Genomic DNA, 54072 nt, shown 5'->3' with positions numbered 1-54072 from the left:
ACGGCAACATCAAGCCCGTATCAGCCACTACAAACAGCGCGGACACAACCCCTGAGCTGGCCAGCAGTCACGGCAAGCACCGTTGCAGTACTAGGGCGTTGCGCGAACGATCACGAGTGACCCTTCGTACGTCGGCCGGTCGCGCAGGTGGCCGAATTCCTCGTTCCAGGCCCCGGACTCCAGGTCGTGGCGCAGGGTCCTGTCGAAGCGCTCGCGGACGTGGTCGTCGGTGAAGCTCCAGGCGGAGCACGCCTGGCGGGCGGCCGGGTCGAGCAGCATCTCGGGGCGGCCGTAGTACGCCTCGTTGAACCCGTCGGTGCAGTCCAGGGGGATGGGCACGGTCTGTACGGTGCCGGTGCCGCCCAAGGCCGCGGCCAGCTCCTCGACGGGCGGGTAGCGGCGGGCCTCGATGTCCAGCACCTCGGGTGCGTACCGGTACAGCCAGAAGTCCCGGACCAGGGCGGGATCGCAGGTCAGGATGACCACGGGACCACGGGCCACGCGCCGCATCTCGCGCAGGCCGGCCCGGACGTCGGACCACTGGTGCACGCTGAACAGGGTCATCGTCGCGTCGAACTCGTCGTCGGCGAAGGGCAGATCCTCGGCCACGGCGTCGATCGCGCGGGCGAGCTGCGTCGGCCGCTGGGCGCGCATCGACTCCGAGGGCTCGACTGCCGTCACCGAACGCGCCGCGCTCTCGTACGATCCGGCGCCGGCGCCGACGTTGAGCACCCTACGGGCGTCGCCCAGGGCCTCGGCGACGAACCGGGCGATCCGGTCGTCCGGCCGGCGGTAGGAGGCGGGCCCGGAGCCGATGGCGCCGTGGTCGACGTCGCCCGCGCTGCCGTCCTGGGTGCGTGTGGTCATGGGGGGCTTACCTCGCCTCGTGAGCAGGAACAGGGGGAAGGGAACGAACCCCACAGGCCCATCGGTTGTGCCGGTCCGGGCGTGGGGCATGGAGGTGCTACGACCAGAGCCGGAACCGCTGCCAGCTGCTCCCGGACCGCTCGTAGCGCAACCGGGTGTGAACACGGCTCCGTGCCGCCTGCCAGAACTCCACCTCGGCCGGTGCGAGGGTGTAGAGGGTCCAGGCGGGGTCGACGAGCGAGGGCTCCTTGTCGATCAGGGCCAGGGACTCCTCCAGGGCATGGTCCCGCTCGGCGGTGTCCGGCAGGTACTGGCTCTGACGGCCCAGCAGGGACTCGGCGCGGGCGGTCGCCGACCGGCCGAGGAAGTCGTCCGCGCTGTCCTGGGCGGAGCCGGGAGTCACAGGCCCGCGCAGGCGCACCTGCCGGCCGTGCTCCGGCCAGTAGAAGGTGAGTGCGGCCCGCGGACGGACGGCCAGTTGGTGCCCCTTGGGACTGGAGCCGTGCCCGGCGAACTGCCACCCGGAGGTGTCCACCCCCTTCAGGATCAGCACGCGTGCGTCCGGATCACCTGCCTCGTCGACCGTGGACAGGGTCATCGTGTGCGGGTCGCGCAGCCCGTCGGCGACGGCGTCGGACAGCCAGGACAGAAACAGGCGCACGGGATCGGCCGGTGCTCGCTCGGGGGCGAACTCCGGAAGCGGTCCCGCGAAGACCTCGATGCCTCGCAGCCATCCGCGGACACCACTGCCGTGATCTCCGTCCCTCACCCGGCCGCCTCCTTCACAGGACACCTTCATCACCCATCTTGCTTCTGCGGCTGATTTTCGACAATCACCTGGCAAATGCTCGGCGGATGCCACAAAAGGCATTGCGTGTGAGCAGAGGATGTTGGAGGTAGCGACAATGCGCATCCGCGGGTCGCCGAGCCGAAACGGGACCCGCGCCCGCTAGGACGCGGGGAAGGTCTCGGGACGGTCAGGACGACTGACGTGCCGGAAGCCCGGCGGGTCGAGGGGCTGGTCGCGGCCCAGGAGGGGGCTGCAGGCCGGGGGTGTCGGGGCTCCTGTGCGCCGTCGGCGGTCGGCCGAGGAGTCTTTTGAACGCGGCCGTGTACGCGGCGGGGTTGTCGTAGCCCAGCAGGGCCGCGATGCGCGTGACGGGCATCCCCGCGGTGAGGTGCTGCAGGGAGTGGAGGATGCAGGCGCGTTGCCGCCACTGCGAGAAGCTCAGGCCGGTGCCGCGCCGGAACAGCCGGGCGAGGGTGCGTTCGCTGATGTTGAGGTGTGCGCACCAACGTGCCGGCGGGTCGTGGATGTCCGGCTTCCGCAGGAAGGCCTCGCACAGGCCGCGCAGCCGCGGATCGGAGGGCAACGGCACATCGAGGGGCAGCGGCGTGAGGTTCTTGAGCTCGTGGAGGATGAGGGCGGCGACCGCCGCGTCCCGGCTGTGCTCGGGGTACCGCGGCTCCATGTCGACGGCCTCCAGGATCAGCGCCCGGAGCAGGGCGGAGACGTCGACGGCCCGGCAGCGGGCGGGAAACCACGGCACGGCCGCGGGTTCGATGTAGAGGCTGCGGGTACTGACGCCCGTCATCGCGACCTGATGCCTGGTCATGGGCGGGATCATGACCGCGCGGGCGGTGGGAACCGTCCAGCTGCCGTCGTCCGTCTCGACCCGCATGACGCCGGTGGCCGCGTACAGCATCTGGGCGCGGCGGTGCTCGTGCCAGGCGAGCAGGTGGTCATGGGGGTAGTCGGTGCCGATGGCCAGCACGGCACGATCGAGGCCGTCCACCTCCGCGACCGGGACATTGAGCATGGCCTGAGGCTACGACGGACCACGCGCCCTGTCTGCTGCGCGTAGGAAGAGGGCAGTTCATCGATTGCCCGCCAAGCCGCGTGATCCCTACCGTCTTACCGGTGCTGACCTCGTCCTTCACCCTCTTGCTCTTCGGATGCCTGACCGGCATCACGACCGTGTTCTTCGGCTTCGGCGGCGGTTTCATCACTGTCCCCGTCGTCTACGGAGTCCTGACCGTCACGGCCGGTTCGGGAGCGGACGCCATGCATGTCGCGGTGGCCACCTCGGCGGCGGTCATGGTGGTGAATGCCGCGGCTGCGGCGCTTGCCCAGTGGCGTCAGGGCCGACTGCGCGGCGCATATGTCTGGCCGCTGGCAGCGTTCATCACCATCGGCGCAACGGCCGGATCCTTCGCGGCCACCCTGGTCGGCGGCACAGCTCTTCGGCTGCTGTTCGGCGCCTACCTGCTGGTGACGATCACCGACAGTCTGGTGCGGAAGGGCTTCCTCTCCACGGCGCACCAGATGCGTCCGAAGCCCTTGGGCCGGGCCACGACCACCCTGGGCGGAGTCGGGATCGGCCTGGTGGCCGCCGTCCTGGGAGTGGGCGGCAGTGTCATGACGGTCCCGCTTCTGCGGCGGCGGGGCCTTTCCATGGCCGAGGCGACCGCCATGGCCAACCCCCTCAGCGTCCCCGTCGCCGTGGCCGCGACACTCGTCTACGCCCTCGCCCCCACCACTGCCACCGGCACGGGCCGGCTCGGCTATGTCGATCTCACCGCGGGCGTCACCCTGCTCGTCGGATCGCTGCCCACCATCGCCGTGGCGAGGCGAGTCACCGGCCGGGTCCCGGACCGGGTCCACTCCGTCGCCTACGTCGTCCTTCTCCTGGTCGTACTGATCGTGATGGCGGTCGTAGGACTCTGATCAGGCTCCGCCTCAGCCGCTGACCCACGGGCAGTGCCTAGTCGGCGCGGCCTGTCGCCGCCACCGTCACACCCAGGCCGATCATCGCGAGGCCGCCCGCCCCGCCGACCGCCGACAGGCGGCGGTCCGAGCGGGCCAACCAGGAACGGGCCGCCGAAGCACCCAGGGCCCACAGGGTGTCCGTGATCAGGCCGATGGCGACCGAGACCAAGCCCAACGCCATCATCTGAAGGGGGACACGGCCCGACGAGTGGTCGACGAACTGCGGCAGCACCGCCGCGAAGAAGACGATGCCCTTCGGGTTGGTGGCGCCCACGAAAACACCGTCCAGGACGGTGTGCAGATCGCCGCGCCGCTCACCGGCCGGAGCCTTCGCATCCGCCACGCGCATCTCCTTGCGGTGCCGGAACGCCTGAACGCCGAGATACACGAGATATGCCGCTCCGGCCAGCTTCACACTCATGAACACCGCCGCCGAGGTTTCCACCAGCGTGCCGAGACCCCACGCCACAGCGATCACCAGGATGTACGAGCCGACCAGGTTGCCGAGGACCGTCGCGAGCGCCGTGCGGCGGCCGTGCGCGAGGGCTCTGCCGATCACGAACAGCACGCTGGGCCCCGGAATCACGATCACCAGCAGCGACATCGCCGCGAACGCGAGGATGTTCTCTGTGGACACCATCTGTCCGTCACCTCCTGGACCGTTTGCCAGGGGTCATGCAAGCAGATGGCGGACGGTCCGCTCCAGGCGCATCCGCATACCGATATTCACCGGGTGCCTACGGTCGCTGTTCACCTGCCCCGGGTGGGCCTCACTCCGTCTCTCCGAGCGGAGCGAGGCCCACCCGGTCAGGTGTCCCACCGGGGTCATACGGCCGAGAGCGAGACCTCCGTCGACTTGAACAGCGCGGTGACGGCCGAGCCCTCCGCCAGGCCGAGATCGGTGGCCGCGTCCTTGGTGATCGCGGCGGTCAGTTCGGCGCCCTGGACGGAGACCCTGACCGTGGCCATGGCGGCGCCCGTCGCGACCTCGCGCACCGTGCCGGACAACCGGTTACGGATGGACAGGCCCTCCACCGGGCCGGTGGCCAGTGCCACCTCCGTGGCCTTGACGAGGGTGTGCACCGCGGAGCCCTCGGCGAGGCCGAGGTCCTTGACGGCGTCGAGAGTGATGGCGGCGGTGACGTCCTGGCCGCCGTCGAGACGGACCTTGACCGTTGCCATGGCTTCGCCCGTGGTGACGGCGGTGACCGTGCCGGGGATCTGGTTGCGGATGCTCAGGCTCATTGTGGGACGCCTCGCAAAGTATGGGAGATTTGTCTGCCTTTGGCATTGCTGCGTGGCCCACCGTAGTCCGGCCTGGGGGGTCCTTGCGCAAGCGTCGACGCAACCGCGAGGCATGGATGATCGTGCAATGCCTCGCAGATTCGGCCCGACCGTCTCTCACCGCCCTGGCACCCGACCGGCAGCCCGGACAACGGGCGCCGCCGTCACGGGATCCCGGGGATCCGTCTCGTCGACCGTGAGCGGGTCTTCGGCGGGTTCCACGAGGAGTTGCTCACGCTCTGATCCGTCACGCCCGCGTCGTGCAGCGCCAGCCACACCTTGTCGCGCGTGAAGGGCAGTTCGGTGAAGCGGATGCCGGTCGCGTCGCGCAGGGCGTTGGCGAAGGCGGGGGCGACCGGGTTGAAGGGGCTCTCGCTCATCGACTTGGCGCCCAGGGGCCCGATGGCGTCCGCGGTTTCCATGAAGTGGACCTCGGTGCGCGGGACGTCGGCGTACTGGGGGAGCCGGTAGCGGCGGAAGGCGGCCGTCTCGACCTCGCCGCGCGCGTCGATGCGGACGTTCTCGAAGAGGGTGGAGCCGAGTGCCTGGGCGATGCCGCCCTCGACCTGCCCGCGGCACTGCATCGGGTTCATGACCTTGCCCGCGTCGGCCGCGTGCACGCTGCGCAGGATGCGGATCTCGCCGGTGCCGGGGTCGACGGCCACCTTGAACCACTGGGCGTTGAAGGCCACCGAGCGCGGGGTGCCGCCGAAGTGCCCGTCGGCCGCGAACTCGACGCCGACGGCGCGGGCGGCGGCGTACAGCTCCTTGAGCGGCAGATGCCCGCCGGGGTGCAGTACGGCCTCCTCGGCGAGCCGGCAGTCGGCCCGCGGGACCCGCAGGTGGGCGGCGGTGAAGTCGAGGAGCATGTCGGCAAGGGCTCGGGAGGCGCGCAGGGTGGCTTTGCCCGCGACGACGGTGCCGGTGGAGGCGAAGGCGCCGGTGTCGTGCCGTACGACGTCCGTGTCGGACTGGCGGATGGCGATCCGGTCGACGGTGGTGGCGAGTTCGCCGGCCGCGATCTGCTTGTGCACGGTGGTGGTGCCGTTGCCGAACTCGGCGGTGCCGACGGCCAGATCGAAGCTGCCGTCGGGCAGCAGGGTGGCCTTGGCGTCGGCGATGTGCCCGCCGGGCGGCCCGGTGGCGATCATCGCGAGGGCGGCTCCCTCGCCGACCAGCCAGCCTTCTGGGGCGGGCCGGCCGGCCCCGGGCTCCGCCTGTGCCCGGCGCACGATGTCGACGCACTGGTCGAGGCCGTAGCTCGCGATGTGCAGGTCCTCCTCGTGGCCGCCGGGGGTGATCATCGGCTCGTCGGGGCCGATGATGTTGCGGGCCTTGAACTCCAGTGGGTCCAGGCCGAGTCGGCGGGCCAGTTCGTCGAAGGCGGACTCGACGGCGAACATCACCTGGCCGAGGCCGTAGCCGCGGAAGGCGCCCGCCGGGACGGTGTGTGTGTAGACCGAGTAGGCGTCGACCTTCTTGTTCACCGCACGGTAGATCGCCATCGACTCGCCGACGCTGTGGAACATCACCGCCGGGCCGTGGTTGCCGTACGCGCCCGTGTTCGCGACGACCCGCAGCTGAAGCGCGGTGAGGGTGCCGTCGAGGCGCGCGCCCGCCTTCAGACGGATGGTGAAGGGGTGCCGGGTGGTGGCGCCGTAGAACTGCTCGGCCCGGGTGTACTCCAGCTTCACCGGGCGGCGCAGCTTGAGCACCGCCAGCGCGACGATGTCCTCGACGAGCATCTCCTGCTTGCCGCCGAATCCGCCGCCGACCCGGCCCGCCATCACCCGGACCTGCTCCAACGGCAGGTCGTACAGGGCGCACAGGGCGCGGCGGGTCAGGAACGGAGTTTGCGAGCTGGTGCGCACGGTGAGCCGGCCGTCCTCGTCGAACCAGGCGACGGCGCCGTGCGTCTCCAGACTGGCATGCTGTCCGCGCTGGGTGCGGAAGGTGTCCTCGTACACGGCGTCGGCCTCGGCGAATCCGGCCTCGATGTCGCCGATCTCACCGTGCGCCTCGCCGACCACATTGTTCTCGGGTCGGGAGATCCGGGCGATCGTCGAGTCCTTGTCGTGGACGACGGGCGCGCCCGGCCGCATGGCCTCCTCGGGGTCCAGGACGGCGGGCAGCACCTCGTACGTCACCTCGATCCGCCGGCAGCCCTCCTCGGCGGCTCCCTCGCTGTCGGCGACGACGGCCGCGACGCGCTGGCCGATGTAGCGGACCGTGTCGTCCAGGACGCGGGTGTCGTCCGGGTCCTCCTCGGGATGCTCGTGTCGGGCGGTGGAGAAGTGCCGTTCCGGAGCGTCGTGATGGGTGAACACGGCGTGGACGCCGGGGACGCGCAGGGCGGCCGAGGTGTCGATCGCCACGATGCGGGCGTGGGCGTGGGGGGACCGCAGCAGCTTCATGTGCAGCAGGCCCTCGACCTCGATGTCGAAGGTGTAGCGGGCGGTGCCGGTGACGACCTGCGGCCCGGCCGGGGCGGGCAGACTGCGGCCGACGGACTCGCCGGGTGCCGGGGCCTCGACGTTCTTCACCCCGCGTACGGCGTCCTCGATGGCCCGGTAGCCGGTGCAGCGGCACAGGTTGCCCTTGAACGCCCTCGGCAGGTCGCCCAGTTTGTCCTCGTCGAGGGCGGCCGTGGTCATCAGGAAGCCGGCCGTGCAGAAGCCGCATTGGAAGCCCTGCGCGTCGAGGAACTTCTGCTGGACGGGATGGAGGTCGCCCTCGGGCGAGGCCAGGCCCTCGACCGTGGTGACCGTGCGGCCGTCGGCGCGGAAGGCCGGGAACAGGCAGCTGTGGACCGGCTCGCCGTCCACGTGGACCGTGCAGGCGCCGCAGTCGCCCTGGTCGCAGCCCTTCTTCACACCGAACCAGCCGCGTTCGCGCAGATAGGTGCGCAGGCACTGGCCGGAACGGGGTTCCTCCTCGTGGGAGCGTCCGTTGACCTCGACCTTCATCGTGCCGCCTCTCCCAGTTCCCGGCGGATCTCCTCCGCGTACCGGAACGTCATGTGCCGCCGCCACTCGGGCAGCCCGTGAATGTCGTCGAACCACTCGTCGTCGGCCACCGCCGAGCCGATCGCCGTCCGCAGCGCCTCCGCGGTCGGCGGCAGCGGGAACCACAGCCGCACCGGCCGGACCGTCGAAGCGGTGAGCGTGACGGCGAGGGAGCCGTCGAGCGGGTCCAGCGTGCCGATGATCAGGACGCCGGAGCGTCCGAGCCCGTACAGGGATGCCTGGCGGAACGCCGTACGGCAGGCCAGGACGCGGGCCGGAAGGGTGACCGACCGCAGCAGCTCGCCCTCCGCCAGGACCTTGCGGCCCGCGCCGGTCACGAAGTCGGTGACGCGCACCCGGCGGCGTACGCCGTCCTGTGCGATCAGCAGGCACTCCCCGTCGAGTGCGGCGGTGAGGGAGGTCATCGGGCCGGCCGGGAGGGCATTGCAGATGTTGCCGCCGACGGTGGCCATGTTCCAGATCTTGAACGAGGCGAGGAACGCGCGGCAGCACTGCTCGAACAGCGGCGCCGACTCGGCCCCGAGCCCCTTCGCGAACCGGGACAGCTGGGCGATCGTGCAGGTGGCCGCGATCTCCAGCGAGCCGTCCGGGTGCTGCTGCACGGGGGTCCAGCCGGTGCGGCTGAGATCGACCAGGCGGCGCAGGTGCGGCTGCGGCTCAGAGAACAGATACGTGCCGCCGCCGAGCCAGCCGTCGCCCGGCCGCCAGGGCGCGGGATGCCGTGCGTCCCGGATCTCCACCACCGTGTTCAGGTCCATGACCGTCAGTGAAGCAACGCGGAAGGGCCCGGGACGACTGGTTCACAGCACGGAAACGACGACTTTTCCCGTCCGGTACTTGGTGAATCAACCAAGAGGCATACCGTTCGTCTCATCTGGCACTTACGATGCGATGACTCGCACGCCCCTGGTGAATGTGAGATGCCGGGTGTCAGGCACCGCGACCCGGCAGCCGTACGAGGAGCCGGAACACATGCACGTCGAACACCTCCTGCAGGACGAGTCCCTCGGCCTGCGTCTGCTCTGGTCCGAGGACGCACTGCTGCGACGGGAGATCAGCGGCGTCACCGTCACCGACCTGGAGGACCCCGCCCGTTTCGTCCGGCCCGACGAAGTCGTGCTCAGCGGGCTCGTATGGTGGAGCGCGGACGGGGGACGGGACAAGGCCGAACGCTTCGTCTCCGGGCTGAAGGACGCGGGTGCCGTCGCGCTGCTCGCCGGCGAGGAGACCCACGGCTCGGTGCCCGACGACCTGGTCGAGGCATGCGTACGGCACGGCGTCCCGGTCGCCGGTGTGCCGGCCCATGTGATGTTCCGGGCGATCACCGACACCGTGTACCTGCGGCAGTGGGGCGAGCTCAGCCGCCACCACGCCCTGCCCGAGCACGTGCGCGGCCGGCTGAACCGGCTGGTCGCGCAGGACGCCGATCCGGCCCTGATCCTCGCCACCGCCTTCGCCCACCTCGACGTGGCCCCGGCCTACGTCATCACCTCGACGGGCCGGACCGTCGCGGCCACACCGGGCGCGGACCCGCTCCCGGCGCGAGAGGCCGCCGCCCTGCCCGGGAACGACAGCGGTGCCACGGTGCCGGTGGAGTCCGCCGCGCTGACCCCGTACGAGCGCTGGTGGCTGCACCTTCCCGAGGCCGCCGCCGCACCGCCGCGCCTGCTGCACGAGATCACCGACGTCCTGGGCCGCTGCAAGGAGGCGCTGACCCGGCGCCGGGCCGCCGAGCAGCAGACGGCCGACGAGCTCGGCAGGCTGCTCGCCGCCCCCCGGGCCGGGGACCTGACCACCGCGGCACGGGCCTGCGGTCTGCCGGCGCACGGCCCGTACCGCGTGGTCGTCGCCGACACCGACGACCGGCACCCCGGGCCGGCGGAAGGCGCGCTGACGGAAGCGGTCGCGCACGCGGCCCCGGCGTTCGCCGCCGTGGGACGCCTGCCCGACGGGACCGCCTTCGCGGTGGTGTCCGAGGATGCCGCCGCGGATCTGGCGCAAAGCTGGCCGCTGGTGGCCGCCTGTGCGCCGGACGTCCTCCTGCACGGCGGGCTCGGCACGCCGGCCGCCGACGCGACCGGGCTGCCCGGAGCCCTGGCCGAGGCCCGCTACGCCCTGTCCTCCGCACGGTCGACCGGCCCGGACGCCTCGTCCCTGTCCGACGCCGTCACGCTGACCACACTGGACACGCTGCTCACCGGCGTACCGGCCGAGGTGCGCAGCGCCTTCAGCCGCACCGTTCTCGGGACGCTGCTCAACACCGAGAACGCCTCCGCCGCCGCGTTGCTGAACACCCTGGAGGTGTTCCTCGCCCACGACGGCTCCTGGGCCCGCACGGCCGAGGCGCTGCACCTGCACGTCAACACCGTGCACTACCGGATCCAGCGCATCGAGCACTTCACCGGCCGCGACCTGTCCCGCCTCCGGGACCGCCTCGACCTGTGGGCGGCCCTGCTCTGCCGCACGGATCCGGACAGCACACAGACCACTACGACCGGTCGACGTGCACGCTCGTCGACTTCACCCGCGCGATGACCGTGACCCCCACCGCCAGACCCAGCTCATCCACGGCCTCCCGCGTCACCAGGGACACGACCTGGTGCGGACCGGCCTGGATCTCCACCCGGGCCACGACATCGTCCGCCGACAGGGCCGTGACGATCCCCGTGAGCGCGTTGCGCACGGAGGTCGGCGGCCCGGCCGCCCCTCCACGCTCGTCCTCGGCCGCCCGCTCCCGCACGAACCGCGCCAGCCCCACGCCGTCGATCACCCGGTTCCCCGAACCGTCCCGCCCCATCGGCAGCCGGCCCGCGTCCGCCCACCGGCGCACGGTTTCCGGACTCACCCTCAACAGGCGCGCGGCCTGGCCAATGCTGTACGTCGGCACCGTAGAACCCTAGCCGCCCCCTCTCCCCGCGGAGGCCGTGCATGCTGCTGCGTCAGCTGGAGTATCTCGTCGCGTCGCCAGCGACGGCGGCGCCCTGGCCGGAACCGGCGCGCACTCCTACTCGGTCACCACGTGACCGTGGGGGAGGGCGGTGGACGGCACCGCCCTCCCCGGACTGCCGCCGTCTCGGTCCCACCAGGTGCTTCACCGGAGGCTAGCGGGGACGTCGTGTGCCTTCCGGCGCGAACAACAGGGCGCGGGCGATGAGCAGGGCGACGTCGTCATGGTCGTCGGGGTGCCGGAGATCGCGCAGGAGCCGGTCGCAGATCTCCTCCAGCGGGCAGTCGGGTCCGTCGAGGACGTGGAGGAGTGTGTCGAGGCGTTGGTCGATGGGGTGGTGGCGGGTTTCGACCAGTCCGTCGGTGTAGAGGACCAGCTGGTCGCCCGGGTCGAGGCTGACGGTCGTGGTCTCGAACGGGACGCCGCCCACACCGAGTGGGGTGCCGGTGGGCAGGTCGAGCAGCTGGGGATGCTTGCCGCCGCGGACGAGGACGGGCGGCAGGTGGCCGGCGTTGGCGATGTGGCACTCACCACGGCGGGGATCGTAGGCGGCGTAGAGGCAGGTGGCGATGTACTGCTCCAGTCCGGAGGTGATCGTGTCGAGCTGTTCTAGGACCTGGCTGGGGTCGAGGTCGAGGCCGGCGTAGGCGGCGGTGGCGGTGCGCAGCCGGCCCATGGCCGCGGCGGCGTCGATGCCGCTGCCCATGACGTCGCCCACGACGAGAGCCGTCCTGTCGCCGCCCAGCGGGAGGACGTCGTACCAGTCGCCGCCGATCTCGTAGGCGGCCTGTGCGGGCTGGTACCGGGAAGCCAGCTGCAGGCCGGGCAGGTGCGGTGGATGGTCGGGGAGCAGGCTGCGCTGCAGCGTCTCGGCGGCATTGCGCACGCTCTGGTGGGCGCGGGCGTTGTCGATGCACACGGCGGTGCGGGAGGCCAGTTCGGTGGCGATGGCGAGGTCGTCCTCGTCGAACGGCCGTGGATCGCGGGCGCGGGTCAGCCCCAGGAAGCCGAGGATGGCGCCGCGTGCGGCGAGCGGGACGGCCATGTAGGAGTGCACCCCGGCACGGGCCAGCAGCGTGGCGGCACGCTCGTCGCGGGCGATGCGTGTCAGGTCGGTTCCCTCGGCGTGGGGGATCAGGACGGGCCGGCCGGTGCGCACGCATCGGGTGGCCACGCGGTCGGCGTCGTACGTGGCGATGCGGCCGGGCGGATCGGCGGCCTCGAGGGCTTCTGTGGGGTAGGCGGCCTTCAGCGCGAGGGCGCGGAAGATGGCGGCACCGACTCTGGTGGGAGGCCGGTGCTCGTCGATGACGGAGTCGAGCACATCGACGGCGACCACGTCGGCGAGCTCGGGAACGGTCACCTCGGCCAGCTCCCGGGCCGTCTGCTCGACGTCCAGGGTGGTGCCGATACGGGCGGAGCCGTCGGCGATCAGGGCCAGGCGCCGCCGCGTCGCGGTCGCCTCCTTCGCCGACTGGTAACGCTCGGTGACGTCCGTGACCAGTTCGGCCACCCCGAGCACGCGGCCCTGGGTGTCCTCGAGCCGGTACACCGAGATCGTCCAGGCGTGCTGGTGCTCCGGGTCGGCCGGGCTTCGGCCCACGATGGTGGACTGGTCGATGAGGGGGATCCCGGTGTCGAGAACCTGCAGCATCGCGGCCTCGGGCATCGCGAACTTCGTGGCCTTCATGATCTCGCGGTAGTGGCGACCGAGGTGCGCTTTCGTGGAGATGCCGTGCATCCGCTCCAGTGCGGGGTTGACGGCCAGGTACCGCAGGTCCGGGTCGAGGATCGCGATTCCGATGGGTGACTGGGAGATCAGCCGTGTGGACAGGGCGACGTCCCGCTCCACCTCGCGCAGCGTGGGCGAGTCGGTGCCGAGTCCGAGGGCGTAGAAGTCGCCGTGGTCGTTCAGCAGCCGCATGTTGCGCAGTTCCACCTGACGAGTGCTTCCGTCCTGCCGCCGGACGGGGAACGTGCCGCCCCAGCTCTGGCCGGTCTCCATGACCTCGGCGAACTTCTTGATCACCCAGTCCCAGTGCTCTTCGTTGACGAGCAGCCGTACGGCGAACTCTCCGAGCGCTTCCTCGGCGGTGTAGCCGTACAGCTCCTCGGCCTGAGGGCTCCACAGGACGACCCGTCCCTCGGAGTCCAGCAGCACCGCCGCCACGCCGAGAAGGTCCATCAGCCCGCTCGGCTGCGATGGTTCGCCGTTCGGTCGGCCGCTGAAAGCCTGGCCGATGTCCCCGAGAGGCCATTCGGCTTCGGTCATCGCAGGCACTCCTTCCGCCTGCCGACGCCACGTGAGCCATCCCTTGACCTGGAGCGCGGCCTGTCTGCGCCTGCGGGCGCTTGGACTCCCATGGTCCCCCGGACCACCGGAGAACACACCCCATTGATGTGGCGGGGCCTGGACGGGAGGGGTGGTGTCGATTGCGCCGTGGCCGGGGCGGGAGGGGCGGTGTTCAGTGCCCCGCGGCCTGGACGGGCGGTGGGGCGCAAGCGCCCACGCCCGGGCGGGCCGGGGAGCCGGCGCCGCAGGACGGCCGGGACGACCCTGTTCATCCCTGTTCATCGTCGGTTTTCGCGGGCTCGTCGCGGGCTCGTCGCGGGCTCCTCGCCGGCGCCGTTTCAGCCCGGCGGTGCCGTCAGATGGATCAGGATGCCGCACACCTCGTCCACGATCTCCCGGGCCTCCGTCTCGTCCCCGCAGTCGCCCAGCTCGCGCGCCGCCCCTCCGATGACGGTGGTCAGCACGCTCACCCTTACCCGGCCGGCGCGTCGCCGCTCGTCCACCTCCAGGAGCCGGGCGTTGCGCCGCACCCACGCGCGGTCCCACTTGCGGCGCAGTGCGTCGAAGCCCGCGGGGCCGTCGTCCTCCACGAGGAGCCTGCCGAGCCGTCGGTTGTCCCAGGCGCCCTCCAGGTAAGCCCTTGCCCCCGCGACGAAGAGTGCGATGGGGTCGTCCACGCCATGGTCGCGCTCGACGGTCAGCGTGGCCGCGGTCCGGCGCTCCTGTTCCTCCCGGAACTCCTCCCACAGGGCCAGATACAGCCCTCGCTTTCCACCGTAGTGCTGGAAGAGGCTGCCCACCGGGTTACCGGAGCGCGCCGCGATCTCGGTGAGACCGGCGTCGGTGTAACCCCGCTCGGTGAACACCTCCAGCGCGGCGTCCAGCAGCGTGCGCCGCAGGGTCCGGTCCTGCCCGGCGTGCCCCTCCGACAAGCCCGGGGCCGCCTTCGCGTCCGGGAGGCCCGCGCCCTGCGCGTCGGGCAGCTGATGTGCCGACCCGGTCTCGGCAGACTCCAAGATGCCGCTCACTGGTCATCCTCACGTTCTCCGGCCCCGTCGCGGATGGCGAGGGCGACCAGCAGTTCCAGGAGGTCGGCGATCCGGCGCGGATTGCGGCCGGTGCGTTCCTCGATCCGGCGCAGCCGGTAATGCGCCGTGTTGTGGTGCACCCGCAGCCGGTCTGCGGCCAGCCGCAGATTGAGGTCCGCCTCCGCGAAGGCCCGTATGGTGGCGGCCAGCGTGTCGCCGCGTCTGCGGTCCTCCTCCAGCAGCACCCGCACCCGCGGATCGACCAGCTGGCGGGCGAGGTCGTCGGCGCGCAGGGCCAGGTAGGCGAATGGGGACAGCCGAGGCAGCGCGGCCACCCCGCCCCCGCTCGGCACCAGATCGAGAGCGGACCGCGCCTCCTGGTAGGCGCGCGGCAGGTCGCACGCGCCCTGTGCGACCGTACTGATCCCCATGGAGAGCAGGGTTCCCTCCCGGGCCAGCCGCTGCTGGACGGCCTCGAAGTGGGCGCATATGTCCTCTGCGTTCATGCCGGCCCGGACCACGGGCACGGCCACCACCTCGCCGTGGCGCACGACGACCAGGGTTCTGCCGGCCCAGGGCCCGGCGACGCTGATCGACGCACTGGTGGCGTACCCGTTCTCGGCCGAGGTGACGTCCCCGGTGCGCGTGTCGCCGACGCACACCGCCACGACCGCCATCATCGGCGAGCGCGGTCCGATGCCGTAGGCCTGGGCCGTGGCGGACAGCGGACCGCGTGTCGGTGCCACGCCGGCCATGAGCTGGTCGAGGAGATCCCGGCGCTCCCGGTCCGCGTCCGCCACCACGCGCTGCTGGTACTCGACGTAGGCCTGCGCGGCATGGGTGCTGGCGTAGTCGACGTACCGCATCAGCGGTGTGACGAGGGACAGCGCGGCCTGCTGTGCCTCGGCGGACGTGCCCGCGCAGTCCAGCAGCGCGTCCCACATCACCTGTCGGCCGACCCGGAAGGCACTGATCCAGTCCTCCAGGGCGAACCCCGCGCGTGCTCTGCGCATCGCTGCCGCGCGGCTGAAGACCAGGTCCTCGGCGGCGATGTCCCGGTCTCCGGCCAGCGCGGCCAACTGCATCCGGTAGTGCTCGAGCACCTGGTCCCGTACGTCGTCGAAGAACCGCTCGTCCTGGAGTGCGTACGACGGGATCTCCGCGCGCATGACGTCGACGGCGGTCTCCGCCACCTCCTCGACCTGGTCGTGGACGGCGTGCAGGATCCGCTGCCGCTCCCGGCGGAGCGGTTCGGAGAGCTGAGGAGTGCCCAGGGCAGCACCGCGAGGCATGGCGCCGATCGTCGCCGTCCGCATCGTGCTCCGTCAACAGGCCTGGCGTGAGACATCTGCCGACACCTGTGCGCGGCGCACAGTTCGACGACCGAGAAGTTGGGTGCTCACACCCAATGTGCGCCTGGAACGCCCCCACCTACTGTGACGCTCGCCCACCCCCCCCAGCACGTCGGAAGGGGCGTCACTCATGCTCGCGGTCGACGGTATCACCGTGCGCTTCGGCGGGATCACGGCACTGGACGGTGTCGCATTCACCGTCGAGCCGGGCACCGCCGTAGGGCTCATCGGGCCGAACGGAGCCGGCAAGACCACCTTGTTCAACTGCCTCACCAGGCGCTGCACCCCCGACGGGGGAGACGTGCGGTTCGAGGACGAGGACCTGCTGGCCCTCCCTCCGCACGCCGTGGCCGGGCGCGGCATCGCCCGCACCTTCCAGAACCTGGGCCTGTTCCCGCGGCTCACGGTCCGGGAGAACGTCATGGTCGGCGCCCACAGCCGGGGGCGCACCGGACACCTCGCCGCGGCGCTCCGGCTGCCCCGCGTCCGGCGGGAGGAGAGGGAACTGCGTGACCGGGCGGGCGACCTGCTACAGCGGCTGGGCCTGGCGGGCGTCGCCGACCACCCCGCCTCCGGCCTGCCGTTCGGCACGCTTAAGCGCGTCGAACTCGCCCGGGCACTCGCGGTACGGCCCCGACTGCTGTTGCTCGACGAACCCGTCAACGGGCTCAGTCACGGCGAGGTCGACCAATTCGCGGATCTGGTCCGGTCGGTGCGCCAGGACTTCGACCTCACCCTCGTGGTGGTCGAACACCACATGGGGTTCGTGATGGGCCTGTGCGACAAGGTGGTCTGCCTCGACTTCGGCCGCAAGATCGCCGAGGGCTCACCGGAGGAGATCCAGTGCGACCCGGCGGTCGTCGAGGCGTACCTGGGGGTGGCTGCCTAATGCTGGTGTCAAGCCACGAGACGCAGGGGTGGCCGGGCCTGGAAGGGCTGGCGGTCACGGAGCATGGCGTAAAGGACGTTGACCTTGCGGCGAGCCAGGGCGATCAGGGCCTGGTGGTGCCGTTTGCCCTCGGCTCGCTTGCGGTCGTAGTAGGTCCGCGAGGTGGGGTCGCGCTGGATCGAGCAGAACGACGCCTGGTAGAAGACGCGCTTGAGGGCTTTGTCGCCTCCGGTCGCGGAGCGCGAGTAGCGCACCTTCCCGGACTGGGTCAGCACTGGTGCGAGGCCGGAGGCCGCCGCGAGAGCGTCGGCGCTGGTGAAGCGGCGGATGTTGCCGACCGATGCGATGAACTCGGCAGTCAGGACGACCCCCATCCCCGGCAGGCTGCGGACGAGGGCCCCGTCAGGGTGGGCGGTGACCAGCTCCTCGATCTCGGCCTCCAGGGCTTTGATCCGGGCTTTGCCGGCCGCGAGTTCGTCGGCCAGCTCGCGCACGAGTGCGGCCGTGCGCCGCTCTCCGGGCAGGGCCACGGTCTGGGCACGTGCGGCGGTGACCGCTGCTTCGGCCAGGGTCTGGGTGGTGGTCTGTTTGCTGACGCCGTGGCGTCGCAGGTAGGCGGCGATGCGCGCGGTGCCGGCGCGGCGGATCTCGCTCGCGGTCACGTAGCGGCCCAGAAGGATCAGGGCGGACTGCCGGGTGGGGTCCGCCACGCGTTCCAGCCCCGGATGGATACCCGTCAGCAGGTCACGCAGGCGCGCGGTGCGGGCCGTGGCCTCCTTCACCAGCGTGGTGCGGTGGCTGACCAGCAGCCGCAGTTCGACGGACTGCTCGTCGGGGAGTTCGACCACGCGCAGGTCGTCACGGAGCATGACCTGCTCGGCAATGGTCTTCGCGTCGCGCGGGTCGGACTTGTTCTCCCCGCCCCGTGTTCCGCGCCGGGCCCGGTTCACGGCCAGGCCGGGGACGTGGACACAGCGCACGTCCTGGGCCAGCAGTATCGCGGTCAGCAGGCAGGCGATGCCGCCCAGGATGTCCAGCCCGACGGTCACCTGTCCGTGTTCGTCCTGGACGGCGAGCAGTTCGGCGACGGCCTCTTCGATGGCATCGGGTGTGTTGTCGACCCGGTGGCTGACCAGTTGGCGCCCGCGGTCGTCGGTGACCGCGAGCCAGTGGAAGTCCTTGGCGATGTCGAATCCGGCCTGGGCTGTCACGGTGGCGCTCCCCTCGCTCGGCGACGTGCAGCGCGACTCCTCCCGCCTGTCCTCGCCCTACCAAGCGATGGTCCGCAGAGCCTAATCAGCAGTCCGGAAGAAGTGGCGGGACAGGGGGATCAGCCACCCGAGCCATGGACGGCAGCCAGCATGAAAACCATCCCTGCCCCACCCGCGCAGTCCCAGAGTCGCGAACTCTCAGGACGCACTCAAGAAGGTAGGGCCGCATGAGTGAGACCACCGCCGACCGCACCGAGGCTGAGGCACGTGTGGAGCCGGACTTCCTGAACGTGTCCGACCTGCACGCCGGATACGGCCAGGCTCGCGTGCTGCAGGGCCTCGGCTTCTCTGTCGCCCGCGGCGAGGTGTGCGCGATCCTCGGGCCCAACGGCGCGGGCAAGACCACGACGCTGCGGGCGCTGTGCGGCATGGTCCGCGGCCGCGGCTCGGTCACCCTGAACGGTACGGAGCTGCTGGGCCGTTCGCCCGAGCAGGCCGCCCGGCTCGGGGTGGCGCATGTGCCCGAGGGCCGCGGCACCTTCAACGACCTGACCGTCGAGGAGAACCTGCGCATCGGCGCCCACCTGCGCACCGGTCTCCGGCGGCGGGGCCGTGCCGGGCGTGCGGCCGTGGAGGCCGATGTGGACCGCATCTACGGCTACTTCCCCAAACTGCGCCAGCGGTCGCGTCAGGCCGCCGGCAGCCTCAGCGGCGGGGAGCAGCAGATGCTCGCCATCGGCAGGGCGTTGATGCTGCGGCCCTCGCTGCTGCTCCTCGACGAGCCGTCCCTGGGACTCGCCCCGCTGGTCACCCGTGAGCTGTTCGAGATCGTCCGTGCCGTCAACGAGGAGGAACGCACCACCGTGGTCGTCGTCGAGCAGAACGCCCAGCTGGCGCTGGACATCGCGCACAGGGCGCACGTACTGGAGGCCGGCCGCCTGGTGCTGTCCGGACCGGCCGCCCGGATCCGCGAGGACGGGCAGGTCGCCGAGGTGTACCTCGGTGTCTCCGTCCGCTCCCGGAAGGCCGGGTGAGCGCTGTGACCGATCTTCTCCAGCAAGTGGTGGAAGGACTGGGCTCCGGCGCGGTGTACGCCAGCCTGGCGCTGGCCCTGGTACTCATCCACCGGTTCACGGGAATCGTCAACTTCGCGCAGGGCGAGTTTGCCATGCTCTCGACGTACGTCGCCTGGCAGTTGGTGGCGTCCGGGATGCCGTTCTGGCTGGCGCTGCCGGTCACCCTCGCGGTGTCCTTCGCCGGCGGGATGCTGGTGGAGCGGATCGTCATCCGTCCCGTGCAGGGAGCACCCGAGCTGACGGTGGTCATCGTCACGGTCGGCCTGTTCATCTTCGTCAACGCGGTGGCCGGTCTGATCTGGTCGTTCACCGTGAAGGACTTCCCGCAGCCGTTCCCCGACGGGGGCCTCGACCTGGCCGGGGTGCGCGTGGACTGGGCGACGCTCGGGATCATCGGCGTGGTGGCCGTCGTGATGGGCCTGCTGTATCTGCTGTTCCAGCACACTTCCATCGGCCTGGTGATGCGGGCGGTCGCCTGCAATCCGGCCTCCGCCAGGCTGTCGGGCATCCGGGTGGGCCGGGTTCTGATGCTCGGCTGGGGGCTGGCCGCGACGGTCGGCGCGGTGTCGGGCGTGCTGGTCGCCCCGCTGTTGTTCCTGGAGCCCAACATGATGGGCGGGGTGCTGATCTACGCGTTCGCCGCGGCCACCCTCGGGGGCTTCGACAGCCCGGTCGGTGCGGTCGTCGGCGGCCTGTTCGTGGGCGTCGCCGAGACGCTGACCGGGGCGTACGTGGACGTCATCGGTGCCGACCTGAAGGTGGGCGTCCCCCTGCTGATCATCCTGGCGGTGCTGCTCGTACGACCCCAGGGCCTCTTCGGACGGGCGGCGGTGGAGCGCGCATGAGCACGATCATCGCAACACTCGGCACCGACCGCGCCCGGCTCCTGCGGGCCACGCTCACCGTGCTGCTCGCGGCGGTGGTCGCCGTCGGCGCACCGTTCTACTTCGCCCCTTTCCAGGTCTTCCAGCTGACCATGGTGCTTGTGTACGCCGTGGCGCTGTCCGGCCTGAACCTGCTGGTCGGCTTCGGTGGGCAGATCTCGCTCGGGCACGGCGCGTTCTTCGCGGCGGGCGCCTACACGGCGGCGGTCATGCTCGACCGGTACGACACCGGGCACCCGGCCACGCTGCCGGTCGCGGCCGGTGGATGCTTCCTGCTGGGACTCGGTTTCGGAGTGCCCGCGCTGCGGCTGCGCGGGCTGTACCTGGCCCTGGTCACCCTCTCGTTCGCGGTGTTCCTGCCGCCCCTGCTCAAGCGGCTGGAACCGGTGACGGGCGGCTCCATGGGCCTGACCGTGGACAAGCTGCAGCCGCCGGCGTGGAGCGGGCTGGCCGAGGACCAGTGGATGTACTTCGTCGTCCTCGCCGTCACCGCGGTGGCCCTGCTGCTCGCACGCAACCTGCTGCGGTCCCGGGCCGGCCGGGCACTGCTCGCCGTGCGGGACAACGAGAGCGCCGCCGAGGTCATGGGCGTGCGGCTGTCGTTGCACAAGACCCTCGCCTTCGCGTGGAGCGCGATGTTCGCGGGTGTCGCCGGGTGTCTGTACACCTGGGTGATCGGCTTCGTCTCGCCCGACTCCTTCAGCTTCGTGCTCTCCATCACCCTGCTGGCCGGACTGGTGGTCGGGGGGTTCGCCTCGTTGTACGGACCCCTGCTGGGCGCGGCGTTCGTGATGTACGTGCCGAGCGTGTCCCAGGACGTCAGCGAGGCGGCTCCGGGAGTGGTGTTCGGCCTGCTGATCATCGCGGTGATGTGTGTGGCCCCGACGGGACTGGCCGGTCTGCCGGGCCGTGTCCGGGCCGCTGTCGCCCGCCGCCTGCCCCGTACGTCCGCCGCCCCCGACCAGACGCCCGAGGCCGCATTCGCGCCCGATCCGGAGCCGAAGTCCCAGGCCGCATCGGGACTGTCGGGCCCCTCCGCGACCCGGGCCTCAGCGGCCCCCGCAGTTGTCGAGACCGAACCCGTGGGCGCACCGCCCCGCACGGAGAAGGAATGAGTCACATGCGCAAGACGACCGCACTGCGGGCGGCCTCGGCCGCGACCGCCGCCCTGCTCACCGCGACCGCCTGCAGCAGCCAGCGAGGGCAGGAAGACCAGGGCACCGCCGCCGCCGGTGCCTGCAAGGGCCAGCAGACCACGGGCATCACCGACAAGACCGTCAAGCTGGGCGGGATCTACCCGCTGTCGGGGCCGGCCTCCGCCTACGGCACGATCAGCAAGGGCGTGGCCGCCTACTTCAAGTACGTCAACGACAACGGTGGCATAGACGGCCGCAAGGTGCAGTTCATCGTCCGCGACGACGGCTACCAGCCGCCCAAGGCGGTCGAGGAGGCCCGCAGACTCGTCGAGCAGGAGAAGGTCTTCGCCGTGTTCCAGACCCTGGGCACCCCGTCCACGGCGGCCGTGTGGGACTACCTCGACAAGCAGAAGGTGCCGCAGCCCTTCGTCGCCACGGGCGCATCCGTCTGGGGCACGGACGACAAGCACCCCTGGACCATCGGCTGGCAGCCCAATTACATCGCCGAGGCACGGGTGTACGCCAAGTACCTCAAAGACGCGAGACCCGAGGCCGAGGTCGCGGTCCTCTACCAGAACGACGACTTCGGCAAGGACCTGCTCGGCGGGTTCAAGAAGGCCGTCGCCGGCAGCGGCATCAAGGTAGTCGCCCAGGAGAGCTACGAGGTCACCGACCCTTCCGTGTCGGCACAGATGGCGAGCCTCTCCCGCTCCAGGGCGGACGTGCTGCTGGACGTCACCACCCCCAAGTTCGGCAGCCAGGCCCTCGCCGCCGACGCCAAGAACACCAAGTGGAACCCGCTGCACATCGTGAACAACGTGGCCTCGTCCGCCGCCGTGCTCCAGCCCGTCGGGTTCAAGAACGTGCAGGGCGTGGTCTCGGCGACCTACTTCAAGGACCCCGCCGACCCGCAGTGGGCGAACGATCCCGAGATGAAGACCTACACGAAGGCCCTGCACAAGTACGCCCCCGACGCCGATCCGGCCAACCAGTTCAACGCCTACGGCTGGGCCGTCGCCTCCAGCCTGCACAGGGCCCTGGACGCGATGAAGTGCCCGACCAGGGAAGGGCTGCGGGACGCGGTGCGCAGCCTGAAGAACGTGAAGGTGGGCCTGCTGCTGCCCGGCGTCACCATGTCCACGGGCCACGGCGACGCCTTCCCGCTCGAGACGATGCAACTGATGCGGTTCAAGGGCCAGCGGTGGCAGCTGTTCGGCAAGCCGGTGGACACCCGGAAGGAGTTCGGCCCGCTGGCGAACTGAGCCGGCGGGGGCGGTCCCGGTCGATGCCCTGAGCCCTGAGCGCCGGGGCCGCCCTCGCCCGTCACCGGAGCCGGGAGCATGCCTGCCCGCCACTACAGCCGGGAGCAGGGCGGGCCTGCCGGTACGTCGACGGCCAGAAGTCTGTCGGCCCGTCGGGGAGATGCTCCACCAGGGGGATCGCCGCCCGGGATATGTCGACGTGGCACACCCTGGTGCGTCGGCTCGCCTGTGGCCCGGAGGCGAGCCGGTCCACTGCCCGCCTCTCGCCGGCCGCCCGCACACGGTCAGCGACCGCACCACCAGAGAGGTCTCCCGGGGTTCGGACTCGTCGCCGATGAGGCGCTGGTCATCGCGACCCGCTGTGATGAGGAAGGCGCCGGTCGCCCGAGCCCCCGTCAGGCGGCGTGAGCGTCTGTCCGTTCGCCGCGAGCACGAGACGGAGGCAGCCGCCCCGCCCCGCAGACGCTGGTCGAGGCAGAGCCGGGTTCCGAGCCGCCGATGAGCGGGCCCGGCGTGCCGCCGTCACCCTCGTGCCCGCCACGCCGCGCCACGCGATGGGCGGCGCCGCAGGCCCATCACGTTCCATAGGCTTACATGGCATCAGCAGGTCGGCGTGCATCTGTCAGCCCAGCCACCGGCCCGGACGCCGTCACGCCGGTCATCGGCCGTGTCGGGACCCGAGGCAGAACATCGGCGGCCGAGTACAAGGTGGTGCCCAGCGGTGGAGAAGCGGATGACGGAGCTCAGTGAAAGCCATGACGATCCGTTCGCCCCGCACCTGGCCGCCTTGGCGGTGCTCGACGACCGGGGAACCGTGACCGGGTGGCATTCCCGGGCCCAGGAACTGCTCGGCCACCCGGACACGGCTGTGATCGGTCGTCCGGCGTCCGAGGTCCTTGTCGATCCCCGCGATCTGCCGGCTGTCCGGGAGGCCGCGGCGACCTGCAGGAGAGCCGGCGGCTGGTTCGGGTTGCTCACGGTGCGGCACCGCGACGGGCGGCTCGTGGAGATGGGGCTCAGGGCCCATCCGCTCTCACGCGATGACCGGGTCCGTGAGTGGGTTCTTGTCGGGGCACTCGCGGTCGACGTCCTGGAGTGGCAACGGGACCGCGCGCTCCTCGACGGGTTGTACCGCCGGTGCCCGATCGGCCTGGTCGTTCACGGTCCCGATCTCAGGGTTCTCCGGGTCAACCGGGCCATCGAACGATTCAGCGGCGTCCCTGCAGCGTACTTTCGGGGCCTGCCCACCGGCTATCCGCTCCTTCCCGATGACGCACGCAAGGCCGTGGACCGGGTGCGCCAGGTGATCGAGACCGGAAAACCGCTCGTCTACTCCGAGCAGTTCGCTCGCCTGGAGTGGGATCCGACGCGAGAGCATGTCGCGTTGGTCTCGTCCTTCCCGATGGAGGATCCCTCCGGCCGCATCCTGGGTGTGGCCGAGATGATCGAGGACGTCACAGAACGCCATCGGGCCCAGCGTCGGCTCGCTCTCCTCGACCAGGCCGGCAGCCGAATCGGAACCACCCTCGACGTGGCGGAGACCGCTCGGGAACTGGCCGAGGTGATGGTGCCTCACCTCGCTGACCACGCCTCAGTGGACCTGCTGCAGCCGGTGACGGGCGGTGAGGAACCGACGCGGGCCCCGGCGGGGCCCTTGGTACGACTGGGGGCCTGCAGCGTCGGTGCCCAGCAACCCGGCCCGCCCCACCCCCACGGCGAGCCGGTGGAGTTCGGACCCGACACACCCCAGGGCAGATGCCTGGCAGAAGGGCGGCCCGTCCTGGAACCGGTTCTGACGCCCGACTGGTTCTCTCCGGAAGGCCACCAGGGGGTTCACGCTCCGGACCTGGGCGTCCACTCGCTGATCGTGGTACCTCTGGCCGCACGTGGCCTGGTGCTGGGCGTGATGACCCTGTGGCGTTCGCGCCGCCCCGATGCCTTCGAGGCGGACGATCTCACCCTGGCCCAGGAACTCGCCTCGCGCGCCGCCGTCGCCGTCGACAACGCCCGGCGGTTCACCCAGCAGCAGCAGACCGCCTTCACCTTGCAAAGCAGCCTCCTGCCCCGGAGGGTCCCGGACCAGTCGGCCGTCGAGGTGGCATTGCGGTACCTGCCGGCCGGCGGGGCCGCGGGCCTGGGCGGCGACTGGTTCGACGTCATTCCCCTGTCCGGGGCCCGGGTCGCCCTCGTCGTCGGCGACGTGGTGGGACGCGGTATCCACGCTGCCGCCACCATGGGCCGGTTGCGCACCGCCGTACATACCCTCGCCAGCCTCGACCTGGAACCGGACGAGCTCCTCTCCCGCCTGGACGACCTGGTGAACCTGCTTGCGGCCGAACAGGAGGCAGCCGGTGAACGGCCCGTGGGTGAGCAGGTCGTCGGCGCCACCTGCCTGTATGCCGTGTACGACCCGGTCTCCCGGCGCTGTTCCGTGGCCCGCGCCGGTCACCCGCCGCCGGTGGTGACCACGCCGGATGGACAGGTGGCTCCGCTCGACCTGCCGGCCGGCCCACCGCTCGGCCTGGGCGGGCTGCCCTTCGAGGCCCAGGAGTTCGAACTGGCCGAGGGAAGCCTCCTGTGCCTGTACACGAACGGACTCATCGGTGAACGTCACATCGATGCCGATGCCGGCATGACCAAGCTGTGCGTGGCGCTCGCCCGCCCCGCGGACGCGCTGGAACGGACCTGCCAAGCGGTGGTCGACTCGCTTGTGCCATCGCGCCCCAGCGACGACGTCGCGCTGCTGATCGCCCGCACCCGCATGCTGCCACCGGACGATGTCGCCGCATGGCAGCTGCCGCTGGAGCCTGCAAGCGTGGCCCGGGCCCGGGCACTGACCTCGGCGAAGCTGACCGAATGGGGTCTGGAGCACTTGGCGTTCACCACCGAGTTGATCGCCAGCGAACTGGTCACCAACGTCTACCGCTACGCCGGCGGCCCCGCGACCCTGCGGCTGATCCGGGAACGGTGTCTGGTGTGCGAGGTCAGCGACACCAGCCACACCTCACCACACCTGCGCCGCGCCCGTACCACCGACGAGGGCGGGCGCGGCCTGTTCCTGGTGGCCCAGATGGCCGAACGCTGGGGTACCCGCTACTCCCGCGAGGGCAAGACCGTGTGGACCGAACAGGCGTTGACCGGCACACTCACCTGACCGTCACAGGCCGTGCCGGGGTTCCGGTGGGGAGGGCCCGGAGCGCCGATGAGGGCGTACGGCGACCGGGCCGTCCGACGGAGCCGCGATCCAGCCCCGGCTGATGGCATGAGGGCAACGGGTCTCGACTCGCGGCTGCCATGAAGGGCCTGTGCGATGCGACCTGAGGCTCTGGGCGGACTACGGCCGCGGCCGCGAGGCCGCCTGCGCAGTCCGCCCCGACGCCGTGGTCACTCGGCTGCGGCGAGCAGCCGGGCCTCGCTCTCCTCGTACAGCCGCTGGTTCTCGCGGCTGCCGGCGGTGCGGCGCCGGTGGTCCATACGGCTGCCCAGCCACCCCGCCAGGTAGCCGAACGGGACGGAGACCAGTCCGGTGGACTGCATGGGGAACAGGTCGAAGTCGGCGTCCGGGAAGACGGCGGTCGGCGTACCCGAAACGGCCTTGGAGAAGACCATGAGCAGCAGCGCGCAGGCCGCGCCGCCGTAGAGGCTGGCCAGCAGGCCGGTGCGCGTGAATCCTCGCCAGAACAGGGAGTAGGTGAGCGCGGGTGCCACCGCCGATGCCCCTATGCAGATGGCCAGAGTGGTCAGCACGCCTACGTCCCAGTTCTGGACCATGGTGGAGAGCCCGATGGCAACGGTTCCCACGGCCACGCTCGTCCACGCCGCCACCGTCATCTCCGTACGCGGCTCGGCCTGTCCCCGCCGTACCGCATGGGCGAACAGGTCGTGGGCGAGCGACGAGGCAGCGGCCAGGGTCATCCCCGCGACCGACGACAGCAGGGTGATGAACACCATGCCCGCCACGGCCGAGTAGAGAATCGTCGCGCCTGCGGAACCGGGGGCTCCGCCGAGCAACTGCGAGAGCATGAGCACAGACGTTCTCCCCTGCGGGTCGGCAGCGGTGATGTACCGCGATCCCACCAGCGCTGCCGCGCCCGTACCCATGATGATCACGAGCAGGCAGAACGTGGTGACTGTGCCGACCGCCCACGACATGGAGCGACGCACCGCCGGCACATCCTGCGCGGAGTACAGACGCATCGTGATGTGGGGCAGGCAGGCCACACCGAGGACCACAGTGATCTGGAGACTGACGAAGTCCAGCCGGTCGACGGCCGAGGTGCCCAGCTGAAGGCCCTGCTGGAGGAAGGCTGGGCCTGCGCCGCTGCCGTGCTGGGCGGCCCTCAGGACGGCGCCGGGGCTCCAGTCGAAGCGGTTCAGTACGAGAGCGGCGACGACGACGCTGGTGCCGAGCAGGATGATGATCTTGATCATCTGAATGAGAGCGGTGCCTCGCATGCCGCCGATCGCCGCATAGATGATCATCAGGCTGCCGACGATGACGATGCACGCCGTCCTGGCACCCGCCACGTGGGGGAGGTTCAGGATGAAGGTGAGCAGCGAACCGGCCCCGGAGAGCTGGACGACCAGGAAGGGCAGGGTCGCCGAAAGTGTCACCACGCAGGCTGCGATACGCACGGCCCGTCCGGGCATGTTGCGCGCCAGGACGTCACCCATGGTGAACCTGCCTGCGTTGCGCAGGGGTTCGGCCAGCAGGAACATCAGAATCACCAGAGACAGGGCGGTGCTCACCGCAAGGACATAGCCGTCGTATCCGGCGAGCGCGATGATGCCGGTGGTGCTCAGTACCGTGGCCGCCGAGATGTAGTCGCCCGCGATCGCCAGGCCGTTCTTGAGCGGCGTGAGCGAGAGGTAGCCGGTGTAGAAGTTCGTCAGGTCGTCGCGGTCCGGTCCCGCCATCACGCACATCAGCAGCGTGACGGTGACCAGCGTGGTGAACAGAATCAGGACAGTGGCCTGTGTCCCGGTGCTGAAGTCGTTCATCTCGTCACCCCCGCGTTCCGGCCGGTGGGGACCGCCCGCTCCCTGACGGCGAGGGCCAATGGATCCACCGAGCGTTGTGCGCTGCGCCCGTACCAGAAGACCGCCGCGAAAGTGACGACGAGCTGGAGGACTCCCAGGGCGATTCCCAGGCTCAGCTCTCCGGCGATCTTGGCCCCCATCAGCCCAGGCGCATAGCAGGACAGCACGACATACACCACGAAGGAGCCGAGCGCGGCGAGCGTGGAGATCCGGCGGAGCAGGCGGTAGGCCGAGCGCAGGGCGGCGAGGTCGGTGAGGTCAGCGCTGCGCCGCTGAGTCTCGTGCGTGTGCGGCTGGTTCCAAGGAGCTTGCCCGTACGGCTCGTCCCAAGGGGTTTGCCCGTACGGCTCGTACCGAGGGGCGTCGTGTGCGTACGGGTCGTACCGAGGGGCGTCGTGTGCGTATGGCTCGTACCGAGGGGCGTCGTGTCCGTACGACTGCGGTGCGGTGTGGGGCCGCGGCCGTCCCGGTGTTGGTGGCGGGTACCGGTTCTCGTCGGCGTATGTCATGGCCTGGCCTTCCGCTGCGGCTCGGATCCGTGGAGGTGAACGGGGGGATGGCTCGGCGGCGCACGATACCGACTGGTTGGAATGCCTGTCAGCCCGCTGCGGGTCACGGTTCGGGGTCGGCGCGGTCGGTCTCGGACGGCTTCACGTCCACAAGAGGCCGACGCGGAAGCAGCGCAGCGCTGGGCAGTCGGTACAGCAGTACGGTATGTGCACACAACGCCGGGGGTGTCATGGGTAGCGGAAGCAATGGAGCCGTCGACGCCGGCGTCTTCGTCACAGCCCTCGTACTGCTGCTGGTGAGCGTGGCCGGGCCTTTGTCGGGCTGCCATTTGTCGGCGTACTCGTTGAAGTCGACAGGCCGGCGATGACCGCGTCCAGGTCGTGCAGGCGGCCGTCGGCGAATTGCCGCAGGTGAGGAGGGTCGTCCTGTCTGACCTGCTCGATCCATGTGGCGAGGTCTTCGCTGCGGTGTTCGTGCATGAGACCGGCGAAGGACCGGACGTGTTCGACGGTTGCGTCGAGTTCGGGGCAGGCCGCTCGGATTTCTTTGAGGCCGATGGCGTCGTCGGGCAGGAGGTTTTCGGGGTGGGGCATGATCCAGCGCAGGGCTCGTCAGGGTTTGGATGGTGCCGGCGGCGGGGCTGTGGTCACGGTGCCCTCTTTGAGCTGGCGGATCTAGTAGTTGACGCCGGTGCGGCTACCTCGGACCCCCTGGTTGCGGAGAGACGCGGTCATCACGAAGTGTCGTTGTCGTGGTGATGGCCCGTCTGTGCGAGCAGCACGGCCTGGTGCTGCCCGAAATCGACCTGGGCGGCAGCCACGACATCGCCTACCGCCCCGGCGAGGAGAGGCCCTGGACCTGACGGCGCTGGCCTGCGAGGTCCGCGCGCAACTCGCCGACGCCTGCGCCACTGCCGGACTGCCCGTCCGTGCCGGCTCATCGAGCAGGGCCGGGCCATCGCGGGCCCCGCCGGGACCGCTCTGTAACGCGTCCTTGCCGTGAAATACACACCGTGTCTGGGGCCTGGACGCCGGTATGAGCGACAACTCGCGCGCGGCCCGCCCCGCGATCGCCGGGAGCGGGGCTGGCTGCGGCAGGGCGCAGCACCTTGGGTTGACGGGCGGTCGGCTCCCGCGGTGGTCGGTCTGCACCTGGACGTGGGCCGACCGCGCCGGTCATGCGATCACTCGGGCGGCAGCGGCTTGGCTTTCGACTTCTCCACCGCCGTGGCGCGGGCTGCGTGGAACGCCTCGGCCGGTTCGCCGTACTTGGACCACACCTGGGCGCCACACCAGGGGCCGATGAGCCGGAACTGTTCCAGCGCCGCCTCGTACATCCCGGCCTTGCCGAGGTAGTAGGCCAGCAGATGCCGGAGCGCGGGGAGTCTGTCGTCGTCGGCCCGGGCTGTCGCCAACGCGTCGGTGACGGCCGTCAGTCGCTTCTTCGCAGCAGCACCGGACGGGAGGGCGGAGCGACGCTCCTCCAGCTCGGTCAGCGCATGGAGGTAGATGCCTGCGAGTGGGCTGCCCGCCGGGGCGTTGTCCATGGCCCGTTCGGCGAACGCCATCATCTGCTTGTTGGAGCCGTACCACTTGGCGCACCAGTACTGCATGCCCTGCCAGTGGCCCTCGTAGTGGTGCGGAGCGCGTGCCACGAGGCCGTCCCACAGGGGCTGGAAGCGGTCGGGCTTGTACTGTGCACCACGCGCCGCCGTCACCATGACCACCCACGGTGCCGGGTTCTGGGGGGCCAGGAGCGCGGCGCGCTGTGCCGCCTCGATCGCCGCGGGCAGCAGCGCGCGGAACTTGGCCATGTTCTCGGCCGGCACTTCGCTGGCGTAACCCCGGCCCCGGATCGTCCAGGCCCGGTGCACCATCAGGTCCGCCTCCAGGGCTGCCGCGTCGCAGTTGCCCGGATCGGCCTCGCGCCAGGCCGTCAGCCATGCGTCGTCCTCATGTGCGATCGCCCGCAACAGCTCGAAGCGCGACCAGCGCTCGTCCCAGTTGCTTCCGGCCGCCTCGATGTGGGCTGCAGCGAACTGGCAGTCGCCTCCCCACGCGGCGTCCGCCAGCGCCTGCGACTCCTTGCGGACGCGGTCGGGTGTCGGCGGCCCGGCCCGGCGCGGGTCGAGCGCCTCGCGGGGCGCGAGCCCGTACGCGGCGGCATCGAACGATGCCGGGGCTCGACGGACGGGAGGGGTCTTGGCCGGAGAAGGTCTGGCGGTTCTCCCGCGGGAACTGCGTATCAGGGCGATGATCAGAACGATGACCAGTGGGGGCAGGTTGTGTGTCACGGGTGAAGATCATCGCGGGTTGATCGGGTGGACGGCAATGCCGAATCCGACTCCCGTGTCGAGCGGTTGCCCGCACGCACTGCACACTCGCCGTGGGAGACCATTGATCGCCGCAGGCGCCGGGGGCAACCCCGACGGAGTAGGACGTTGTGTCCGGTCGTCTCCACCGGACACCGCCGGACATCGCCGTCTCGCATCGTGCCGTCGCGGCGGGAAGGGAAAGCATGGGGAGGGAAAGCCTGCGGGATCTGCCCGAGTCGGCGACGGAGCCCGACGGCTCCGTGGTCGTGCGCGTGCTCAGTTACAACGTCCGCTCCATGCGCGACGACGTCGAGGCCCTCGCCCGCGTGATCCGGGCCTGTCGTCCCGACGTCGTCTGCGTTCAGGAGGCGCCGCGGTTCTTCCGCTGGCGCACGGCCGCCGCCCGCCTCGCCCGAACCTCCGGGCTCGTGTACGTCACAGGCGGCGCCACGGCTTCCGGCCCCATGATCCTCTCCTCGCATCGCGCCCTCGTGGAACGCACCGAGGACGTCCTGCTGCCCCGTACACCCGGCCTGCATCAGCGCGGTTTCGCGACGGCCGTGCTGCGGTTGGGCCGGACCCGGCTCGGGGTGCTCAGCTGTCACCTGAGCATCAACGAGCAGGAGCGCTACGAGCAGGGGCGACTCCTCCTCGACCGGCTGTCCGCCCTGGACGCGTCGTACGCCGTCGCCGCGGGCGACCTCAACGACCGGCCCGACGGGCCTACCTTCCGCCTGCTCGCGAATGCCCTGCAGGACGGGTGGGTGACGAAGCCATGGGGGCGGGAGCACACCACCCGGCTGGGCGACCCGCTGCAGCGGATCGATGCGGTCTTCGCGGCGCAAGGGGTGGAGGTACTGGGGTGCGGGGTGCCGATGGGGCTGCCCGGGGTCCTGGAACGAGACCTCCGGGCAGCCACGGATCACCTGCCGGTGTTGGCCGCATTGCGGGTGCCCGCCGAGTAACCGGGATTCCGCCACGGTGCCTGGTCCCGGTGACTCCTGCCGTGGCGGCCGCCGCGCCGATGAGACGTCGGATCATGAGCGCTGGATGCCGCGAAGTGCCACCACCCGGCCGCCGACGAGACCGTCGTCGCTGCCCATGCCGACTCGGCGATCTTGAGATCCTGGTCGCCGCGCCGAGAACGCCCGTGCCACCCCTCTGGAGCTCAGGCCTGGTCGGTGATGAGCGGCGTCTCGGTGTGCTCGGCCTCCGTTGCGGCCGCCCCGGTCCGGGCCGCCGTCTGCATGCGGCCGCGGGGAAGGATCACGGCCACGACGAGCGAACCGGCCGCGGCCACGCACGCACCGGCGATCATCGGTGGCGTCACGTCGTTCAGCGCCCCGGTCGACGTCGTGCTCGCCGCGGCGCCCATGATGGCGATGCCCAGGGCCCCGCCGAGGTTCATCGCGACGTCGGCGACGGCCGATCCCGCGCCCGACTGCTCCGGCGGAGCGGCACCGACGACCGAGTCGACCGAGGTCGGGGCGCCGAAGCCGATGCCGAAGCCGAGGAGTCCGAGCGAGATGAGAATCCGCAGGCTCGACGGATCGTCTCCGAACGCCAGGACCGCCATGGAGACGGCGACCAGCAACGGGCCGAGCGCGGACACCGGTCCCAGTCCGAACCGCTGCACCAGCTTCGGTGCCATCGGCGCGATGAACATGACCGTGCACATCCCGAGCATGTGCAGGCCCGCGGTCAGCGGACGGTAGTCCAGGGTGAACTGCAGGTACTGGGTGATGACGAAGAGGCTGCCGAAGACCCCGAAGAAGACGGTCGAGATCGTCACAAGCGGTCCGCCGAACCGGCGGTCGCGGAAGACGGCATGGCTGAGCATCGGGCTGCTGGTGCGCTGCTCCCACCAGATGAAGGCGCCCAGGATCGCGACGCCGCCGATGAGGAACGTCAGTGTGCGCGGCGAGGTCCAGCCGTGGGAAGGGGCCTCGATGATGGAGTCGATGAGCGCGAGCGAGCCGACGGCTGTGAGTACGAGGCCGAGCAGGTCGAGGCCGGCGTGGCGTTCGTTGCGGGATTCGGGGATGAGTACCAGGCATCCGGTGACCGCGACGGCGATCATCGGGATGTTGATCAGGAAGACCGATCCCCACCAGAAGTTCTCCAGGAGGAGGCCACCGACGATCGGGCCGAGTGGAATGCCCAGCGAGGCGACGCCGACCCAGATACCCATCGCCTTGGCCCGCTCGTGGGGCGGGAAGACCTGGCCCAGGATCGCGAGCGTGCAGGGCATGATCATTGCCGCGCCCAGGCCCATGCCCGCGCGGGCGGCGATGAGTGTTTCCGCGGATCCGGCGAATGCGGCCGCCGTCGAGGCGGCGAGGAAAACGAGCAGGCCGGTGAGCAGGCCGCGTCGGCGGCCGAAACGGTCCGCGAGCGCACCGGCGAAAAGGATCGGGGCGGCGAAGGCCAGCGAATAGGCGTCCACCGTCCACTGTAACTGTCCTGGTGTCGCGCCGAGTTCAGTTCTGATCGACGGGATCGCCATCGTGATGATCAGCATGTCCAGAGACGCGATCACCAGCGCTAAGCACATGATGCCGAGGATGACCCACCGACGGGGGTGACCCTGAGGGGTGTTCATAAAAGGCCTTCCTGCAGTGGTCGAGGCCGGGAGCGTTACTGTAGGACGGTCAAGTTGACAGCGTCAACCTGCGTAGAGTTTGTCACGTGGGAACAATCAGTCGAGGCGACACGGGTGGTGCCCGATCCGCGCTGGTCGCGGCGGCGAGCGCGCTGCTGACGCGCGGGGGCCCGGAGTACGTGACCCTGCGTGCGGTTGGCGCGGCGGCGGGTGTGTCGCGGACCGCGCCGTATCGCCACTTCTCCGACAAGGACGATCTGCTGAGCGCGGTGGCCGCGCGGAGCATGGATCGTCTCACCCAGGCGATGCGGCACGGGGCGGCCGACGAGGCTGCAGGGGGGACGCCGCTGTACCGGGCGTGCCTCGCCTACGTGCGGGCCGCGAGGGAGATGCCGGCCCATTATCGCCTCATGTTCGGCGACATCGCGATCGACACTCCGAGCGAGGAGCTCGAGCGCGCCACCGACGCGTGCGCGAAGGTCCTCTGCAATCTCGTCATCGAGGCGAAGGGCGATGGCGTGCTCGCCGCCGGCGGCGTACGGGAGGCCGGCACCTTGCTGTGGGCGGCACTGCACGGCCTGGTGGACCTCACGCTCTCGGGCCGCCTGCGCGAGCCGCGCACGGTCGACGGCGTCGAAGCCATGCCCGACCTGGTCGCGCTGGCCCTGCGGAACTGGGTCTCCGTGCAGGGCTGAGGAGTTCCCCCTTTGCTGCCGCCTGAGTGACGAGCGTCACAGCGTCTCTGGTTGACGATGTCAACCTGGGCCCGTCACAGTGAATGTCAGTTGACGTTGTCAACCTCAGGTCGCCGCGGCACCTCAGCTGCCGGCAGCACCTCAATCGTGGATCAGGGATCCAGTAAGAGAGCGCGCCTCGGAGCGCGCTCGGAGCACACGGTCAATTACGGGGAGAGTACTGTGTCGACCGATTCCCACACGCACGACCGCAAGCGCATCCAAGAGTTCGTGATCAATCAGATCGAATCCATCGGCGTCGAAAAGGAATCCGTTTCCCTCGACGACACCCTAGACACCCTCGGTCTCGACTCGCTCGACGTCGTGGAACTCAGTCAGACCGTGAAGAAGAAGCTCGGTATCCCCGTCAAGCCCGGTGATTTCGTCGACACGGTGACGATCTCGGACGTGCTGTCCGTGATTTGCGAGCGCGCGGAAATAGCGTGAGGCGGCGCGTCGTAGTCACCGGAATGGGAGCGGTCACCCCCCTCGGAGCCGGGGCCGAAGCACTCCACCACGGTGCCGTGCGCGGGGACAGCGGTATCACCGACGGACTTGGCCGGTGCGCCGACTTCGACCCGATGAAGGTGCTGAGCAGGCGCGAGGCGTTACGCATGGACCGGTTCTGCCAGCTCGCGGTGGCGGCCGCGGACGAGGCCGTCCGGCAGGCAGGCTGGGGCGATGCTCCGCCCGCCCCGGCACAGCGGGTTCACTGCGTCATCGGCACCGCGATCGGCGGGCTCGACACGCTCGAGGCCCAGCTGAACGTCCTGCGGACAGAAGGCCCTGAGTACGTCTCGCCATTGACGGTTCCGCTGCTGATGGCCAATGCCGCACCGGCGCACCTGTCGATGCGCTTCGGCCTCGCCGGCGAGACATCCGCCCTGGCCACCGCCTGTTCCAGCGGAGCACAGGCGATCGTCGCCGGCGCCCGGGTCATCCGCTCAGGAGAGGCCGACGCCGCGATCGTCGGTGGCGCCGAGGCCGCGACGAGCGACTTCACCAAGGCGATGTTCACCTCCAGCGGGGCACTGTCGCCGACCGGGACATCGGTGCCGTTCGACCGCACACGGGACGGCTTCATCCTCGGCGAAGGCGCGGGCGTCCTCGTCCTCGAAGAGGCGTCGACCGCCCGGGCCCGCGGCGCCCCTGTACTCGGGGAGATCCTCGGCTACGGCGTGACGAGCGATCACCACCACGTCACAGCCCCGGAACCGTCGGGCGCCTTCGCCGCGGCCGCGGTGCGCGCGGCGCTCGCCGACGGCGGGATCGACGTGCGGGACGTGGCGTACATCAACGCGCACGGCACCGGAACCCGGCTTAACGACGCCGCGGAGTCGACCGCGCTGCGCCGCGCACTGGGGGACGCCCTGGCGGGCATCCCGATCTCCTCCACCAAGTCCTACGTCGGGCATCTGCTCGGCGCCGCGGGCGCGGTCGAGGCCATCGCGACCCTGCAGGCGCTCCGGTACCGGACCGCACCGCCGACCCACGGACTCACCGAGCCGGACGAGGAACTCGGCCCGCTCACACACGTGCAGACCGCGCTCGCGCTGAAACCGTCCGACAAGGGGTGCATCGGGCTCACGAACTCGATGGGCTTCGGCGGCCACAACGTCACCATCGTGATCGGGGCCTGAACGTGCAGACCACTCGACAGATCACTCGACCCGCCGACCGGGTGTCCGGCCGAGCCGCGACCGCCGCACCACCGTGGCCGGCATACACACCGGACGAGCTCGGCCTGAGCACCACCACGACCGTCGACCGGAGGTGCGCGCACAAGGAGTCCGGCGAAGACGTCTTCATCAACGACGTCGCACGCCACCAGGACACCGGCATGCTCACCGCGGCCGGCACCCTGCCGAGGGCGCACCGCTATTTCAATGACTCGGTGATCGACCAGTACGACGCGCTGCACCTCGCCGAATTCATGCGGCAAGGCCTGGAAGTCATCGCGCACACGCTGCTCGGCGTTCCGCTGACCCATCAGTTCGTGCTGCGCACCGTGCACCTTCTGATCACCGAACCGGCTGCCCCCGTCGGTGCCGAGCATGCGGTCATCGCCTTCTCCGAGAAACTGGTCCGTCGTAACGCATCCGGTGTTCCCTATGCCGCAGCGGGGCCAGTTCACTGCATCGTCGACGGGCGGCCCATTGCTCGGTGCGACGGCCTGGTCGGATTCCTGGCGCCGGAAACCTACAGCGCGATGAGGGGAGAGGACGGGCGGAGACGACCTGAGGCGCCCATGGGCCGCGTCGTCCCCGAGCGGCCGCAGAGGGTCGGCAGGCGGTTCCCGGAGAACGTCTTCATCGGTCGGGTCACCGGGCCTGCGCGGGAGGCGAGTTGCCTGCTGGTGCCGCACACGCCTCCCACATTCTTCGACCGCCCGCTCGACCACTATCCGGGCATGATGATCGCGGAGGGCGCCCGGCAACTGGCCGTACTCTCCTTCGCCGAAGCCACCGGTACTCCGGTCGACCGGGTCCACACGCACGACGCCGCGCTGGACTTCACCAGCTTCGCGGAGTTGGACACGCCACCCGCGCTGCGGATCGTGTCCTGGGCCGCGGACGAGGCCGCGGGCGCCGGCGACGCGGGCGCCGAGATCACCGTCGCAGCACGTCAGGGTACGCGGACCACATCGACGTGCACGTTCCGGGTGTTTATCGGGACCGAGACCCCATCGGAAGGGAGGCTGTCATGAGCGTCGTCGTCTCCGGAGTGGGCGCGGCCCTGCCTGCCACAGCGGTCGAGAATGATGCCTTCGCGGACCTGGGGGTCTCGGACGCGTGGATCCTCGACCGGACCGGCGTGCGCCGCCGGTACCACCTCCAGCCCGGTGAACGGGTCGTCGAGCTCGCCGCCGCGGCGGCCACGCAAGCGCTCGACGACGCCGGCGTCGGCGCGTCGGACGTGGACTTCATCGTCGCGGCGACCAGCACGCCGGACCGGCTCTCGCCGGGCCTCGCGCCGGCCATCGGCCACTTGATCGGCGCCGGGTCGCCCGGCGCGGTCGATGTCAACGGCGCCTGCACCGGGTTCCTCTACGCACTGGACTACGCGGTCTCACGGGTCAGCCATGGTTCGGCGGACCGCGTCCTGGTCGTCGGCGCGGATGCCATGTCCCGCCTGACCGACCCGGCGGACCGCAATACCGCCGTACTGTTCGGCGACGGCGCAGGAGCCGTCCTGGTCGAGGCACAGCGCGGTGCCGTGTGCGATGCCTGCGTTCCGTTCCTTTCGTTCGGGTCCGCGGCCGAGTACGCCGACGCCCTGTACGTCGACCATGACGACAAGGTCGTCCGAATGGACGGCGCTCAGGTCTATGCCTCCGCGGTCGAGGCCATGACCGACGAGGTCGAGTCGGCCCTGGCCGCGCACGACATCACCCAGGACGATGTCGACCTGCTCGTCTGCCACCAGGCGAACAGCAGAATCCTCAAGGCGGTCGTCCGGCAGTTGGGCTTCAGTCCCGAGCGCGCCGCCTCCTATGTCGATCAATTCGGCAACACATCAGCGGCCTCGATTCCGCTCGCCCTTCGTAAAGCGCAGGACGACGGCCGGCTCAAGCGGGGGCACACCGTCGTGCTCGGCGCTTTCGGTGCCGGATTCACCTGGGGCGCGGGCGTGATCGGGTGGAAGGCGTGCAGGCACGCGTGACCTGTACGGCGACTGTCCGAAACCGGTTCTGCGGAACCGGCTCCTCACCCCTTTCACGCCCCTGGCCCCGAGGCCCATCGATTTCCTTGCAGACACGGGGGATCCGTGTTGCGTCCAACCTCATCGAGGAGTGGAGTGCAATGACCAGTTCGAACGCGGCCGCCACCATGGTGTCGCCGCCGGCAAGTGAAGAAGACGCCGTGCTACTGCGCGGCTACCGGAAAATGGTCATCGGCCGCCGATTCGATCAGCAGGCCACGAACCTGGCCAAGCAGGGCAGTCTCGCGGTCTACCCGTCGTCGTTGGGCCAGGAGGCCTGTCAGGTCGGCGCCGTGACGGCATTACGGAGCACCGACTGGCTGTTTCCCACCTACCGTGACTCGGTGGCCGTCGTCAGCCGCGGCGTCGGGCCCGGCGAGGCGCTGACGCTGCTGCGCGGCGACTGGCACTGCGGCTACGACCCCAAGGCCACCCGCACCGCGCCGCACTGCACGCCACTGGCGACACAGGCCGCCCATGCGGTCGGACTGACGATGGCGGCGCGGCTGAGCGGGGACGACGTGGTCGCGATGGTGCTGTGCGGCGACGGGGCCACCAGCGAGGGCGACTTCCACGAGGCCGTGAACCTGGCGGCGGTGTACGACGCGCCCGTGGTCTTCCTCGTGCAGAACAACCGCTACGCGATCTCCGTGCCCCTCGCCAAGCAGACCCGAGCCGAAGCGCTGTCTGCGAAGGCCGCAGGCTACGGGATCACCGGCGTACAGATCGACGGCAACGACTTCGGCTCGGTCCACCGGGCCGTGGCGGACGCCGTCGAGGCAGCCCGGGCGGGACGCGGACCGACCCTGATCGAAGCGCTCACCTACCGGATGGCACCTCACACCAACGCCGACGATCCCTCCCGCTACCGCGACCCCGCCGAGCCCCTGGCCTGGCGGGAGAAGGATCCCGTCGCCCGCCTCGCCTCGACGCTGCGCGCCCAGGACCTGCTCGACGACGCCGTGCAGCGCGCGATCGACGAGGAAGCAGCAGAGTTCGCCGCGCGGACCCGGCAGGAGGTCACCCGCTACGAGACACCCGCGCCCGCCGAGATGTTCGCGCACGTCTATGCCCGGCCGACGCCCCAACTGTTGGAGCAGGCCCGTGAAATCGCCGAGAGGGAGATCGCATGACGACCGAGACGCCGGCCCAGATCACCACGGCGCCGGTGACAGCACCGGCGGTCTCGATGGTCACCGCGATCAACTCCGCGTTGAGCGACGCGATGCGGGACAACGAGCGCGTGGTCGTCTTCGGTGAGGACGTCGGGCACCTCGGCGGCGTGTTCCGGGCGACCGACGGACTGCTGGCCGAGTTCGGCGAGCACCGCTGCTTCGACACGCCGATCTGCGAGGCGGGCATCCTCGGCGCGGCGATCGGGATGTCGTTCTACGGCGCCCGGCCCATCGTGGAGATGCAGTTCGACGCGTTCGCCTACCCGGCCTTCGAGCAGACGGTCAGCCATCTGGCGAAGATGCGGAACCGGACCCGGGGCACCCTGGCGGCCCCGGTCGTCGTCCGCATCCCCTACGGCGGTGGAATCGGCGCCGTGGAACACCACAGCGACTCGTCCGAGGCGTACGCGGCGCACACGCCGGGCCTGCATGTGCTCACACCCGCCACCGTTGCCGACGCCTACGGCATGCTGAGGCAGGCGATCGACGGCGCCGACCCCGCGCTGTTCTTCGAACCCAAGCGGCTGTACTGGGAGACCGCCCACGTCGACCTCACCGCCGAGGTCGAGCCCATCGGCCGGGCGGTCGTACGCCGTACCGGAACCGACGCCACGTTGATCACCTACGGGCCCGCGCTGCCGATCGCCCTCGCGGCAGCCGATGCCGCGGCGGCGGACGGCTACGACCTCTGCGTCGTGGACCTGCGCTCACTCGTGCCGTTCGACGAAGACACCGTGTGCGAGGCGGTGATGCGTACCGGCCGCGCGGTGATGGTGCACGAAGCGTCCGGCTTCGGCGGCTTCGGCGCCGAGGTGGCCGCCCGCGTGACCGAACGCTGCTTCGCCTACCTCGAGGCGCCGGTGCGGCGCGTCACCGGCCTGGACATCCCCTACCCGCCTCCCCAACTGGAGCGGTTCTACCTGCCGAGTGTCGCCAGGGTCCTGGACGCCGTCGCGGCCACCTTCAAGGATGCGTGAGCGCCCGGATGACGACACGTGACACAGCCGAGACGGCGACCGAGGACACGACCGAGTGCGTGTTCGTCCTGCCGGACCTCGGCGAGGGCCTGGTCTCGGCGGAGATCATCGAGTGGCTGGTCGAGGCCGGCGACGTGGTCGAGATCGACCAGCCGGTGGTGGTGGTCGAGACGGTCAAATCGACCGTGGAACTGCCCACGCCGTACCAAGGACGCATCACCGCGCTGCATGCCGACGTCACCAGGATGGTCCCGGTGGGCGCACCACTGGTTTCCCTGCTCGGACCACGGGGCCAGCAGCCGCCCGCGGGCGGCGCCACCCACCTCGTCGGTCAGATACCGGCTCCGGCGGCCGGGGCGGGCGAACCCCCGGCCCGGCGGCTGCCCGCGAAGGCGCAGCAGCGGGGGCGCGTCACGGCGGCTCCCGTGGTACGGCGGCTCGCTCGCGAGCTGGGTGTGGAGCTCAGGGACGTCATGGGCACCGGCGACGGCGGTGTGATCACGAAGGATGACGTCCGTGCCGCCGCGGCCACCGCCGGTCAGGAGGAACCCAGTTGAGCACGAACCAGGCCTTCGCCGCGCACCGGGTCGTGGTCTGCCATGACTGAGGGGCCGGCCGTATGCCGTGAGATGTTCGGCGACGTGGTCGTGCTGACCATGAACAGGCCGCAGCGGCACAACGTCCTCGACACCGAGATGACGGACGCGTTGGTGAGCGAGACGTCCGCGCTCGCCCGCAACGACAAGGCCGGCGCGGTCGTCCTCACCGGTGCGGGTCCGCACTTCTCGCTCGGCGGTCCGCTGGACGAGTTCGACGAGGTGCTCGGCGGCGACGACGAAGCGGTCCGCGCGCACTGGCTGCGTCGCACCGAGGCGCTGGCAGCCCTGGTGGAGAACCTGTACACGATGCCCTGCCCGGTGATCGCCGCTGTGCACGGCCAAGCCGCGGGCGCCGGCTTCTCGCTGGCCCTGGCCTGCGACGTGCGGATCGCCTCCGACCGGGCGAAGTTCAACTTCGGCTACGGTGCGCTGGGTTCGTCGACCGACGGAGCGATGAGCTGGCTGCTGCCCAGGGTGCTGAGCCCCGCGAAGGCCGTCGAGCTGCTCCTCGAGCAGCCCGTCATCCGGGCGACGCGCGCGCAGGCCGACGGGCTCGTCACCACGGTGGTGGCGGCCGCGGACCTGCACGAGCGGGCTCTTGAGATCGCCACCGGCCTCACCCGCAGCGCCCGCCATTCCGTGACAGCGGCCAAACAACTGGTGCATGACTCGGCCTTCGCGACTCTTGCCGAGCACATGAGGAACGAACACCGCGTATTCGTCGAGGGAATGCTCACCGACGACATGCGCCATGCGCTGGCAGCCCGCCGCCGCGGCGAACTGCCCACCTTCGGGAGCGTGCGATGACCCGGTCTCCGGCGCCGTTGTCGCGCAAGCGCAACTGACCCGCCGGCAGTCACCGCGGGACATGAATCCAGTGAACAAGTGATGAAGCAGAAAGGGCGCTGTGCATGACGCACGACCTTGATATCGACGCCGTCGTGACCGAGAAGGATGCCGCGGTCGTCGGGGAAATGCTGGCCGCGGCGAGGCGGAAGGAATGGGACCGGGTGGCCGAACTGCTCGACCCCGAGGTGGTCTGGTCCCTGCCCGGGAACTCGCGCATCTCCGGCGACGCGGTGGGGCCGAAGGCGGTGGTCGAGCGGGCCCAGGCCATCGACGCCGCACAGCTCACCACGGACCCGCAGCACCTGCACATCGGCAGCCGCAGCATCGTCGCGACCATCCACAACACGGCCGAAAAGCCCCTCCCGCTCGACGAATGGCTGGCGCTGGTCTTCACGGTCAGGTCCGGGCTCATCACCACCATCGACACCCACCTGACCGACGTCCCGATGCTCGAGCGGTTCTACGCGGCCACAGCCTGAGGCAGTCGAACTCGCCGCGCACCAAAGAAACGCACACCACAAGAAGAGGAAACCGAGTGGACGTCAAAGAACTCATGGACACCCTGCTGAGGGCGTGGCAGACGCACGACGACGACGAGCGCCGCGCCCTGGCGGAGAAAGTCTTCGCACCATCCGCCGTGCACCGGGTCGCGGGGGAGAACCTCAAGTTCACCGGGCGCGACGCGATCCTGGCGAACATGGCTCAGGTGAACCGGGAGCAGATCCAGGGAGCCGGTGTCGCCTTCAACTACGGGACAACCGTGGAGAACGACAACGGCATCTACCAGGAGTGGACCATCACGGCACCCGACGGGAACGTCCTTCGCTCCGGCCGGGACTTCTACATCCGTGACGACGAGGGGCAGATCACCGCCTTCTACATGTACGGCGGCGCGTGATCCGTGAGCCCCGCCGCGGCGCCCGCGGCGGGGCTCACCCCCTGCGCGGCGGAGTGCCGCGTCGAGATCCCTGCCATGGCAGCAGCGTGAGAGGTGACACCAGGCGTGACAGAAGTCAGTGTCGTGGAAGAACCAAAAGAGTGGCGGCTCGACGAGGATGTCGCCCTGTCATTCGACCGCACGATCGATCGCCGCCGGGTGCACCGGTCCGCGGTGTCCGAGGTGTTCATCACCGACGTGCGCGCACTGGGAGACGGCCGCGTGGCCCTTGCCGCACAACTCCCGGCCTACCACGCGTACTACAACGACCACGGGTCGACGATGACGGTGGACCCCTTGCTCATCATGGAGATCTGCAGGCAGGCGGGATCCGCGACGGCCCATGAACTGGGCGTCGAGGCGAACGTCGTCGCGATCCCGGAAGACTGGCATCTGCACATCGCCGAGCCGGCCGCGTGGCCCGGCGACGAGCCCGTGATCGATCTGCGTATCGCCGGCGAGTTCCCCTTCACCCGCGTGCGCCGTGGCCGCCCGCGCGCCGGGATCTGCAAGCAGCGTGTCTTCGCCGGCGGCCGGCAGGTCGCGACCCTCCAGGCCAAGGGCCGGTTCCTGGACCACGCGGAACAGGAAATGCTGCGCACCGCTCAGCGGGACACTCCACCGCCGTGGACATCCGACATGGTCTACCGGCCGGATCCCGGACTGGCCCAGCCGCACATCGTGGGCAGGCGCGATCCCCTGAACGTCGTCCTTGCCGATCTGGTGCACGACGCGGGCGGGATGTCGGCGCGGGTCGCGCTGCCGCTGGCCAATCGCGCGCTCTTCGACCACCCCTACGACCACGTGACGATGTCGGTACTCACCGAGGCCGCACGGCAGTTGATCGTATCGGTCGTGGACGCCGCTGGACACGCCATGCGGGGCTGGCACCTCACCCGGCTCGCCGGACGGTTCTCCCAGTTCGTGGAGTTGGACGCGCCGGTCACGGTCCGTGCCGCGCTGCCCGCCTCCGAGACCGGCGAGTGCGAGATCCCTGTTGCCATCGAGCAAGGCGGTGAACAGGTCGCCGAGATCGGAGTGACCCTGACCCGCGGAGTGGAGGAATCATGAGCGCATACCCGGTCACGACGGTGTGGACCGACTTCGGCGGCGTCCTCACCCCTCCCATCGAGGAAAGCCTCGCCAAGTTCTGCGCGGACAACGGGCTCACCCCGCAGGAGTTCATGGGTGCGGTACGGACCGTCAGTGCCCGATTCGGCACCTCGGACCTCCTCGAGCCACTGGACACGCCGATGATCGACGAACCGGCATGGCTGCACCTGGTCTCCGAAGCGCTCGGCAGGCCCGTCGGAGTACGCAGTTTCGGCGAGGCATGGTTCGACGGCCGGCCGGCCAACCGGGAGTGGGTTCAGACCCTGCGCGCGATACGCTGGCGCGGTGTCGGGGTGAGCCTGATGTCGAACATGGTCCCGAGCTGGGACGAGCGCTGGCGCCGCATGGTCGACGTCGACGAGTTGTTCGATCACGTCGTCCTCTCCTTCGAAGTGGGATGCCGCAAACCGGGTCCCGAGATATTCGAGCTGGCGGCGAGCCGGGCAGGAGTACCGCCCGAGGCTTGCGTGCTGATCGACGACACAGAGAAGAACTGCATGGGCGCACGGGCCGCGGGCTGGCACGCCATCCACTTCACCGACGCGCAATCGGCCGCCGAACAGCTGTCGCAACTGATCGGCGAACAGCCGAAAGTGAGCGGCACGTGACGCCACGTCGAGCCGTGACCCGAAGAACTGAGGAAAGCGACCAGAAAGTGGTCGTTCCGCACGTCGGCTGTGCTTTCGTGACCGGCGGTTCCCGAGGCATCGGCGCGGCCGTCGCACGCGCACTCGCTGCCGACGGGCGGCCGGTCGCGGTGGGGTTCCTCCGCAATCGCCAAGCCGCGGAGTCGGTCGTGTCCGAGATCGAAGGCGCGGGCGGCACGGCGATCGAAGTGGCCTGCGATGTACGCGACCCGGAGGCGATCGACCGGTCTTTCGGGATGCTGGAAGAACGCTTCGGGCGGGTGGCCGTCCTGGTGAACAACGCCGGCATCCGTGCCGACGGCCTGCTGCTCGCCATGAACGACGACGAATGGCGCCAGGTGCTCGACGTGAACCTGACGGCCGCCTACCACGCCTCGGCGCGCGCCCTGGGACCGATGATGCGGGCGGCGCACGGCCGCATCATCAACGTCACGTCGATCCTCGCCCAACAGGCCCTGCCCGGCGCCGCGAACTACGCCGCGGCCAAGTCGGGCCTCGCCGGCCTGACCCGGGCCCTGGGCGTCGAAATGGCACCCAAGGGAATCACGGTGAACGCGGTCGCTCCCGGGCTCATTCGCACGGACCTCACGCATGAAGTAGGGCATTTCGAGGATTCGGCCCGCAAGAAGGTACCGATGAGACGACCGGGACACGTCGAGGAGGTCGCGGCCTGCGTCCGGTTCCTGGCGAGCGACGACGCATCGTATGTCACCGGACAGACCCTCACGGTGGACGGCGGCATCGCGGCGTCGGCCTTCAGCATCACGTGACGCGGAGGCAGGCGGCGCGAGTCTCCTCGGATGGGCCCGCGCGATGGCCCGTCACCGTCCGGGGAGCCGCTGCTCGGCCACGCCACGCGCCCGGGCCAGGTCGCCGGGCGCGCCGACCGGCCACAGCCCGCACCTCGAAAAGCGGTGCAGGAGGCCGTGGCGACGTACCGCTCCCGGCTCCGGCAGCGACTGCGGGAACCGGGGCCCGCCGGGGACGCCCACCGTGGTGCCTGAAACCCGGAGGCACAGTGGTGGGGCCGGCGCGCCGCCGGAGGGACGGCCGGGTCAGGCCGGCCACAGGGAGCCGCCGTCGAAGTACCTGAGCAGCCACTCCGCGCCCGCGGAGCGGGACGGCGGGTGGAAGGCGAGGGCGCGCACCGCCGCCGCGACCTGGGCCTGCTCGCTGACACAGATGAACGGCATGCCGCCGAGCAGTTCCAGGGCGCGCGATGCGATGTCCGGCAGAGCCTTCTGGACGGCGCAGCGGGCCACGAGGACGCGGGCCATCGAGTCCTCGTCGCCGGGAGCGGGAGCTGTCGCCCGGGCGACGCTCTCCAGGAGCGCGACGGCGGCCTCCATGTCGACGGCGAGGGCGGCCCGTTCCGCCGCCGTGCCGCGCTGGTGGTCGAGGACCTGCTCCACGAGCCACATCGCGCCGCCCGCGTAACCGGCCGAGATCAGCATCTGGAACCAGACGAACCCGGTCGACCGCAGGTCGTCGAGGCGGGTGGGGTCGTCGGCACCTGCCCGCACCATGAGGCCACTGGGCACGAACACGTCGGTCAGGCGCACCTCGTCGCTCTCCGCGCCCCCCAGCAGGGCGTTGGTCCACAACGGGTGCACGCTCAATCCGGGCGAGTCGGCGGCCACCAGGGCGAGCGCCGGCTCGGGCTCGCAGCCCTTGCCGCCATGGATGGCGACGCTCGCGGCGAGCAGCTTCATCGAACGCGACAGGCTGCAGGGCTTCTCGGCGCCGGACAGCAGGAACCCGTCCTCCACCGGGCGTGCGACCACGGCGGGCTCGTGGACGTTCCGGGCGGTGCGGCCCTGAGCCCAGCCCGAGGCCAGCACCAACTGGTCGGGCACGATCCGGTGCAGCAGCGCGCTCTGTTCGTCGGCGAGCCGGCCCCCTTCGGCTGCGAGCGAGTACAGCATCGCCACGGCGCGGTGGTGCATGGAGACCGCCGTGACCAGCGAGGGCGACACCGAGCCGAGCGCCAGCTGCACCCAGAGCGCGTCCAGCGGGTCGGCTTCGTGGCCCCCGTACCTCCCGGGTATCAGAAGGCCGACCCCGCCATGCATGCGGAACAAATCGACGGCCGGGCTCCCGGGCCGCTCGCGCTCGAGGTACGGGCTCTGCTCGAGCTCCTTGAGCAGCCAGGGGTGAATCCGCTCGCACACGGAGCGGGCGGTGTCGAGTGACCGCACGGGAAACCTCCGGAAAGGACGTGCGGAGCCGGCCTCACGTGCCGAACACCGCTTCGTACGGGCTGACGTCGCGGCTCACTCCCTGGACGCGGGAGGTCTTGAGCATCGGATGGTCGGCCTCGCCGGAGATACGGCAACTCCTGGAGCAGGTCTTCAGTCTGTCCATCAACGTCATAGCTGCTCGACGTGCGCACCGCCGGAACCTGCTCCGGGGACCGGGCCGCTGCCGGGGCCGTCGCGCAGGCACGGGGGCCGACCGGGCGGGCCGTGCGGCGGAGAGGGCAGGATTCGAACCTGCGTGGACCCCGAAGGGTCCGACCTCGAGACGCGCTCGTTGGTCCCCGATCAACCACTCCGGGCACCTCTCCTCGTTTCTGGCCCCGGGGTGGTGCCCCGTTGCCTTCACACGGAAAAGACTGGCAGGCAGCACTGACGCGGTGCTGACGGCGCGCTGACCGCAGCGTAGAAATAGACCGTCCGGTGGTCCGGATGACCCATGTCAGCTCCGCCCCGACGGCCCGCGTCACACCGGCAGGACTGCCAACTCCCCCGCAAGGAGGCGTTGGTGCGGGTGAGTATCGGGAGGGGCTCATGGCCGGTCGGACGGTGCGGCAATGCGGAGGGAGTGGGCCTATCAAGCAGCTCGTGGACCAGGGCATGTGCTGCCTTCTTCCGCTCGGCCCGCTGGCCGACGGGCGCCGAGTCGTCCTGCGGTCGACCGGAAGCCTCTCCGGTGGCCTCCGGCGACATGCCGCTGGGCGAAGAATTGCGCAGGCCGCCGCGATGGGCGGCGACGCAGGTTTCCACGGCTCGGCCGAGGCCCTGCCACAGAGTACTGGTGAGCCGTCGGCGAGGTGCCTGCTGAGCAGGTCCTTTTCCCACGGCCCCCAGTCCGAACGACGCATGCGACTTGTCCAGGGAATTCACCCGTGAGGCCGTCGAGGCCGCGGCGGACGAAGCCCGCGCCCGGGACAACGCTCCGATCGTCATTGAGAGACCGTTCTTTTCGGGATTGTGACTGCTTGCAAGCTGGGGCCGCGGTGCACCAGGGTGTCGGTGTCGTTCCGTCAGTGCGGCTCCACGAGAGATTGAAGTGCTTGTTGGTCAGGGGGTGTCGGGAACCGTTGATACATGCCCGTGCTCGGCGGGCGGGGGAAGCCCTGGTGTCAACGCACCGGCTGTGACAGGTAATCGCGCATCTGCCGGCTTGGCGACGTATTCCATGCGGGCTATTCGGTCACTTCCTGACACGATCCGGTGCGAGCCGGCGGGAGCAGGAAGAATCCGGACCCGCTCGCCGCAGTGGGGCGGGGCTTTCACCTGAGCTGGCGTGGTTGTTGGCTGGTCACGTCGACGGGCGAACCTCCGTGCCACCACGGACGGAACGGTGCAATCAGAGCGCCGGCCCCGCAAGATCGCTACGTTCCTGAAACAGTGCTGCGAGCGATCGCAAGCCGTCGGGACCTGGGTATATGGGTTGTGTGCTCCCGCGCCTGGTTCTGGCTCGTGACATCTCGGGCGGGGTGTCTTGTCCTACCTTCGCCGACCTCCAGCGTGGGAGCACTGCCACCGGACTGCTCCGAACGTGTCTTGAGGGTGTGTGCCGCGAAGTGGGCACTGTCTCATGGCTGATCGCTCTGTCGGTCCGGTGGCGCAGACCGGCAGGCTCATAGAGCAAAAGGCTCCCCCTGGCGATCCAAAATGCGCCGATGTGGCCGGTTGTTGGGGACGAGGTCGTCCTCGGTGTCGACGCGCATTGGGACGTCCATGTGGCTGCAGTGCTTTCCGTGCTGGGAGCGGTCATGGACACCCGGTCCGCGGGTTATCGCGAACTCTGGAGGTGGGCCAGCCGCAGCCGAGTTGAACTGAACGGGTTCGGACGCGTACAACAACGACACCAGGGTCTCCCGGCACTGCTCGGTCAGATTCGCATCCCCGAGCTACCGATAGGCCTTGTCTTCATGCGCGTACACGGGGAAGATCACCCCGGCGGGAAACCTGTTCGACCCGCACGTTCCATGATCGGTTGAGATACGGCTTCTTAACCCACCCTGACTCGCGCACCACGACAGGTTTTGCAGTCCGCCGGCGAACCAGTCGGTCAGACGACGGCGTGACGGGCGGTTGCATCTGACAATGAAAACCGGTTGAAGCCCACGTCCTACCCGCACGGAGCAACCATCATGCCCATCACCACCAAAACCAGGATTACTGCCGCACTAATCGCCGCCACTGTGCTGTGCGGGATCGGCGCTGGTGATGCGGTGGCCGACTCGCCTCCCCCGCCACAGCCGACCACCGGCGTCGGGGCACCCGTCCCTGGAGGTTGTTTCCTCGTCCAGGTGGATCCGAATTCCGCCGATCTCACTTTTGCTGGTGTCTATGGCAGGGTCAGTTTTCCGGAAGTCCCCTACAAGGTCCAGGCAGGCATCAGCATTCCCCTGCAAGTGCAGGGTGACGGGGCTGCGACCTTCTATCCCGTAGGAGAGCCACCAACACCTCACACGTCAGCCGTACACATGAAAAGGGCTCCAGGTCGGCCGCCCCGTCGGCAAAACCCGCCACAAAAAGGAATCCCCTCGGCCTTGACCGAGAGGAAGCCTTTAAATCTAAGCTTAGCTGTCATGAATGTCGACCACGTGGCTAAACGGTGACCACGCTGGGCAGCTAGCAGGGCACCGGCTCTATTTTCCACTCGCCGTCCGGCACGTTTGTTCCGTCAATGAGGATCGGGGCATATGAGGTGACAGTCGTCCCCCATTCTTTGGTTCCAAAGACGTTGTACGGGTACGTGGCATAAAGCGTACCCTTCGTTTTCGCTATGTAGGGCGTGAACTGGAGGTATCCCTTAGTGTACGGGGGTACTTCCTCGCCGACCCTAGTCGTGGAGGTGTAGGAAGTACTGTCGGAAACCGTATGCTGATACTGGAAAGCTGATTCCACTCCCAGCTCCAAGGCCTTCCCGAGCTTCAAGGATGCCTTAGCCGAGGTCTGATTCCCATACATGTCCGAAACTGTATGGGTTACCGTCTTAGAGTATATGACGTCGATCTTGCCCGACGTGGAATTTTGACATTGGTTCATGGTCTGGGACACCTTCATTGGCATCCCATCGACTATTGCGGGTGGCCCGGACGCCTGGAATCGGCATGAGGTGGGGTATTGATACCACACAAGCTCACCGAGCGGGGGCAATGGATCCCTTCTATAGGCCCCACCGGCTATCCCGGAGTTGCAGTCAGAAATAACTGCCGTGTACGGCGGGTTTGCGTATCTTTCGCAGGAGCCATACGAGTTGGGGTACCCAGGCACAGCACGTACGCATATTTTGTCCACATCCGTGGCCTGAGCTGAAGTCCCGGTAAGCGGTATTAGTGCCACGGCGGTGAGCACTGACACTCCGACCAGGCGGCCTCGCCGCAATGGTGCCCCTCTGGGGTGATGCATAATAAACGCCAGTCCTTCCTGGGCTAGTAGATGAGCGTCGGCAATCGATGACGGCAGGGCCGTGGCCCCGCGTGGCTAAATTGGCCTGCGGCCACGCCTCGGAAACGGCAGGCGCATGGCGGGAAATTGAGCCGCGACACGGAAGAGTGCGCAAGCAGCTGATATTATGATGGGTGGCTTGTGTGCTGGTATCAAAAACCGTGTCGCGCAGTGGTGCAATCAGATCGGTGGTTCATCTGCGTGGGCAAAATATGGACACGCAAAAGATATTTGTCCATAGCCCAACGCCCTCACTACCCAAATGGGCAGCCCGCACCTGCGTTCCGTTCGCTGGTTGCCGCCAGGGCCTGGCCCAATGGCCAGACTCTGTTGGTGATGTTGGCTGGGTCATGCGGCGGCGGCGCACAGCGCACGGAAGTGGCTTGCTCGGCGGCGGGCTGTGGGTGGGGTGGTGATCCAGTCCGCGATGCGGGCGATGCTGCAGGCCAGCGCGGTGAGTACGTGCTGGACGTGGGTTTTCGCCAGCCTGCGGTAGCGGGAGCGGCGCAGTCTGTAGGCGCGGACATTCTGGGAGAGGGGGCCTCGATGCCAGCCCGGATCGCGTAGCGGTGCTGCCGCTCTGCGGTGGTCTGCTCCAGCCGATTGTGCATCTGGATCTCATGAGGTTTGCGGGTGGGCAGCAGGGCTGAGGGCTCTTGGCCGGGTGGCGGAGGTGGTGCACTGCGGGCGGACTGGGCAGGCCAGGCAGTCGGCCTTGGCCAACTTGACCTGGATGTAGTCGTGTCCGCTGATCCGTAGCGGCCTCCACTCCCGGCTGACCGCGCCCTGGGGGCAGGTGGCCTGCCGGCGGTCCCAGTCAAAGGGGAAGGACGACTTGGCAAAGTCCGAACCGGCCTTGGCCTGGCGGCTGTTGTCGGCCACGACCGGGCCGAGCAGGTTGATGCCGTGCACTCGGGCCCTCTCAATGTGCGCCGGGGTGACGTAGCCGCTGTCCACGACATGCTCGCGGGGTAGCAACTCCCGCTCGGCGAGATCATCATGGATGATCGCGGTCATCTCGATGTCCTGCACAGTGGAGTGCGTCGTGGCCACGTGGACCACCCACTCGGGGCGTGTAGGTTCTCGTCTTCTTGGCCAAACCCAATGCTCTGACCTGGGGATCCTCGGCCGTCTCCGTGGTGGCCAACCCGGTTCCGTCTCACGATCTTGGCCAATCCCCCCAAGGCCCTCATCCAGTGGGCGGTTCGGTGGTCCATGAGTCGTTCTGGTGTCGCTTGATGGTGTGGGCGGAGCCGGAACGTTCCGGTCCGGTGCAGGTGGCCTGCTGGGATCGGTGGGGTGAGTGAACGCAGGCTGTACCAGAGCGACTTGTCCGACGAGCAGTGGGTGTCGATCGCGCCAACGTACTACCAGCGCCGTTGGCATCGCTCTGCTCGACCAAGTCGCCGTCGCGGCCGGCGGCTCGGTCAGCAAGGCCCTGGTCGACCAGGGCTTCAAGAACCAGGTCGCCACGCACGGGGCCGCCCTCGGCACCGACGTCGAGATCGTCGGATCCGGCTCTGCGGCGATCACGAGGGGGTGATCGAAGCCGCCCGGCCGATCCGTACGGGCTTCAGGACATGCTGCCCCGGCACACCGTCCCCAGAGCCGGGGTGCGGCCCGTGCGGAGGTAGTGGTCGACCGTCTCCGTGACGCAGCGGTTCTGCGGGTATGTGCCGTGGCCCTCCTCCTGGGCCGTCAGGAGGACGCCGACGCCGTCGCCCAGGGCGCGGGCCATGTGGCGGGCGCCGGGGTAGGGGGTGATCGGGTCGCCGGTGCCGCCGACCACCAGGACGGGGGCTGCACCGTCGGCGTCCACCCGGAGCGTGGCGCGCTCGCCGTCGAACGGCCAGTCGTAGCAGAGGTAGACGCCGGTGGACCATGCTGCGCCGAAGACAGGTGAGGCAGCTTTGATGCGGGCCTCGTCCCGGTCGAGGCGTTCGAAGCCGGGACGCAGGCTGGAGTCCGCGCAGGTGATCGCGGTCAGGGCGGCGCGGCTGCTGTCGCGCGGGGTCGCCGCGCGGTCGGCGGAGCCGATGTCGTCGGCACCCTTGCTCAGTGGACGGCCGTCGTTGTGGTCGATCAGCGCGGTGAGGGCCTTGGCGAGCGGCGTCCAGCCGTCCGTGCCGAGCCTGAGATGGTCGCTGACGGCGTACGCGAGGTCGTCGGCGTCGAGGTTCCTTCCGCCGCCGGCCGGGGCGGGCTTCTTCTCCAGGCGGTCGGCCAGGCGCGCCATGCGTCGCGCGGCCTCCTCGGGGCCGTCGCCGGTCGGGCAGTGGCGGATACGGGCCGCGCAGTGCGCGGCGAATCGGTCGAACGACGCCTGGACCGCCCTGACCTGCGACACCTGCTCCTCGTCGAGGTCCTCGGTCGGATCGACGGACGCTTCGAGGACGAGCCGTCCGACGTGCGGCGGGTACAGGTGGGCGTAGACCGCGCCGAGCGCCGTTCCGTACGAGACGCCGAAGTAGTGCAGCCGCTCGTCGCCGAGGAGGTAGCGCATCAGGTCGAGGTCGCGCGCGGTGTGCGAGGTGCCGATGTACGGGAGGAGCGCCCCGGAGTGCTCGGCGCAGGCGTCGGCCCCGTGGGAGCCGGTGTCGTCCGCGGTCTTCCCGCAGCGCACGGGGATGGTCGCGCCGACGCCGCGCGGGTCGAAGGAGACCAGGTCGTAGCGGTCGAGGAGCGGCTCGTACTGGTTGAGGCGTTTAGGCAGTCCGCTCACGCCGGACACGCCGGGGCCGCCGAAGTTGAGGACGAGCGAGCCGATGCGCCGGGCGTTCGGCCCGGTGGCCTTGCGGCGGATCAGGGCGACGTCGATCGTCCTGCCGTCCGGTTTCCGATAGTCGAGGGGGGCCTTCATGGCGGCGCAGTCGTAGCCCGTGCGCGCGGTGGGCGGCGAGGTGCAGCGGGACCAGTGGAGGTGCTGGCCGGTAGTGAGCGCGGTGGGCAGACCGGCGGGCGGGTTGTTCGCGGTGAACTCCGTACGCGGCTCCGCACTCCCGCGGGGAGCGTCGTGCTGGAGCCAGGCGGCGACGGCGCCGATCGCGGTGAGGACGACCACGGCGATGATGCGCGCGCCGACCGAGAGGCCCGGTCTGCGGCTGCGTATCGGATGTGCGTCACTCATCGAAATCCCCGTGCTCCCGCCCCTGGACGCGCGCCCCGTCCCCGCATGCCCGTACCCGTGATCGTCCGATCGCCGAATGCGTTCAGGATACAAGCCTCGACTTCGACCGCCTAAAAATCACCTGTCCCCAGGGCCAGGTCAGCGCAGGCTGGCACGGCCCCTGCCCGACGTCCTCGCCCACAGCCAGTTCTACCCCAACACCCCACTCACCCCCTCGTCGGCGAGGACGACACCTGCAACGGCACGCTGTATCGCGGGGTGTTCGATGAACACCTGGCCGCGGAAGCCGGTGCCCTGGCCGAGGGACGCACGGCGAGCGTCTGTGAAGTGTCCGTCCACGACGACGCACTTCAGGCGGGCCTGGCCTGCGGCGGGTAGGCCGAGATGCTGCTGCAACCACTCGATGCGATTCCGGCCCGCTGGTGGGATCTGCTGGGCGAGGGAGCCGACGCGGCACTGATCACCCGGCTGGACGAGGACCAGACGCAGGCGCCTTCGCCGAGGTGCTCGCTGCTCTGGACGGGCGTGAGGCCCGGGTCCTGCGTGAGGGGGCCGGGCCGATCAACGTCTGAGCGCGACGGCCAGGGTCATACGGCCGCGAGGCGGTCCGCCACATGCCTGTTCCTGGCTCCGACGCACGGTGTGGGACGTGGGCGGCCGGCCGGTCCTGCGGCTACGCTGCCACGCGCCGCCGCCCGTACCGCGACCCAGGACGCCGACGAATGCCCCACACCGAGACCACGGCGCTCGTGGTGATCGACATGATCAATACCTACGAGCACGAGGACGCCGAGCTGCTGCTCCCATCGGTGCGCGAGGCGCTGCCGGGCGTGCGGCGGCTGATCACACAGGCCCGGGACATCGGCGTGGACGTCATCTACGTCAACGACAACTTCGGCCGTTGGCGATCCCACCACGACGAGATCCTCGAGATCGCCACCGCGGGGCCCCACGCCGACCTGGTCGAGCCGATCAAGCCCGACGAGGACTCGCTGTTCGTCGTGAAGGCCCGGCACTCGATCTTCTTCCAGACTCCGCTGGAGTACCTGCTGGGCGAGCAGCGGATCGGCCGGCTCGTCCTGTGCGGGCAGGTCACCGAGCAGTGCGTCCTGTACTCGGCCCTCGACGCGCACATCCGTCACATGCCGACGACGGTCGTGCGTGACGCAGTCGCCCACATCCACCCGGACCTGGCCGAGGCTGCACTGCGGATGATGGAACACAACATGGGCACGCAGATCTGCGCCGCCGTCGAAGCACCGCTGCACGCATAGCGGGCTCAGAGCTCGAGGCGGGCAGCAGAGTCCTTTTCGCCCGGTCGGGGCTACCGAGGAGAGGCTTTAACTGCGGTTTTGCAGTTCTCGTGCGTGATGGTCCCGTGACGGCATGGGGAGAATGCCCGGGAGCTTCAGCCCTCGATCGTGGTCGCTGATTCGGGTGGATCGTGGCGGGTCGCAGATGGGGAGTCGGCCTGGAGCGCAGTCTTCCGGCGTGCTGGAACAGTCGAACAAGCCGCGACCGAGGCGGCCTGCGACCAGGCGACGTTCGCTGAGCAGGTCGGTGGGTTGACCTTCCGGCACGGGCGGCGAAGTGCCGGCCTGCAGGCAGTACCTGAACGCGTCGCGGTGCTGCTGGCAGGCCGGACCGGCGCCTGCTTGTCCCAGACCCTGACGGCCGGAGTGAGCAAGTCGACGCTGCTGTGGTTGATCCGCCGCCTGCCGGAGCCCGAGACGACGACCCCGCGAGTCCGAGCCGAAGCGGCCGACCGGCGTGTGGACGAGGTGAAGAGCGCCGGAAGCGGCCGCCCGAACCGGGACGACCTCGCCCACGCCGAGTGCCATCTGGTCGACGCGCACAGCGCGCATCGCCACGGCTGCGGTTTTCTCGTGTGCGCATCTCCCCCCACACACATCATGGAGACTTCACGCGCCGCGTTGCCTTTAGAACTCCTATCGGAATGACTTCAGGCGTCGCCAGCAGATGAGTGCGCATCCGAGAGTGAGGAACGCTTCGTGGATGTCGTCGCGGATCTCCCAG

48 protein-coding genes and 2 pseudogenes are annotated in these 54072 nt (G+C 69.8%); 26 read left to right on the top strand and 24 right to left on the bottom strand.

The genetic code is table 11. From position 1 onward, the window contains the following. Positions 1-90: 90 nt before the first annotated feature. The 3 genes from ACIRU3_RS41995 to ACIRU3_RS41985 form a co-directional block, all read right to left on the bottom strand. Positions 91-867 (bottom strand): class I SAM-dependent methyltransferase, encoded by a 777-nt coding sequence (locus tag ACIRU3_RS41995; RefSeq protein WP_404068621.1) that lies wholly within the window; start codon positions 865-867, stop codon positions 91-93. A 97-nt stretch (positions 868-964) separates the two neighbouring features. Beyond that, entirely contained in the window at positions 965-1636 is a 672-nt protein-coding gene (locus tag ACIRU3_RS41990) for a pyridoxal 5'-phosphate synthase (protein WP_404068619.1), read from the bottom strand. A 208-nt stretch (positions 1637-1844) separates the two neighbouring features. Then, complete coding sequence (locus tag ACIRU3_RS41985; protein WP_404068616.1) at positions 1845-2687, bottom strand: AraC family transcriptional regulator; 843 nt, start codon at positions 2685-2687, stop codon at positions 1845-1847. A 101-nt stretch (positions 2688-2788) separates the two neighbouring features. On the opposite strand from ACIRU3_RS41985, the gene ACIRU3_RS41980 reads away from it, so the two are divergent. Continuing rightward, complete coding sequence (locus ACIRU3_RS41980) at positions 2789-3595, top strand: sulfite exporter TauE/SafE family protein (protein ID WP_404068613.1); 807 nt, start codon at positions 2789-2791, stop codon at positions 3593-3595. Between the two features lie 37 nt (positions 3596-3632). Here ACIRU3_RS41980 and ACIRU3_RS41975 read toward each other — a convergent pair whose 3' ends face one another. The 4 genes from ACIRU3_RS41975 to ACIRU3_RS41960 all read right to left on the bottom strand — a co-directional run bounded on the left by ACIRU3_RS41975 (position 3633) and on the right by ACIRU3_RS41960 (position 8705). Beyond that, on the bottom strand, positions 3633-4277 hold the full coding sequence (locus tag ACIRU3_RS41975; RefSeq protein WP_404068610.1) for a LysE family translocator: 645 nt from the start codon (positions 4275-4277) through the stop codon (positions 3633-3635). 185 nt (positions 4278-4462) lie between these two features. Next, a complete protein-coding gene (locus ACIRU3_RS41970) occupies positions 4463-4882 on the bottom strand; it encodes a molybdopterin-binding protein (RefSeq protein WP_404068608.1) in 420 nt (139 codons plus the stop codon). 203 nt (positions 4883-5085) lie between these two features. Next, positions 5086-7887, bottom strand: coding sequence for a molybdopterin-dependent oxidoreductase (locus tag ACIRU3_RS41965; protein ID WP_404068605.1), 2802 nt, complete (start codon positions 7885-7887; stop codon positions 5086-5088). Further along, complete coding sequence (locus ACIRU3_RS41960; protein ID WP_404068604.1) at positions 7884-8705, bottom strand: FAD binding domain-containing protein; 822 nt, start codon at positions 8703-8705, stop codon at positions 7884-7886. Before ACIRU3_RS41960 ends, ACIRU3_RS41965 begins: the two co-directional genes overlap by 4 nt. A 214-nt stretch (positions 8706-8919) precedes the next feature. Here ACIRU3_RS41960 and ACIRU3_RS41955 point away from each other — a divergent pair, with 214 nt between their 5' ends. Continuing rightward, positions 8920-10482, top strand: coding sequence for a PucR family transcriptional regulator (locus ACIRU3_RS41955; RefSeq protein ID WP_404068602.1), 1563 nt, complete (start codon positions 8920-8922; stop codon positions 10480-10482). Here ACIRU3_RS41955 and ACIRU3_RS41950 read toward each other — a convergent pair. The 4 genes from ACIRU3_RS41950 to ACIRU3_RS41935 form a co-directional block, all read right to left on the bottom strand. Further along, positions 10436-10834, bottom strand: a complete 399-nt coding sequence (locus ACIRU3_RS41950) for a molybdopterin-binding protein (protein WP_404068600.1) — start codon at positions 10832-10834, stop codon at positions 10436-10438. The two genes, ACIRU3_RS41955 and ACIRU3_RS41950, sit on opposite strands and share 47 nt — an antisense overlap. Positions 10835-11048: 214 nt before the next feature. Then, positions 11049-13166 carry a SpoIIE family protein phosphatase gene (locus ACIRU3_RS41945; RefSeq protein WP_404068597.1) on the bottom strand — a complete coding sequence of 706 codons (2118 nt, stop codon included), beginning with the start codon at positions 13164-13166 and terminating at the stop codon, positions 11049-11051. A gap of 359 nt (positions 13167-13525) precedes the next feature. After that, on the bottom strand, positions 13526-14215 hold the full coding sequence (locus tag ACIRU3_RS41940) for a TetR/AcrR family transcriptional regulator (RefSeq protein ID WP_404068595.1): 690 nt from the start codon (positions 14213-14215) through the stop codon (positions 13526-13528). After that, positions 14212-15507 (bottom strand): PucR family transcriptional regulator, encoded by a 1296-nt coding sequence (locus ACIRU3_RS41935; protein ID WP_404068593.1) that lies wholly within the window; start codon positions 15505-15507, stop codon positions 14212-14214. Before ACIRU3_RS41935 ends, ACIRU3_RS41940 begins: the two co-directional genes overlap by 4 nt. Positions 15508-15697: 190 nt before the next feature. Between ACIRU3_RS41935 and ACIRU3_RS41930 the strand changes: the two genes are divergently transcribed. Next, a complete protein-coding gene (locus ACIRU3_RS41930; protein WP_404068590.1) occupies positions 15698-16456 on the top strand; it encodes an ABC transporter ATP-binding protein in 759 nt (252 codons plus the stop codon). A gap of 8 nt (positions 16457-16464) precedes the next feature. Here ACIRU3_RS41930 and ACIRU3_RS41925 read toward each other — a convergent pair whose 3' ends face one another. Further along, positions 16465-17667: an IS110 family transposase gene (locus tag ACIRU3_RS41925; protein WP_404068588.1), complete on the bottom strand. Its 1203-nt coding sequence runs from the start codon at positions 17665-17667 to the stop codon at positions 16465-16467. 227 nt (positions 17668-17894) lie between these two features. Here ACIRU3_RS41925 and ACIRU3_RS41920 point away from each other — a divergent pair, with 227 nt between their 5' ends. The 5 genes from ACIRU3_RS41920 (at position 17895) to ACIRU3_RS41900 (ending at position 25179) form a co-directional block, all read left to right on the top strand. Then, positions 17895-18701: an ABC transporter ATP-binding protein gene (locus ACIRU3_RS41920; protein ID WP_404068586.1), complete on the top strand. Its 807-nt coding sequence runs from the start codon at positions 17895-17897 to the stop codon at positions 18699-18701. 5 nt (positions 18702-18706) lie between these two features. Beyond that, positions 18707-19588: a branched-chain amino acid ABC transporter permease gene (locus ACIRU3_RS41915; RefSeq protein ID WP_404068583.1), complete on the top strand. Its 882-nt coding sequence runs from the start codon at positions 18707-18709 to the stop codon at positions 19586-19588. After that, positions 19585-20742, top strand: coding sequence for a branched-chain amino acid ABC transporter permease (locus ACIRU3_RS41910; protein WP_404068580.1), 1158 nt, complete (start codon positions 19585-19587; stop codon positions 20740-20742). The genes ACIRU3_RS41915 and ACIRU3_RS41910 overlap by 4 nt, the downstream gene beginning before the upstream one ends. Before the next feature lie 5 nt (positions 20743-20747). Then, a complete protein-coding gene (locus tag ACIRU3_RS41905) occupies positions 20748-22025 on the top strand; it encodes an ABC transporter substrate-binding protein (RefSeq protein ID WP_404068577.1) in 1278 nt (425 codons plus the stop codon). Between the two features lie 733 nt (positions 22026-22758). Continuing rightward, positions 22759-25179: a SpoIIE family protein phosphatase gene (locus ACIRU3_RS41900; protein WP_404068574.1), complete on the top strand. Its 2421-nt coding sequence runs from the start codon at positions 22759-22761 to the stop codon at positions 25177-25179. 230 nt (positions 25180-25409) lie between these two features. Here ACIRU3_RS41900 and ACIRU3_RS41895 read toward each other — a convergent pair whose 3' ends face one another. The 4 genes from ACIRU3_RS41895 to ACIRU3_RS41880 form a co-directional block, all read right to left on the bottom strand. Beyond that, positions 25410-27026: a cation acetate symporter gene (locus tag ACIRU3_RS41895; RefSeq protein WP_404068572.1), complete on the bottom strand. Its 1617-nt coding sequence runs from the start codon at positions 27024-27026 to the stop codon at positions 25410-25412. Beyond that, positions 27023-27574, bottom strand: coding sequence for a DUF485 domain-containing protein (locus ACIRU3_RS41890; protein WP_404068569.1), 552 nt, complete (start codon positions 27572-27574; stop codon positions 27023-27025). The genes ACIRU3_RS41895 and ACIRU3_RS41890 overlap by 4 nt, the downstream gene beginning before the upstream one ends. Before the next feature lie 273 nt (positions 27575-27847). Next, positions 27848-28168, bottom strand: a complete 321-nt coding sequence (locus tag ACIRU3_RS41885) for a hypothetical protein (protein WP_404068566.1) — start codon at positions 28166-28168, stop codon at positions 27848-27850. 590 nt (positions 28169-28758) lie between these two features. Next, positions 28759-29868 carry a hypothetical protein gene (locus tag ACIRU3_RS41880; RefSeq protein ID WP_404068563.1) on the bottom strand — a complete coding sequence of 370 codons (1110 nt, stop codon included), beginning with the start codon at positions 29866-29868 and terminating at the stop codon, positions 28759-28761. A 224-nt stretch (positions 29869-30092) separates the two neighbouring features. On the opposite strand from ACIRU3_RS41880, the gene ACIRU3_RS41875 reads away from it, so the two are divergent. Further along, the gene (locus tag ACIRU3_RS41875) at positions 30093-30854 is read left to right on the top strand and encodes an endonuclease/exonuclease/phosphatase family protein (RefSeq protein WP_404068560.1); all 762 of its coding nucleotides are present in this window, start codon (positions 30093-30095) and stop codon (positions 30852-30854) included. Positions 30855-31057: 203 nt separating this feature from the next. Here ACIRU3_RS41875 and ACIRU3_RS41870 read toward each other — a convergent pair whose 3' ends face one another. Then, positions 31058-32491 (bottom strand): MFS transporter, encoded by a 1434-nt coding sequence (locus ACIRU3_RS41870; protein WP_404068557.1) that lies wholly within the window; start codon positions 32489-32491, stop codon positions 31058-31060. Between the two features lie 86 nt (positions 32492-32577). Here ACIRU3_RS41870 and ACIRU3_RS41865 point away from each other — a divergent pair, with 86 nt between their 5' ends. The 14 genes from ACIRU3_RS41865 to ACIRU3_RS41800 all read left to right on the top strand — a co-directional run bounded on the left by ACIRU3_RS41865 (position 32578) and on the right by ACIRU3_RS41800 (position 43994). Continuing rightward, entirely contained in the window at positions 32578-33186 is a 609-nt protein-coding gene (locus ACIRU3_RS41865; RefSeq protein ID WP_404068554.1) for a TetR/AcrR family transcriptional regulator, read from the top strand. Between the two features lie 222 nt (positions 33187-33408). Continuing rightward, entirely contained in the window at positions 33409-33672 is a 264-nt protein-coding gene (locus ACIRU3_RS41860; RefSeq protein WP_404068552.1) for an acyl carrier protein, read from the top strand. Beyond that, positions 33669-34865 carry a beta-ketoacyl-[acyl-carrier-protein] synthase family protein gene (locus ACIRU3_RS41855; protein ID WP_404068548.1) on the top strand — a complete coding sequence of 399 codons (1197 nt, stop codon included), beginning with the start codon at positions 33669-33671 and terminating at the stop codon, positions 34863-34865. Before ACIRU3_RS41860 ends, ACIRU3_RS41855 begins: the two co-directional genes overlap by 4 nt. Then, positions 34799-35932 carry an AfsA-related hotdog domain-containing protein gene (locus ACIRU3_RS41850; RefSeq protein ID WP_404068545.1) on the top strand — a complete coding sequence of 378 codons (1134 nt, stop codon included), beginning with the start codon at positions 34799-34801 and terminating at the stop codon, positions 35930-35932. The genes ACIRU3_RS41855 and ACIRU3_RS41850 overlap by 67 nt, the downstream gene beginning before the upstream one ends. Continuing rightward, on the top strand, positions 35929-36888 hold the full coding sequence (locus ACIRU3_RS41845) for a beta-ketoacyl-ACP synthase 3 (protein ID WP_404068542.1): 960 nt from the start codon (positions 35929-35931) through the stop codon (positions 36886-36888). The genes ACIRU3_RS41850 and ACIRU3_RS41845 overlap by 4 nt, the downstream gene beginning before the upstream one ends. Positions 36889-37028: 140 nt before the next feature. After that, positions 37029-38060: a thiamine pyrophosphate-dependent enzyme gene (locus tag ACIRU3_RS41840; RefSeq protein ID WP_404068539.1), complete on the top strand. Its 1032-nt coding sequence runs from the start codon at positions 37029-37031 to the stop codon at positions 38058-38060. After that, positions 38057-39079, top strand: coding sequence for an alpha-ketoacid dehydrogenase subunit beta (locus ACIRU3_RS41835; RefSeq protein WP_404068536.1), 1023 nt, complete (start codon positions 38057-38059; stop codon positions 39077-39079). The genes ACIRU3_RS41840 and ACIRU3_RS41835 overlap by 4 nt, the downstream gene beginning before the upstream one ends. 8 nt (positions 39080-39087) lie before the next feature. Further along, positions 39088-39636 carry a biotin/lipoyl-containing protein gene (locus ACIRU3_RS41830; RefSeq protein ID WP_404068533.1) on the top strand — a complete coding sequence of 183 codons (549 nt, stop codon included), beginning with the start codon at positions 39088-39090 and terminating at the stop codon, positions 39634-39636. A 42-nt stretch (positions 39637-39678) separates the two neighbouring features. Continuing rightward, positions 39679-40485, top strand: a complete 807-nt coding sequence (locus tag ACIRU3_RS41825; protein WP_404068531.1) for an enoyl-CoA hydratase/isomerase family protein — start codon at positions 39679-39681, stop codon at positions 40483-40485. Between the two features lie 104 nt (positions 40486-40589). After that, positions 40590-41006, top strand: coding sequence for a nuclear transport factor 2 family protein (locus ACIRU3_RS41820; RefSeq protein ID WP_404068529.1), 417 nt, complete (start codon positions 40590-40592; stop codon positions 41004-41006). A 56-nt stretch (positions 41007-41062) separates the two neighbouring features. Then, positions 41063-41425 (top strand): hypothetical protein, encoded by a 363-nt coding sequence (locus ACIRU3_RS41815; protein ID WP_404068526.1) that lies wholly within the window; start codon positions 41063-41065, stop codon positions 41423-41425. 105 nt (positions 41426-41530) lie between these two features. Further along, positions 41531-42535 (top strand): AfsA-related hotdog domain-containing protein, encoded by a 1005-nt coding sequence (locus tag ACIRU3_RS41810; RefSeq protein WP_404068524.1) that lies wholly within the window; start codon positions 41531-41533, stop codon positions 42533-42535. Continuing rightward, positions 42532-43185 (top strand): HAD family hydrolase, encoded by a 654-nt coding sequence (locus ACIRU3_RS41805; protein WP_404068522.1) that lies wholly within the window; start codon positions 42532-42534, stop codon positions 43183-43185. Before ACIRU3_RS41810 ends, ACIRU3_RS41805 begins: the two co-directional genes overlap by 4 nt. A 77-nt stretch (positions 43186-43262) precedes the next feature. Beyond that, complete coding sequence (locus tag ACIRU3_RS41800; RefSeq protein WP_404068520.1) at positions 43263-43994, top strand: 3-oxoacyl-ACP reductase family protein; 732 nt, start codon at positions 43263-43265, stop codon at positions 43992-43994. 285 nt (positions 43995-44279) lie between these two features. On the opposite strand, the gene ACIRU3_RS41795 is transcribed toward ACIRU3_RS41800, so the two are convergent. The 5 genes and pseudogenes from ACIRU3_RS41795 to ACIRU3_RS41775 all read right to left on the bottom strand — a co-directional run bounded on the left by ACIRU3_RS41795 (position 44280) and on the right by ACIRU3_RS41775 (position 49961). Next, complete coding sequence (locus tag ACIRU3_RS41795; RefSeq protein WP_404068517.1) at positions 44280-45422, bottom strand: acyl-CoA dehydrogenase; 1143 nt, start codon at positions 45420-45422, stop codon at positions 44280-44282. A gap of 34 nt (positions 45423-45456) precedes the next feature. Beyond that, positions 45457-45588, bottom strand: coding sequence for a hypothetical protein (locus ACIRU3_RS41790; protein ID WP_404068514.1), 132 nt, complete (start codon positions 45586-45588; stop codon positions 45457-45459). Between the two features lie 107 nt (positions 45589-45695). Then, a pseudogene (locus tag ACIRU3_RS41785) lies at positions 45696-45790 on the bottom strand. Between the two features lie 2299 nt (positions 45791-48089). Beyond that, positions 48090-48428, bottom strand: a complete 339-nt coding sequence (locus tag ACIRU3_RS41780) for a hypothetical protein (RefSeq protein WP_404068512.1) — start codon at positions 48426-48428, stop codon at positions 48090-48092. Positions 48429-49526: 1098 nt separating this feature from the next. Next, on the bottom strand, positions 49527-49961 hold the full coding sequence (locus tag ACIRU3_RS41775; protein WP_404068509.1) for a hypothetical protein: 435 nt from the start codon (positions 49959-49961) through the stop codon (positions 49527-49529). A 319-nt stretch (positions 49962-50280) separates the two neighbouring features. Between ACIRU3_RS41775 and ACIRU3_RS41770 the strand changes: the two are divergent. Next, positions 50281-50418: pseudogene (locus ACIRU3_RS41770) on the top strand (IS5/IS1182 family transposase); the annotation flags it as partial. 63 nt (positions 50419-50481) lie between these two features. On the opposite strand, the gene ACIRU3_RS41765 reads toward ACIRU3_RS41770, so the two are convergent. Then, positions 50482-52035, bottom strand: a complete 1554-nt coding sequence (locus ACIRU3_RS41765) for an alpha/beta hydrolase (protein WP_404068506.1) — start codon at positions 52033-52035, stop codon at positions 50482-50484. Positions 52036-52224: 189 nt separating this feature from the next. Next, complete coding sequence (locus ACIRU3_RS41760; protein WP_404068503.1) at positions 52225-52431, bottom strand: hypothetical protein; 207 nt, start codon at positions 52429-52431, stop codon at positions 52225-52227. A gap of 326 nt (positions 52432-52757) precedes the next feature. Here ACIRU3_RS41760 and ACIRU3_RS41755 point away from each other — a divergent pair, with 326 nt between their 5' ends. Next, complete coding sequence (locus tag ACIRU3_RS41755) at positions 52758-53309, top strand: cysteine hydrolase family protein (RefSeq protein WP_404068500.1); 552 nt, start codon at positions 52758-52760, stop codon at positions 53307-53309. 147 nt (positions 53310-53456) lie between these two features. Then, the gene (locus tag ACIRU3_RS41750; protein ID WP_404068497.1) at positions 53457-53996 is read left to right on the top strand and encodes a hypothetical protein; all 540 of its coding nucleotides are present in this window, start codon (positions 53457-53459) and stop codon (positions 53994-53996) included. The last annotated feature ends 76 nt before the right edge of the window (positions 53997-54072 follow it).

This window comes from Streptomyces sp. NPDC101151 (assembly GCF_044768335.1).
In the GTDB taxonomy this organism is placed as follows: Bacteria; Actinomycetota; Actinomycetes; order Streptomycetales; family Streptomycetaceae; genus Streptomyces.
Note: the sequence above shows the minus strand (reverse complement) of the source record. Positions and strands in the feature narration are given on the sequence as shown.

Excerpts from the sequence above, each read along its gene's own strand:
- ACIRU3_RS41995 (WP_404068621.1), bottom strand. The coding sequence starts at position 867 with ATGACCACACGCACCCAGGACGGCAGCGCGGGCGACGTCGACCACGGC.
- ACIRU3_RS41985 (WP_404068616.1), bottom strand. The coding sequence starts at position 2,687 with ATGCTCAATGTCCCGGTCGCGGAGGTGGACGGCCTCGATCGTGCCGTG.
- ACIRU3_RS41975 (WP_404068610.1), bottom strand. The coding sequence starts at position 4,277 with ATGGTGTCCACAGAGAACATCCTCGCGTTCGCGGCGATGTCGCTGCTG.
- ACIRU3_RS41970 (WP_404068608.1), bottom strand. The coding sequence starts at position 4,882 with ATGAGCCTGAGCATCCGCAACCAGATCCCCGGCACGGTCACCGCCGTC.
- ACIRU3_RS41965 (WP_404068605.1), bottom strand. The coding sequence starts at position 7,887 with ATGAAGGTCGAGGTCAACGGACGCTCCCACGAGGAGGAACCCCGTTCC.
- ACIRU3_RS41960 (WP_404068604.1), bottom strand. The coding sequence starts at position 8,705 with ATGGACCTGAACACGGTGGTGGAGATCCGGGACGCACGGCATCCCGCG.
- ACIRU3_RS41955 (WP_404068602.1), top strand. The coding sequence starts at position 8,920 with ATGCACGTCGAACACCTCCTGCAGGACGAGTCCCTCGGCCTGCGTCTG.
- ACIRU3_RS41945 (WP_404068597.1), bottom strand. The coding sequence starts at position 13,166 with ATGACCGAAGCCGAATGGCCTCTCGGGGACATCGGCCAGGCTTTCAGC.
- ACIRU3_RS41935 (WP_404068593.1), bottom strand. The coding sequence starts at position 15,507 with ATGCCTCGCGGTGCTGCCCTGGGCACTCCTCAGCTCTCCGAACCGCTC.
- ACIRU3_RS41930 (WP_404068590.1), top strand. The coding sequence starts at position 15,698 with ATGCTCGCGGTCGACGGTATCACCGTGCGCTTCGGCGGGATCACGGCA.
- ACIRU3_RS41920 (WP_404068586.1), top strand. The coding sequence starts at position 17,895 with ATGAGTGAGACCACCGCCGACCGCACCGAGGCTGAGGCACGTGTGGAG.
- ACIRU3_RS41910 (WP_404068580.1), top strand. The coding sequence starts at position 19,585 with ATGAGCACGATCATCGCAACACTCGGCACCGACCGCGCCCGGCTCCTG.
- ACIRU3_RS41905 (WP_404068577.1), top strand. The coding sequence starts at position 20,748 with ATGCGCAAGACGACCGCACTGCGGGCGGCCTCGGCCGCGACCGCCGCC.
- ACIRU3_RS41900 (WP_404068574.1), top strand. The coding sequence starts at position 22,759 with ATGACGGAGCTCAGTGAAAGCCATGACGATCCGTTCGCCCCGCACCTG.
- ACIRU3_RS41895 (WP_404068572.1), bottom strand. The coding sequence starts at position 27,026 with ATGAACGACTTCAGCACCGGGACACAGGCCACTGTCCTGATTCTGTTC.
- ACIRU3_RS41890 (WP_404068569.1), bottom strand. The coding sequence starts at position 27,574 with ATGACATACGCCGACGAGAACCGGTACCCGCCACCAACACCGGGACGG.
- ACIRU3_RS41885 (WP_404068566.1), bottom strand. The coding sequence starts at position 28,168 with ATGCCCCACCCCGAAAACCTCCTGCCCGACGACGCCATCGGCCTCAAA.
- ACIRU3_RS41875 (WP_404068560.1), top strand. The coding sequence starts at position 30,093 with ATGGGGAGGGAAAGCCTGCGGGATCTGCCCGAGTCGGCGACGGAGCCC.
- ACIRU3_RS41870 (WP_404068557.1), bottom strand. The coding sequence starts at position 32,491 with ATGAACACCCCTCAGGGTCACCCCCGTCGGTGGGTCATCCTCGGCATC.
- ACIRU3_RS41845 (WP_404068542.1), top strand. The coding sequence starts at position 35,929 with ATGAGCGTCGTCGTCTCCGGAGTGGGCGCGGCCCTGCCTGCCACAGCG.
- ACIRU3_RS41840 (WP_404068539.1), top strand. The coding sequence starts at position 37,029 with ATGACCAGTTCGAACGCGGCCGCCACCATGGTGTCGCCGCCGGCAAGT.
- ACIRU3_RS41835 (WP_404068536.1), top strand. The coding sequence starts at position 38,057 with ATGACGACCGAGACGCCGGCCCAGATCACCACGGCGCCGGTGACAGCA.
- ACIRU3_RS41830 (WP_404068533.1), top strand. The coding sequence starts at position 39,088 with ATGACGACACGTGACACAGCCGAGACGGCGACCGAGGACACGACCGAG.
- ACIRU3_RS41825 (WP_404068531.1), top strand. The coding sequence starts at position 39,679 with ATGACTGAGGGGCCGGCCGTATGCCGTGAGATGTTCGGCGACGTGGTC.
- ACIRU3_RS41820 (WP_404068529.1), top strand. The coding sequence starts at position 40,590 with ATGACGCACGACCTTGATATCGACGCCGTCGTGACCGAGAAGGATGCC.
- ACIRU3_RS41805 (WP_404068522.1), top strand. The coding sequence starts at position 42,532 with ATGAGCGCATACCCGGTCACGACGGTGTGGACCGACTTCGGCGGCGTC.
- ACIRU3_RS41790 (WP_404068514.1), bottom strand. The coding sequence starts at position 45,588 with ATGGACAGACTGAAGACCTGCTCCAGGAGTTGCCGTATCTCCGGCGAG.
- ACIRU3_RS41780 (WP_404068512.1), bottom strand. The coding sequence starts at position 48,428 with ATGTATGGGAATCAGACCTCGGCTAAGGCATCCTTGAAGCTCGGGAAG.
- ACIRU3_RS41765 (WP_404068506.1), bottom strand. The coding sequence starts at position 52,035 with ATGAGTGACGCACATCCGATACGCAGCCGCAGACCGGGCCTCTCGGTC.
- ACIRU3_RS41755 (WP_404068500.1), top strand. The coding sequence starts at position 52,758 with ATGCCCCACACCGAGACCACGGCGCTCGTGGTGATCGACATGATCAAT.